Origin of the sequence: Spirulina sp. 06S082 (genome assembly GCF_034932145.1) — a bacterium.
Lineage (GTDB): Bacteria > Cyanobacteriota > Cyanobacteriia > Cyanobacteriales > Spirulinaceae > CCY15215.
This window is the reverse complement of record NZ_JAYGHV010000277.1, coordinates 1-46,449: the sequence shown is the minus strand read 5'-3', so window position 1 is coordinate 46,449 and position 46,449 is coordinate 1. Positions and strand designations below refer to the sequence as shown.

General features: G+C 43.0%; 40 protein-coding genes and 1 pseudogene. 16 read left to right on the top strand and 25 right to left on the bottom strand.

Annotated elements, in window-relative coordinates:
• From VB714_RS16445 to VB714_RS16435, 3 genes are all read right to left on the bottom strand, one after another.
• The coding region (locus tag VB714_RS16445; protein WP_323225725.1) for an ATP-binding protein at nucleotides 1-2,283 on the bottom strand (2,283 nt) is incomplete at its 3' end.
• 586 nt (nucleotides 2,284-2,869) lie between these two features.
• Entirely contained in the window at nucleotides 2,870-3,877 is a 1,008-nt protein-coding gene (locus tag VB714_RS16440; protein WP_323225724.1) for a zinc-binding alcohol dehydrogenase family protein, read from the bottom strand.
• Nucleotides 3,878-3,937: 60 nt separating this feature from the next.
• Nucleotides 3,938-4,465 (bottom strand): phosphoribosyltransferase, encoded by a 528-nt coding sequence (locus tag VB714_RS16435; protein ID WP_323225723.1) that lies wholly within the window; start codon nucleotides 4,463-4,465, stop codon nucleotides 3,938-3,940.
• A 128-nt stretch (nucleotides 4,466-4,593) separates the two neighbouring features.
• On the opposite strand from VB714_RS16435, the gene VB714_RS16430 reads away from it, so the two are divergent.
• From VB714_RS16430 to VB714_RS16420, 3 genes are all read left to right on the top strand, one after another.
• Nucleotides 4,594-6,264, top strand: coding sequence for an MFS transporter (locus VB714_RS16430; RefSeq protein WP_323225722.1), 1,671 nt, complete (start codon nucleotides 4,594-4,596; stop codon nucleotides 6,262-6,264).
• Between the two features lie 61 nt (nucleotides 6,265-6,325).
• Nucleotides 6,326-6,925 carry a Uma2 family endonuclease gene (locus VB714_RS16425; RefSeq protein ID WP_323225721.1) on the top strand — a complete coding sequence of 200 codons (600 nt, stop codon included), beginning with the start codon at nucleotides 6,326-6,328 and terminating at the stop codon, nucleotides 6,923-6,925.
• Nucleotides 6,926-6,986: 61 nt separating this feature from the next.
• Nucleotides 6,987-7,586: a Uma2 family endonuclease gene (locus VB714_RS16420; protein WP_323225720.1), complete on the top strand. Its 600-nt coding sequence runs from the start codon at nucleotides 6,987-6,989 to the stop codon at nucleotides 7,584-7,586.
• A gap of 11 nt (nucleotides 7,587-7,597) precedes the next feature.
• Here the strand turns inward: VB714_RS16420 and urtE are convergent, their stop codons facing one another.
• The 6 genes from urtE to pgsA all read right to left on the bottom strand — a co-directional run bounded on the left by urtE (nucleotide 7,598) and on the right by pgsA (nucleotide 14,021).
• The gene (gene urtE, locus VB714_RS16415) at nucleotides 7,598-8,299 is read right to left on the bottom strand and encodes an urea ABC transporter ATP-binding subunit UrtE (protein ID WP_323225719.1); all 702 of its coding nucleotides are present in this window, start codon (nucleotides 8,297-8,299) and stop codon (nucleotides 7,598-7,600) included.
• Between the two features lie 36 nt (nucleotides 8,300-8,335).
• Nucleotides 8,336-9,481 (bottom strand): urea ABC transporter ATP-binding protein UrtD, encoded by a 1,146-nt coding sequence (gene urtD, locus VB714_RS16410; protein WP_323225718.1) that lies wholly within the window; start codon nucleotides 9,479-9,481, stop codon nucleotides 8,336-8,338.
• Between the two features lie 5 nt (nucleotides 9,482-9,486).
• Complete coding sequence (urtC, locus tag VB714_RS16405) at nucleotides 9,487-10,668, bottom strand: urea ABC transporter permease subunit UrtC (protein WP_323225717.1); 1,182 nt, start codon at nucleotides 10,666-10,668, stop codon at nucleotides 9,487-9,489.
• Between the two features lie 40 nt (nucleotides 10,669-10,708).
• Nucleotides 10,709-11,869, bottom strand: a complete 1,161-nt coding sequence (urtB, locus tag VB714_RS16400; RefSeq protein ID WP_323225716.1) for an urea ABC transporter permease subunit UrtB — start codon at nucleotides 11,867-11,869, stop codon at nucleotides 10,709-10,711.
• 107 nt (nucleotides 11,870-11,976) lie between these two features.
• Nucleotides 11,977-13,299: an urea ABC transporter substrate-binding protein gene (urtA, locus tag VB714_RS16395; RefSeq protein ID WP_416309712.1), complete on the bottom strand. Its 1,323-nt coding sequence runs from the start codon at nucleotides 13,297-13,299 to the stop codon at nucleotides 11,977-11,979.
• A 170-nt stretch (nucleotides 13,300-13,469) separates the two neighbouring features.
• Complete coding sequence (gene pgsA, locus VB714_RS16390; protein ID WP_416309711.1) at nucleotides 13,470-14,021, bottom strand: CDP-diacylglycerol--glycerol-3-phosphate 3-phosphatidyltransferase; 552 nt, start codon at nucleotides 14,019-14,021, stop codon at nucleotides 13,470-13,472.
• Nucleotides 14,022-14,082: 61 nt separating this feature from the next.
• Here pgsA and VB714_RS16385 point away from each other — a divergent pair, with 61 nt between their 5' ends.
• Nucleotides 14,083-14,223 carry a hypothetical protein gene (locus VB714_RS16385; RefSeq protein ID WP_323225713.1) on the top strand — a complete coding sequence of 47 codons (141 nt, stop codon included), beginning with the start codon at nucleotides 14,083-14,085 and terminating at the stop codon, nucleotides 14,221-14,223.
• 3 nt (nucleotides 14,224-14,226) lie between these two features.
• On the opposite strand, the gene VB714_RS16380 is transcribed toward VB714_RS16385, so the two are convergent.
• Nucleotides 14,227-16,563, bottom strand: coding sequence for an ATP-dependent Clp protease ATP-binding subunit (locus tag VB714_RS16380; protein ID WP_323225712.1), 2,337 nt, complete (start codon nucleotides 16,561-16,563; stop codon nucleotides 14,227-14,229).
• A 209-nt stretch (nucleotides 16,564-16,772) separates the two neighbouring features.
• Between VB714_RS16380 and VB714_RS16375 the strand changes: the two genes are divergently transcribed.
• From VB714_RS16375 to VB714_RS16365, 3 genes are all read left to right on the top strand, one after another.
• Nucleotides 16,773-17,783 carry a glycosyltransferase family 4 protein gene (locus VB714_RS16375; protein WP_323225711.1) on the top strand — a complete coding sequence of 337 codons (1,011 nt, stop codon included), beginning with the start codon at nucleotides 16,773-16,775 and terminating at the stop codon, nucleotides 17,781-17,783.
• Nucleotides 17,784-17,923: 140 nt separating this feature from the next.
• Entirely contained in the window at nucleotides 17,924-19,312 is a 1,389-nt protein-coding gene (locus VB714_RS16370) for a hypothetical protein (protein WP_323225710.1), read from the top strand.
• Nucleotides 19,299-20,537 (top strand): glycosyltransferase family 4 protein, encoded by a 1,239-nt coding sequence (locus VB714_RS16365; RefSeq protein WP_323225709.1) that lies wholly within the window; start codon nucleotides 19,299-19,301, stop codon nucleotides 20,535-20,537. Before VB714_RS16370 ends, VB714_RS16365 begins: the two co-directional genes overlap by 14 nt.
• 111 nt (nucleotides 20,538-20,648) lie before the next feature.
• Here the strand turns inward: VB714_RS16365 and iscB are convergent, their stop codons facing one another.
• The 4 genes from iscB to VB714_RS16345 form a co-directional block, all read right to left on the bottom strand.
• Nucleotides 20,649-21,926, bottom strand: a complete 1,278-nt coding sequence (gene iscB / locus VB714_RS16360; RefSeq protein ID WP_323225708.1) for an RNA-guided endonuclease IscB — start codon at nucleotides 21,924-21,926, stop codon at nucleotides 20,649-20,651.
• 228 nt (nucleotides 21,927-22,154) lie between these two features.
• A complete protein-coding gene (locus tag VB714_RS16355; protein WP_416309710.1) occupies nucleotides 22,155-22,673 on the bottom strand; it encodes a lysostaphin resistance A-like protein in 519 nt (172 codons plus the stop codon).
• An 80-nt stretch (nucleotides 22,674-22,753) separates the two neighbouring features.
• Entirely contained in the window at nucleotides 22,754-23,806 is a 1,053-nt protein-coding gene (locus tag VB714_RS16350; protein WP_416309709.1) for a DUF3326 domain-containing protein, read from the bottom strand.
• Between the two features lie 47 nt (nucleotides 23,807-23,853).
• Nucleotides 23,854-25,233, bottom strand: coding sequence for an MATE family efflux transporter (locus tag VB714_RS16345; RefSeq protein WP_323225705.1), 1,380 nt, complete (start codon nucleotides 25,231-25,233; stop codon nucleotides 23,854-23,856).
• Nucleotides 25,234-25,328: 95 nt separating this feature from the next.
• Here VB714_RS16345 and VB714_RS16340 point away from each other — a divergent pair, with 95 nt between their 5' ends.
• Nucleotides 25,329-25,940 carry a phytanoyl-CoA dioxygenase family protein gene (locus tag VB714_RS16340; RefSeq protein ID WP_323225704.1) on the top strand — a complete coding sequence of 204 codons (612 nt, stop codon included), beginning with the start codon at nucleotides 25,329-25,331 and terminating at the stop codon, nucleotides 25,938-25,940.
• 8 nt (nucleotides 25,941-25,948) lie between these two features.
• Here the strand turns inward: VB714_RS16340 and VB714_RS16335 are convergent, their stop codons facing one another.
• The gene (locus tag VB714_RS16335) at nucleotides 25,949-26,722 is read right to left on the bottom strand and encodes a GNAT family N-acetyltransferase (protein ID WP_323225703.1); all 774 of its coding nucleotides are present in this window, start codon (nucleotides 26,720-26,722) and stop codon (nucleotides 25,949-25,951) included.
• A 44-nt stretch (nucleotides 26,723-26,766) separates the two neighbouring features.
• Complete coding sequence (locus VB714_RS16330; protein WP_323225702.1) at nucleotides 26,767-27,588, bottom strand: YqcI/YcgG family protein; 822 nt, start codon at nucleotides 27,586-27,588, stop codon at nucleotides 26,767-26,769.
• A 272-nt stretch (nucleotides 27,589-27,860) separates the two neighbouring features.
• Here VB714_RS16330 and VB714_RS16325 point away from each other — a divergent pair, with 272 nt between their 5' ends.
• The 3 genes from VB714_RS16325 (at nucleotide 27,861) to VB714_RS16315 (ending at nucleotide 31,573) form a co-directional block, all read left to right on the top strand.
• Nucleotides 27,861-28,733 carry a fatty acid desaturase family protein gene (locus VB714_RS16325; protein ID WP_323225701.1) on the top strand — a complete coding sequence of 291 codons (873 nt, stop codon included), beginning with the start codon at nucleotides 27,861-27,863 and terminating at the stop codon, nucleotides 28,731-28,733.
• Nucleotides 28,734-29,062: 329 nt separating this feature from the next.
• Nucleotides 29,063-30,043 (top strand): dimethylarginine dimethylaminohydrolase family protein, encoded by a 981-nt coding sequence (locus tag VB714_RS16320; protein ID WP_323225700.1) that lies wholly within the window; start codon nucleotides 29,063-29,065, stop codon nucleotides 30,041-30,043.
• A gap of 69 nt (nucleotides 30,044-30,112) precedes the next feature.
• Nucleotides 30,113-31,573 carry an aminotransferase class I/II-fold pyridoxal phosphate-dependent enzyme gene (locus tag VB714_RS16315; protein WP_323225699.1) on the top strand — a complete coding sequence of 487 codons (1,461 nt, stop codon included), beginning with the start codon at nucleotides 30,113-30,115 and terminating at the stop codon, nucleotides 31,571-31,573.
• A gap of 83 nt (nucleotides 31,574-31,656) precedes the next feature.
• On the opposite strand, the gene VB714_RS16310 is transcribed toward VB714_RS16315, so the two are convergent.
• From VB714_RS16310 to dcd, 3 genes are all read right to left on the bottom strand, one after another.
• Entirely contained in the window at nucleotides 31,657-31,887 is a 231-nt protein-coding gene (locus VB714_RS16310; protein WP_323225698.1) for a photosystem II protein, Psb35-related, read from the bottom strand.
• Between the two features lie 231 nt (nucleotides 31,888-32,118).
• Entirely contained in the window at nucleotides 32,119-33,045 is a 927-nt protein-coding gene (locus VB714_RS16305) for a DUF1194 domain-containing protein (RefSeq protein ID WP_323225697.1), read from the bottom strand.
• 107 nt (nucleotides 33,046-33,152) lie between these two features.
• The gene (gene dcd / locus VB714_RS16300) at nucleotides 33,153-33,734 is read right to left on the bottom strand and encodes a dCTP deaminase (RefSeq protein WP_323225696.1); all 582 of its coding nucleotides are present in this window, start codon (nucleotides 33,732-33,734) and stop codon (nucleotides 33,153-33,155) included.
• A gap of 58 nt (nucleotides 33,735-33,792) precedes the next feature.
• Here dcd and VB714_RS16295 point away from each other — a divergent pair, with 58 nt between their 5' ends.
• A complete protein-coding gene (locus VB714_RS16295) occupies nucleotides 33,793-34,395 on the top strand; it encodes a molybdenum cofactor guanylyltransferase (protein ID WP_323225695.1) in 603 nt (200 codons plus the stop codon).
• Nucleotides 34,396-34,397: 2 nt separating this feature from the next.
• Here the strand turns inward: VB714_RS16295 and VB714_RS16290 are convergent, their stop codons facing one another.
• The 5 genes from VB714_RS16290 to sat form a co-directional block, all read right to left on the bottom strand.
• Entirely contained in the window at nucleotides 34,398-34,592 is a 195-nt protein-coding gene (locus VB714_RS16290; protein WP_323225694.1) for a DUF433 domain-containing protein, read from the bottom strand.
• Between the two features lie 18 nt (nucleotides 34,593-34,610).
• A complete protein-coding gene (gene grxC / locus VB714_RS16285; protein WP_323225693.1) occupies nucleotides 34,611-34,922 on the bottom strand; it encodes a glutaredoxin 3 in 312 nt (103 codons plus the stop codon).
• 36 nt (nucleotides 34,923-34,958) lie between these two features.
• The gene (locus VB714_RS16280) at nucleotides 34,959-35,891 is read right to left on the bottom strand and encodes an isoaspartyl peptidase/L-asparaginase (protein ID WP_323225692.1); all 933 of its coding nucleotides are present in this window, start codon (nucleotides 35,889-35,891) and stop codon (nucleotides 34,959-34,961) included.
• Between the two features lie 57 nt (nucleotides 35,892-35,948).
• Entirely contained in the window at nucleotides 35,949-38,114 is a 2,166-nt protein-coding gene (locus tag VB714_RS16275; RefSeq protein WP_323225691.1) for a caspase family protein, read from the bottom strand.
• A gap of 65 nt (nucleotides 38,115-38,179) precedes the next feature.
• A complete protein-coding gene (gene sat / locus VB714_RS16270) occupies nucleotides 38,180-39,349 on the bottom strand; it encodes a sulfate adenylyltransferase (RefSeq protein WP_323225690.1) in 1,170 nt (389 codons plus the stop codon).
• Nucleotides 39,350-39,491: 142 nt separating this feature from the next.
• Between sat and VB714_RS16265 the strand changes: the two genes are divergently transcribed.
• From VB714_RS16265 to VB714_RS16255, 3 genes are all read left to right on the top strand, one after another.
• A complete protein-coding gene (locus tag VB714_RS16265; protein WP_323225689.1) occupies nucleotides 39,492-40,115 on the top strand; it encodes an exopolysaccharide biosynthesis protein in 624 nt (207 codons plus the stop codon).
• Between the two features lie 26 nt (nucleotides 40,116-40,141).
• Nucleotides 40,142-42,604 (top strand): pentapeptide repeat-containing protein, encoded by a 2,463-nt coding sequence (locus VB714_RS16260; RefSeq protein ID WP_323225688.1) that lies wholly within the window; start codon nucleotides 40,142-40,144, stop codon nucleotides 42,602-42,604.
• A gap of 107 nt (nucleotides 42,605-42,711) precedes the next feature.
• Entirely contained in the window at nucleotides 42,712-44,448 is a 1,737-nt protein-coding gene (locus VB714_RS16255; protein ID WP_323225687.1) for an NFACT family protein, read from the top strand.
• 104 nt (nucleotides 44,449-44,552) lie between these two features.
• Here the strand turns inward: VB714_RS16255 and corA are convergent, their stop codons facing one another.
• Entirely contained in the window at nucleotides 44,553-45,704 is a 1,152-nt protein-coding gene (gene corA / locus VB714_RS16250; protein WP_323225686.1) for a magnesium/cobalt transporter CorA, read from the bottom strand.
• Between the two features lie 327 nt (nucleotides 45,705-46,031).
• On the opposite strand from corA, the pseudogene VB714_RS16245 reads away from it, so the two are divergent.
• Nucleotides 46,032-46,449: pseudogene (locus VB714_RS16245) on the top strand (IS200/IS605 family accessory protein TnpB-related protein); the annotation flags it as partial.

Below are 46,449 nucleotides of genomic sequence, written 5' to 3'. Positions count from 1 at the left end.
TTGTCCATAAGCCGAGGCGATCGCTCTCAGGGCATCGGATTTGGAGTTTGGGTCGTCAATCTCCTTTGCCGCTTCGAGAGCCTCCTGCAAGAGTTTCTGAGCCGCTTTCTCATCTTTGAGTTGTCCATAAGCCGAGGCGATCGCTCTCAGGGCATCGGATTTGGAGTTTGGGTCGTCAATCTCCTTTGCCGCTTCGAGAGCCTCCTGCAAGAGTTTCTGAGCCGCTTTCTCATCTTTGAGTTGTCCAGAAGCCGAGGCGATCGCTCTCAGGGTAGAGGATTTGGAGTTTGGGTCGTCAATCTTTTCGGCCTCTGCTACAGCCTTTTCCAATTGAACTTTAGCTTGGCTAGAATCCGTTCCTCGGGGGACGATCGCAGCAAATTCCTCGAGAAAAGTAGCTCGATCCGAATCGTTGTTAACATGATCGGCAACCAACTTAAATGCAGTTTCCCACTGCCCATCCTTCGCCACAGCCACAGCCACCTGTGCTTCTGTTGTGTCACCGACTTTAGCAAGGGAATTGCCCGTTATTTCCGATCGGACTTGCTGTATCTGTCCCTGTGGGGTAAAAAATAACCAACCGCTAAACAACACCACAACCAGCACTACACTCGCAACTGAACCCGTAACCCCATAAATGCGCCGCTTACTCAACCTCAACAGCCTTTCCTTTTGCCCTCGTTTCGCCCCCCAAATCAAATAAGGTTTTTGCCGCTCGATCACCCATAACTCCCGAATATCCAACAAATAACGAGACTTACCCTTACTCCCCAGCCATTCATTAACCCGCGTATCCAGTAACTTATTCGCCCGATCCGCCGCCGTCAACTCCTTCCCCGATAACTGCATCAACGCTGGGATCATGCGTTCGTGCGCCAACTCATAACCCCTCTTCCCCTCACCTTCCACCGCAGAGATCAAGCGTACATCTCCCCGTGCTAACCATACCGTTGCTTCCGCCACCTCCCTCGGTTGTACCGTTTCCTTCAGTTTCTCCCCCAACTCCGCCACCGTCATCACTCCCCCCCGCACCTGCCTCTCCAAATCCGTCAGCGCTAATAACACCTTAATCGTCCCCTGACGCTGACTTGCCAACGTTCTCGTTTCTAAAACCTTCTCCAAATACCGCTTTAATAATCCTTCAATTCCCCCCAATTTTTGAAACGCCTTCTCATTAAACGCCCGCAATTGCTCCATATTTTCCCGTTCCAGCATCCAGGCGAGAATCTGCACATCCACGGGAGAAATTAACCCATCTTCCCGACTGGCGAGTTCTTGTTGGCTCATTTTTTCAATGAAAGCGCGATCGAACTCCAGTTTTTCTGTTTCTGCAATCACCCCGAGAACCTCCGTCGCTTGTTGAGGAGAAAACTTTTTTAGGCGACATACTTCAAAAGGACTGGGGTTATAAGCCAACGCTTGCTCGATTTCAATCAGATAGTAGTAAAGATCGGCGCGAATGCTAAAAATAATCTTAACAGGGGGCTTTTCTGGACACTCATACCACTCCTTCAACTCTTGGATAAAAGGCTGGCGATCGCCTTCATATTTGCATTGAACGAAAAACTGTTCAAACTGGTCAAACAACAAAATTAGCGGCTTCGAGGTTGCTGCAACTGCCTCCTTAACCAACGCCAGAAAGCTCCCCTTTTCCCCCGTAGATAGGGATTTTAGGGAAAGTTGCTCGCCGATCGCCCTGCGAACCGTTTCGAGAGGATCGCGATCGCTAAAGCGAATGTAGACCCCAACAGAGGCGATCGCCTCCTCCAATTTCGGCAACAAACCTGCTTGTAAAAAAGAAGTTTTCCCGCACCCCGACTCTCCCACCAAATAGCCAAAGCGAAAGGAGGAACTTTTCAGAGAATGCAAACAGTCCTCCAAATCTCGCTGACGTTGCAAACGGCTAAAAATTTCCGCATCCCCTCGGGTAAAAGGCCGCAACCCCTTAATCGCCCTGCGTTCCTTAAAGTTATCTTCCTCCATTTCCGAGGGCATTGTCACCACCGCGACGATTAAAGCCGCGAGAAAAATCCCTGCAACTGTCAGCCAGAATGCCTTTCCATACCATCCCGGTAACTCGAAACTAAACGCACTTTTTAAAAATTGAGGGACAATTCCCCCCTGAGTACAAAAGAGAATGAGTGTTACATCAACCAGCAACAGCAGCGTAAACCAACTGCGACGGCGAATTAATTCCGCGATCCACTGAACGAACTTATCTAACTCTTCCGTTGTCTTTTTTATCGTATCTGGTAAAGGCGGTTTGGGAGACTCGGAACTCATGTTTGCGATATCCTAAAATTTTTTCTCTATCTTAACCATTTTCCTCGCTGGTATAGCGCTACGCGCTAGGCAATAGGCAATAGGCAACGGGCAATAGTAAGCGATAATGCCTGACTTGTCGTCAATTATTGCCCCCCTAACCCCCCAAATCTGGGGGGAACCGGAGTCAAAGTCCCCCACACTTGGGGGATTTAGGGGGCTGGCACTTTGGGGGTTACATTTTTTCTCTCTCCGATGAATAGTCCCTACCCAAATCTGGGGGGAACCGGAGTCAAAGTCCCCCACACTTGGGGGATTTAGGGGGCTGGCACTTTGAGGGTTACATTTTTTCTCTCTCCGATGAGTAGTCCCTACCCAAATCTGGGGGGAACCGGAGTCAAAGTCCCCCACACTTGGGGGATTTAGGGGGCTGGCACTTTGGGGGTTACATTTTTTCTCTCTCCAATGAATAGTCCCTACCTTGAAAGGGGAGGCTTGAAACCTACTGGTTTTGGTCAAAAAATAGAGGCGATCGCGCGATCGACTCTACTGGAGTTGTTTCGGGTTAGAGGAGATTAGCAATTATCATTATTAATCTCTGGTGAATCTAGCTAAAACCGTCCAAAACAGTCTTGCCGATCGCCGTGCCACTTTCTTGCAGTTCATGTGAGCTTCGCAGATTTGCGACACTTAAGTTACCGTGATGCCTGTTGACAGTTGAAATCAGGGTGTTGTTATCCAGCATATCTGCGACCCGATTTAAGAGGATGTGTTGTGCATCCATGTCCTCGGTTTGGAACATGGAACGGGCGAACATAAATTCCCAACTTACTGAGAGGGCTTTCGGTTTAAGGGAAACGATATCGAGGGATTGGGGTCCATCAATTAGGGCGATGTGACCGCGCGGTTTAATTAAAGTTGCGATCGCCTTAAAATGTTGTTCTGTATGGGTGAGAGAGGCAACATAGCGCGGCGAAATCCCCAGAGTCTTCATCTCTTCATCGAGGGGATTGCGATGATTGATAATATAGTCTGCACCCATCTTTTTCACCCATTCTCGCGTTTCAGAGCGCGATGCTGTTGCAATAACATTCAGCTTTGTGAGTTTCTTGGCCAGTTGGATCAAAATCGACCCCACACCCCCGGCACCACCGACGATCAGCAGTGATTCCCCCTCGCCCTCACCCTCCTTGAGTTTAAGGCTATCGAACAGTATTTCCCAAGCTGTAATCGCGGTTAGGGGCATTCCCGCAGCTTCCGCGAAACCGAGGGATGAGGGTTTGCGACCCACGATGCGTTCGTCAACAACGTGAAATGAGGCATTTGTACCAGGGCGAGTGATGTCCCCTGCGTAGAACACCTCGTCACCAGGACGGAATCGGGTAGTCCCGGAACCCACCTCTTTCACAATTCCGGCAGCGTCGAAGCCAAGGATACGAGGTTCACCCTCGGGTTGTGCCTTTCCTCGCACCTTAACATCAACTGGATTGACCGATATCCCGCGAACTTCTACGAGTAGGTCATTCGTGCCAGGTTGGGGAATGTCCGTTTCAAACTCGATTAGGGCATTTTCTGCCGCGATCGGACCTGCATCTGTGTAACCAATGGCTTTCATTATTTTCACTTATCTGAATTCGTCTTTTTTGCTTTTAACTCAGGCTTCTAAACCATTGCTTTATGATTCCACCATTGCCATAACCTCGTATTGATTAGCAATCTCCTCAACCGTTGATTTTTCGTAGTATTCAAAAGGTTGATGAATCCAAGGATTATCTGCAAGATAACTCACATAATAATCTGGCGCGATCGCGGAACATTCTTTATACCAAAGAACACCTGTACGAATTTCCTCAATCTCTGCACAATTCATCTGCAACCATTTCACCGACTCAATTAAACTCACCCCAGAATCCACCAGATCGTCCACTAATAGCACGCGACTGCCTAATGAAGATGCAGTCATCGAGAGATGTTGGGAAAAGGCAATTTCTCCACGCAAGCGATTTTCTTCGCCATGATAGGACATCGCGGAAAGAATGGCAAGGGGGCGATCGTATAAGCGACATAGTAAATCTCCCACCCGCAGCCCTCCTTTCGCGATACAAACAATACTATCAAATTGCCAACCCGAGCGATAAATTTTGGCGGCTAAACGTTCAATAGTTTCGCGGTACTCCAACCAAGACACATACATTTCCGGCATAGGTAGATGAGGATTGAGGGACAAATAATGTTACAACTTATGAAATTATTGCTAATTTTAAAGCACAAATCTGTTTTTTTGGAACTTTTCCTGTTAAAAAAGAACCCTACAACATTGGAGAAACGATCGTGAACAATATTTCGAGTCCCGAGGATCGAGGAGAAGGCGATCGCCCTCCTGAAGCGGAAAAGCTAAATTTTTCAACTAAATTGGCCTATGGTGCGGGAGATTTAGGTTCTGCTGTTACTGCTAATATACTGGTCTTTTTCCTGTTATATTTCTTTACTAATGTGGCCGGATTGTCGGCGGGTTTAGCTAGTTTGATTTTGGCGATCGGGAAGATTTCTGATGCTATTAACGATCCGTTGACGGGGATTTTAAGCGATCGCACTCGCACGGTTTGGGGAAGACGCATTCCCTGGATGTTAGGAGGTGCAATTCCTTTTGGACTTTTATTTCTCTTACAGTGGTTAGTCCCTCATTTTAGCGACAATACTAATCTCAATACTTGGTTTTTATTCACCTATTATATTCTCATTGCTATTCTGTTTAATTTAGCGTTTACTGCTGTTAATTTGCCCTATACAGCACTCACGCCAGAATTAACTCAAAACTACAACGAACGCACGGGTTTAAATAGTTTTCGTATGGCATTTTCGATTGGGGGAAGTATTTTTTCTTTGATTTTAGCACAAATTGTTTTTGGGTCTTATCCTGACGATCCTTTGACTCAGTATTTCTTGTTAGGTTTAGTTGCTTCTCTAGTCTCGACTATCGCTATTTTTTGGTGTACATTTCGCATTCAAGAACGCGGTGCAAAACCCTTACTTACTCTTTCTAGACGTAAAACTGTTGGCAAAATTCTCATGTTTGGGGGTTTGGGTTTCATTGCCTTTATTTCTGTTGCTTTCTTTACCAAAAATATTAATTTGTTCATCAATGTTTCGGGTTTATCTTTAGGAGTTTTAATCGTTGCTTTTGGCTGGACATTAATTGTTTCTAAACCCGAACAACATTTAGTAGATGATAATGCCATTAAAGCGCGATCGCTTGCTCAAGATATTCCCTCAATTCCTTTTGGGGAACAGTTAAAGATTGTTTTAAGTACCAAGCCTTTTCTTTATCTCATTGGTATTTATTTATTTTCGTGGTTAGCTGTGCAACTGGTGGCCTCAATTATGATTTACTTTGTGGTTAGTTGGATGGGGATGAAAGAAGGCGATTTTCCTCTGGTTGCGATCGCCATTCAAGGAACTGCTTTAGGGATGTTATTTGTTTGGAAAAAAGTTAGCGATCGCTTCGGAAAGAAAACGGTTTATTTTTTAGGATCGTCCATTTGGTTAGTCGAACAAGCACTTCTTTTTATCGTTAAACCCGGTCAAGCTGGCTTATTATATTTCTGTGCAGTTTTAGCTGGAATTGGAGTTTCTGTTGCTTATTTAATTCCTTGGTCGATGATGCCGGATATTATTGAATGGGATGAGTTAAAAACAGGCCAGAGACGAGAGGGAATCTTTTATGGTTTTATGGTTTTACTGCAAAAACTCGGTCTAGCATTGGCCTTATTAATTGTTGGTCAATCCTTGGATTTTGCCGGTTTTATCGAACGTTTACCAGGACAACCGATTCCCATTCAACCTGAAAGCGCACTTCTTGCTATTCGTCTTGCGATCGCCCCTTTACCAGCCTTATTTTTGATTCTGGGAATGATTCTGACTTATTTCTATCCCATTACTAGCGAAGTTCACGATCGCATTTGCTTACAATTAGCAGAACGAAAAAAAGCGCAAGAAAACTAAATTTGGTTTACAATATCATTAGAGAATTTCAAAGCGATCGTATTAGCTAGGAAAGGGACTCATGGTTGCTGCAATTAAAACTCGCTACTACACTCCAGAGGAATATTTAGCACTGGAGGAACAAGCGGAATTTAAAAATGAATATCGAGATGGAGAAATTGTCCCCATGACAGGTGGAACAACCAATCATAATGAACTTGCTGGGAATTTTTATGCTTATCTCAAGTTTTTCCTCAAGAAGAAACCCTATCGCGTCTATATGGGAGATGTTAAACTCTGGATTCCTTCCTATCGTCAATTTACTTATCCTGATATAATGGTTATTCAAGGGAAACCAATTTATACAGATAAAAGCAAAACAACGGTTATGAATCCGATGTTAATTGTCGAAGTTTTATCCAAATCAACCCAGAATTACGATCGCGGAGATAAGTTTGAATACTATCGATCGATCCCAGAGATGAAGGAATATATTTTAATTGACCAAAAACGATTTTATGCCATGCAATATGTTAAAAATGATGCGGATCAATGGGTTTTAAGTGAATATACAGGGGAGGAAAGCGCGATCGCCTTAAATTCCCTCGAGTTTGAGATTACTTTTAGCGATCTTTATGAAGGAGTTGATTTCACTGAGGAAGAAGAAGGCGATCGCAGATAGATTTACTTTATAATGTCATTAGATAACTTTAAAGCGATCGCATTAGCTGGGAAAGTAACTCATGGTAACAGCAATTAAAACGCACTACTATACTCCAGAAGAGTATTTAGAATTGGAAGAACAAGCGGAATTTAAAAGCGAATATCGAGATGGAGAAATCGTACCGATGGCAGGTGGAACAACCAATCATAATGAGATTTCCTTGAATTTTGCCGCTTATCTTAAATTAGCACTGAGAAAGAAACCCTATCGTATCTATATGGGAGATGTTAAACTTTGGATTCCTTCCTATCGTCAATATACCTATCCCGATATAATGGTTATTCAAGAGGAACCTGTTTATATGGGTAAAGGTAAAACAACGGTTATGAATCCGATGTTAATTGTCGAAGTTTTATCCAAATCAACCCAGAATTACGATCGCGGAGATAAGTTTGAATATTATCGATCGATCCCAGAGATGAAGGAATATATTTTAATTGATCAAAAACGATTTTATGCCATGCAATATGTGAAAAACGATGCGGATCAATGGGTTTTAAGTGAATATACAGGGAAAGAAAGCGCGATCGCCTTAAATTCCCTCGAGTTTGAGATTGCTTTTAGGGATCTTTATGAAGGAGTTGATTTTACTGAGGAAGAAGAAGGCGATCGCGATTAAAAGAGCAAAAATTAAACAGCCAAAAATTGTTGAATCACATCTTGACTCAATTCGCTAGTGCTTCCCGATGCCACAATACCACCTTTTTGCATGGCATAATAGCGATCGGCTTGACGGACAAAATGTAAATGTTGTTCGACTAAAAGCACTGAAATTCCTGTTGTTTTAATAATTCCTTTTACCGCATTTTCAATCTCTAAAATAATCGAAGGTTGAATCCCTTCTGTAGGTTCGTCTAAAAGCAATAATTGCGGTTCTCCCATCAAAGCCCGCGCGATCGCCAGTTGTTGCTGTTGACCTCCACTCAAATCGCCTCCCATGCGGCTTAACATCGTCTTTAAGACCGGGAATAACTCAAAAATATGGTCGGGTATATCTTGCTTACCTTTTCTGCCTTGAGGACGCGCTTCTAGTCCTAAGAGCAAGTTTTCTTTAACCGTAATGCGAGGAATAATTTCTCGACCTTGAGGGACGTAACCGATCCCCATTTTAGCACGGCGATCGGTAGTTCTTTTGCCGATCTCTTCTCCTTTGTATTTAATTGTTCCCAGACGCGGTTTAAGTAGCCCCATAATGGTTTTTAATAATGTCGTTTTCCCGACACCATTCCGTCCAATCAAACAGACCATTTGTCCGGCTGTAACATTGAGATCGACATTGCGGAGAATGTGACTCTCTCCATAGTAAACATTGAGTTGAGAAATATTTAACATTGGCTAATCAATAATGGGTAATGAGAATGGATTAGTTTAAGATTTCGACATTGCTTGAACTTCTGCTTCTAAGCGTTTGACAGTTTCTGCGGGTAATTCGAGGAGTTTGACTAAATTGGCATAAGCGATCGCCTCTTCCTCATTAATTAAATCTTCACTAGGAATTCTTGCACTAGAACTAATGATTTCATAACTAAGTTTTAGCACTATTTCTCGTTCTGCAACAGTCTCCAGTTGAGGCACTAAATTGGCGATCGCAATATTCGTCCCCAAATAATCTTGCAATTCATGTTGTAATTCTTTTTGTTGTTGCTCATCATCCGCAAATTGACGACTTAAGCGGGTTAAAATTACATCAATTTCTTCTGGTGCAATATTACCATCTGCCCAAGCCATTGATGCAGCAATTCGCAACATAATCATTTCTTTTTCGCCAATAGAAGGCACTTGACCCAAGTACACTTCAATAACCCGAGGGTCATTTTGTATACGGTCCATATTACCTTCACACAATACCGAACCCTGGTGTAAAACAGTCACTTGACGGGCAATTTGACGCACGAACTCCATATCGTGTTCAATGACGATAATAGAATGACTTTCTGCTAAAGCTAAGAGTAAATTACCGACATTTTCGGTTTCTTCATCAGTTAACCCTGCAACCGGTTCATCAACTAACAGTAACTCTGGAGATTGAGCCACTAACATCCCAATTTCTAGCCGTTGTTTTTCCCCATGAGAAAGAAGATCGGCCTTCAGATCGGCTTTAGCAGTTAAACCAACAGTTTCTAATAAGCCAAAAACATTCCGCTTATCTGTCGCTGGAGGACGTTGAAACAGCGTTGCAAAAACATTTTTCTGGCGATTGCAAGCTAAATCTAGATTCTCTCGAACTGATAAATTAAGATAAACTCGAGGGGTTTGAAATTTGCGCCCAATGCCTAAACGAGAGATATGATGTTCGGCAATTTTTCGTAAATTCTTCCCTTTAAATCGTACTGTTCCTTCTGTGGGTTGAACTTTACCGGTAATAACATCTAAAAATGTTGTTTTTCCGGCACCATTGGGACCGATAATGACGCGCAACTCCCCCGTATCCATACTGAAGTTAAGATTATTCAGTGCTTTAAATCCATCAAAGCTAACTGTTAAATTATCAATCTCTAATATTTTTGCTGCCATTTTGTTTACCTCTGATTATCTTGTACGGATTCCAATTCTTCTCGTTCTTGTTGGACAAGAGGATCTTTTTCTAAACTAGGATAGGTAACCATTGGGTCTTCAAGTCCTAATAGCGATCGCAGTTTTTCCCAGCCCCAAGATTTCACCCAACCGACAATTCCATTCGGTAGTACCGTGACTACCAATAAGAATAATGCGCCTTGGAAAAATAACCAAACCTCTGGAAATTGTTCGCTTAATAAAGTTCGTGCAAATGTTACCAATAATGTCCCGATAATTGCACCAATTAATGTACCGCGTCCCCCAACAGCAACCCAAATTACCATTTCAATGGAGAAAGCAACCTCCATAAAACTGGGCGTAATAATCCCTGATTGAACGGTATATAATGCTCCTGCAACTCCAGCAATGCCCCCAGAAATTGCAAAAACCAACACCTTAAAACCCGTGGGATCGTAGCCAGAAAAGCGCACTCGGTTTTCATCATCGCGAATAGCAATTAAAATGCGTCCAAAACGTCCGCTTGTCAGCCAGCGACAGAGTAAATAAATAATCAGAACTGATAAGACTGTCACCTCATAAAAGGCTAATTGCATCCCCGATGAACTGACTACTGTTCCAAATAATGTTTCCGTATCAGTTTTTAATCCATTTGTGCCATTAATGAGCTTTTGTTGTCCATTAAAAAAGTTAAAGAAAACCAACAAAGCCGCTTGGGTTAAAATGGAAAAATAAACCCCTTTAATCCGGTTGCGAAAAACGAGATAGCCTAATAATCCGGCGACAATTGTTGGCACTAAAACGATCGCAATTAAAGTAACCGGAAAAGAATAGAATGGATACCAGAAAAAAGGCAATTTGTCAACCCCATAAAGAGTGAAAAAATCCGGTATTTGCCCTTCCGGTAATTGCAATTTCAGGTGCATGGCCAACCCATAACCACCCAGGGCAAAGAAAATGCCATGTCCTAGGCTTAATAACCCCGTATAACCCCAAATCAAGTCGATTCCCAAAGCAACGATCGCCAAGGACAAAAAGCGTCCTAATAGCTTCAGGCGAAATTCGGGCAAAATTGCAGGCAGAAGCAAACAAAAAATGAGACCGATCGCCGCGATCGCTATCCCTTCAATCCAGAATTTACGCTTTTTCTGGCGTTTAATAACCGTACCTTTATCGAGATTGATCATTTTAATTAATTCCTTTACAATTCAGCATTCAGGCTTTTCTTTAAAGTTCAGCCGTTCGTCCTTTTTGAGGAAAAATTCCGGCAGGTTTGAATTGCAAAAAGGTAATAATTAGGGCAAACACCATCACTTTTGCCATACTGCTGTCTGCAAAAAAGGTGAAGAAATCAAAAATGCCTTGCAAGGCTGAGTTTTGGGAAAAGATTGCCGCGATCGTCCCCGATCCGACCAAATAAGTTACGGTTCCGATCGCCATAGCCGCAACAATAGCACCCAATAAATTACCCACTCCACCAACGACAACCACCATGAAGGTATCTACAATGTAGTTTTGTCCGGTATTGGGACCAACGGAACCGAGTAAAGTAATCGCCACTCCTGCAACTCCTGCGAGTCCCGATCCCAAGGCAAAAGTTAAGGCATCAACTTGATTAGTAGGGATCCCCAAACAAGAACTCATTTCGCGATTTTGCGTCACCGCACGAATTCGTAACCCCCAATTCGATCGATTGAAAAATAGATAAATTCCGACAATGCAGGCGATCGTTAAAATGATAATAAAAATTCTGGCAGAAGGAATTTGAAAATTCCCAATAGGAAAACCTCCTCGCAACCAAGCAGGGGCAGTAACATCAACATTTCTAGCACTAAACCACGGTTTTGCTAAAGCCTTTTGACTGCTTAATAAAAAGCCCGTCACTGTAGCAATTCCCCCGGAAAGAAATACCAGAATACTTAATGCACCATTGCGAATTTTTTGCCAATCGAGACGACGACTGAGTAAGACCCAAGCGCCGAAAAATAATAAGCAAAAAACAACCAGTCCAATCGCTAAAACTCCATTAACACTGCGGACAAACTGGCGTAAAATTAGACTCACTCCCCATGTTGCCAAAAGTGTTTCTAAGGGTCGTCCGTAGAGAAAGCGAATGACTCCCCTTTCTAGGGCAAGTCCCACCAAAGCCGCGACAATAAATGCTACAGGTAAAGCAACAAAAATATAAGCACCAAACCAAGGATCGCCTAACATTTTGAAGATATTCTGCACCACAAACGTCGTGTATGCCCCCAACATCATGAGTTCTCCATGAGCCAAATTAATCACGCCCATGAGTCCAAATACAACAGCAAGACCCAATGCAGCAATTAACAATACTGAGCCAATGCTAATCCCATTAAATAATCCAAAAAATAGTTGCAACACTTTTCAATTATTAATAAATTGACGACCGCAAAAGAATGAATACTTACCAACCCCAATAACTGCTGACTGGTGAAGGGACGTTAAATTTAACGTCCCTACGAGAGAAATTACGATTCTATTTTATACTTACCGCCTTTTGCAGGATCGCTCCAATCGCACCCATAACCTTTAGTTTCAGGGACGAATTGATTCCACGGTAGGGGATCGATGGGACCGTCTGTTGACCAAACAATGTCAAACAATCCATCTTCACGAATTTCGCCTATTCGTACTGTTTTAGAGATGTGGTGACTGGCATTCATAGTGACTTTGCCTTCCGGTGCGTCAAATTCCTGCCCGATCGCCGCAGCGCGAACTTTTTCGAGGTCATCTGCGGTGCCTGCTTTTTCAACAGCCTGCTTCCACAAATAAACCATAATGTAGGCAGCTTCCATGGGGTCATTGGTCACGCGATCTTCGCCATATTCGGCTTTAAAATCTTTAACCCATTTTTCATTCTCAGGACTCTCAACAGTTTGGAAATAGTTCCACGCAGCATAGTGACCTTTGAGGAATTCAGGACCAATTTGCCGAACTTCTTCTTCTGCTACACTGACGGACATGACCGGGTATTTATCAGGAGTAAGTCCTGCACCTTGCAACTGTTTGAAGAAGGCAACATTGCTGTCTCCGTTTAAAGAGTTAAAAATAACTCCACCATCCGGCAAAGCGGCTTGAATTTTGGTAATAATTGGCGTTACTTCTGTATTGCCAAGGGGTAAATAATCTTCACCCACTAATTCCCCACCATTGGCTTTGAGTTGTTCTTTAATAATCGTGTTAGCAGTGCGAGGGAAGACATAATCCGAACCCACCAAGAAGAACTTTTTGCCTTTATTTTCTAATAACCAATCGACGGCAGGTTCGATTTGTTGATTGGGGGCTGCCCCCGTGTAGAAGATATTCTTAGAACATTCTTGACCTTCGTATTGAACGGGGTACCAAAGCATATGATCTTTGGATTCAAAAACATCCAAAACGGCTTTACGACTGGCTGAAGTCCAACAACAAAAGATCGTGGCAACTTTATCTTGGTCGATTAATTTGGCGGCTTTTTCTGCAAATGTCGGCCAGTCAGAATTTCCGTCTTCTACGACAACTTCAATTTGTTTGCCGAGAACACCACCAGACTCATTAATTTCCTTAATTGCTAATTTCTCAGCATCGACCACTGTGGTTTCGCTAATGGCCATTGTGCCGCTTAGAGAGTGGAGAATTCCCACTTTAATCGTATCTTCGCTACTAGATGTTTCTGTAGATTCTTCTGTAGATTCTTCTTTAGAGTCTTCTGAAGAACCTTCAGTTTCAGTCGTGCAGGCTTTGAGCAATATGCTCGTTCCTAAAGCCGCAGAACCATATAATAAGAATTTTCTTCGTCCTAGTCGATTGATCATAGTCGTTTTATCTACCTCTCTTTGGAATGCGATCGCGCTTTAAAAAATAAAGCGTCGAGGTGTGTATGTTACTGCTAGGGTTCGCCTTCTTTTGTAGCGAGGAATACAAAACCTGTTCCTTGTTTTGGATTCTTTCAATTTCTACTGTTTGAGATATTACAAAATATTTAAGTTTTTTTGGACTTAACTTGAAGGATAGATAGCTTATCCACTCCAATTGTCGATGGAAAAATATACAAATAACCTGAAATTAATGTTAGTGCCACTGCTAACCAAAAGAGGCAAAGCGTCCAAAATTGCCAAGTTTCCGGTAAAGGGGCAATTAAACAAGAGATAGCGGCGATTTGCACGACGGTTTTGAGTTTACCCCAGATATTGGCACCGGAAATGGTGGTTTGATTGACTCTCCAGCCGGCGATCGCCATTTCTCGTGCCAAGATCAAAAATACCCCCCATGCGGGTATAACACCCCATTGCAGCAAAATCAGGAAGGGGGCAAAAACCAATAATTTGTCAACTAAGGGATCGAGAAATTTGCCCAAGTCGCTGACTTGATTGAGTTTACGAGCCAAATAGCCGTCTAACCAGTCTGTCCCTGCTGCGAGGAGAAAAATTCCCAAGGCAATCAGACGATGGCGATCGCTGGGATCTTGGAGAAAAAAGAAGAGAAAAGGAACTCCCAAAAGTCGGGAAATGGTGATCCAAGTTGGTAAATTAATGCTTTGCATTGCCCCTAAAGTAGCGATCGCTCCATCTTACCTTTTTCGGAAATGCAATCGCTTGCCATCGCTCAGGCAAACCGTTGCAGTATGTCGTAAGATCGCGATCGAGGCTACTAAATTGCGACCTACCGGAACAGGTAAAGTAAGAGGAGAACCGATCGCGGGTTTTGGGTCAAGGAATGAAGGCGTTAGCTATTAACTATTAAACAGCTTGTAATGCCTGCAATGCCTGATTGGGATTCACCTTCACTTTACCATCGTCGTCTACGTCGGCGACAACCCGATCGCCAGCTTGCACCTCTTTAGTGAGAATGGCTTCTGCTAAACTATCTTCGAGAAACCGCGTAATGGCGCGACGGAGAGGCCTTGCACCATAACTGGGATTGTATCCGGCTCCTACCACTAAGTCCTTAAAGGCTTCTGTTACCTCTAAATCAATGTTTTGTTGGCTTTGGAGGCGATCGCGCACTTCCCGCAATAAAATATCGGCAATTTCCGTCACTTCTGGCTTGGTTAACTGACGGAAAACAATAATTTCATCAATGCGATTGAGAAATTCGGGACGGAAATATTGTTTTAAATCCTCCGTGACTTTAGTGCGGATGCGTTGGTATTCAGCCTCTCCTGCATTCTCCACTAATTCAAAACCCATACCCGCTCCTCCCTTCTCGATCGCCTTCGAGCCGAGGTTGGAAGTCATAATAATCAGGGTATTTTTAAAGTCTACTTTGCGCCCGCTAGAATCAGTTAAATGTCCGTCATCTAACATTTGCAAGAGTAAATTAAAAACATCGGGGTGTGCCTTCTCAATCTCATCAAATAAAACAATAGAATAAGGCTTGCGGCGCACGGCTTCGGTGAGTTGTCCCCCTTGCTCGTAGCCGACAAAACCGGGAGCCGCACCGATGAGTTTAGAGGTTGTATGTCCTTCCATTAATTCCGACATATCGATGCGAATTAAATGATCTTCCGAACCAAAAAGAAAGGTGGCTAAGGCTTTAGAAAGTTCGGTTTTCCCCACTCCCGTCGGTCCAGAGAAAATAAAACTGGCAATGGGGCGATCGCGTCCTCCCATTCCCGTTCGCGATCGCCGCACGGCACGAGCAACAGCAGATACAGCTTCTTCTTGACCCACTACCCGTTCGTGTAATTGTGCTTCGAGGTGAAGCAACATTTCCGATTCGGTTTCAGCGAGTTTAATTGTAGGAACTCCCGTCCAAGCAGAGACAATGTGAGCAATTTCCTCCTCATTGACAATTTGAGCCACTTCTTCCGCTTCCGGGGCAAATTTTTGCTGTCTGGAATGTCGCACTCGCACCCGCGATCCCGCTTCGTCAATTAAATCGATCGCCTTGTCGGGGAGAAAGCGATCGTTAATGTAGCGATCGGCGAAATTGGCCGCGGCGGCGATCGCTTTATCGGTAATGGTAACGCGGTGATGTTTCTCGTAACTCGATCGCAACCCCCGCAAAATCTCAACGGTTTCCGCCACGGAAGGTTCTCCCACCAACACCTTTTGGAAACGGCGCTCTAAGGCTGCATCCCGTTCGATATGCTTGCGATACTCATCCAGGGTCGTCGCCCCCAAACATTGCAGTTCTCCCCGCGCTAAAGCGGGTTTGAGCATACTGGCAGCATCGACTCCTCCCCCGATCGCCCCGGTGCCGACGAGATTGTGAATTTCATCGATGACGAGAATAATATTGCCCGCTTTTTTCACTTCTGCAACGACGGTTTTTAAACGTTCTTCAAATTCCCCTCGGAAGCGAGTTCCCGCCATCAAAGCAGCCATGTCTAAAGCAATAACTTGTTTGCCTTTCACCAAAGCTGGGACATCATCTTGAACGATACGTTGAGCCAGTCCTTCCGCGATCGCCGTTTTTCCCACTCCCGGTTCCCCCACCAAAACGGGGTTATTTTTCGTGCGACGACCGAGAATTTGCAGGACTCGTTCTAATTCATTGCTACGTCCGACCATGGGATCGAGTTTCCCTTTGCGAGCTAGGTCGGTCAAATCGGTGCTAAAGTCTGCTAATTGGGTAGAGCTTTCCCGAGGTCCGCCAAAGACTCCCATTTCCGAATTCATCCCTACCCCTGAAGCGGCAGTTTCTCCCATACGGCGCAGGATTTCTGTACGCAGGGCATCGCGATCGACCCCCAGTTGTTGTAGGACTTTAATGGCAACGCTTTCTTTTTCATTCGCCAAGGCTAGTAAAAGATGTTCGGTGCCGATGTAAGTATGTCCTAATTGCCTGGCTTCATCGAAGGATTGCTCGAAGATTTTTTTCGCTTTTGGGGTGAAGGGTAGGTTCGGTGGGGCGTAACCGGGACCGCGGCCAATGTAGCGATCGACGGCAGTTCTGGCGGCTTTGAGGGTGACACCCATATCCCGGAGAACTCGCGCGGCGATCGCGGTACCTTCGCCAATTAAACCCAAGAGGATTTGTTCTGTACCAACCAAGTTATGACCCGTGCGACGAGCCTCTTCTTGCGCCAACATAACAGCTTTAATAGCGGTGTCTGCAAAATGTTCAAACATAGGACTTTGTGGATTTAGTTAAGAAATTGTGACTATTTTTTAGTTGCTAGTTTTACTTTAGCGATTCCGGAAGGATTTGAGAAAGTCGAATAACCCGCCAGTTAATGGTAGGGTCAAAGATGAGGAGAGCCGAAGAATTCATTCGCTGCTAATTTTAGGGCGGCGATCGCTATTTTCATTGTACCCTTTCCCTTCTGTGTATCGCTGCCATGAAAATTTTAATTTATTCTCCCTTATTTTATCCCAGTATAGGGGGAGTGGAAAGTGTTACAGAAATGCTGGCGACAGAATGGGTCCAATTGGGACAAGAAGTTAGATTAATCTCTCAAACCCCCGATCGCGAACAAAAAATCTTTCCTTTTGAAATCTTTCGTCAGCCTAGCGCCAAACAGCAATTAGAATTAATGCACTGGTGCGATATTTACCTGCAAAGCTGTATTAGCCTCAAAGGACTTTGGTTAGAGTTGTTACAGCCCAAACCCCTCGTTTGCATCCATCATACTTGGTATAATCGTCCCGATGGGAGTATTGCTCCAGCCGATCGCCTCAAACTTTGGGTAACTCGTTTTGCAACTAATATTTGCGTTAGCGAGGCGATCGCCTCTCATCTTCCCGTCTCTTCTCATGTCATTCATAACCCTTATCGAGACGATATTTTCCGAGAAATGCCGGAAATTAAGCGTGAGAAAGAATTGGTTTTTGTGGGAAGATTAGTTTCAGATAAAGGGGTCGATCTTCTCCTCGATTCTCTCTTCGATCTCAAGCAACAAGGACTCGTTCCCCATCTTACCATTATTGGCGAAGGCATCGATAAAGAACAATTGCAACAACAAGTAAAACAATTAAAAATTGCTTCGCAAGTTCGCTTTTTGGGAGTTTGTTCCCCTTCAGAAGTGGCAAAAACCCTCAATTCTCATCAATTTCTCGTCATTCCTTCCCGTTGGCAAGAACCTTTTGGTATTGTCGCTTTAGAAGGCATTGCTTGCGGTTGTGTTGTCATTGGCTCTCAAGGAGGCGGTTTAAAAGACGCGATCGCCGATTGTGGAGAGACTTTTCCTAATGGCGATCGCGGTAAATTAACAAAAATATTAGCGGAATTCTTGACAAATCCTGATAAAATTGCTAAGTACAGAAGCAATGCAAAACCACATTTACAACGCCATCAAAAAAACATCGTGGCGCAAAAATACTTACAGAGACTTGAGGCGATTCTCCTGTGAAAATTACGCTTGGGTTACTAATTATCGTATTGCTCCTTTATTTATCGCTACAATATAATTATATTTCTTTGGGGAACTCGAATCCAGTCGATGAATATGGAATTTATGGCGAACTATTAACAGACGAGGGAGGGTTATTCTTGATCAAAGCTCTGGTTGGATTAATCATTTTATTTACCATTATCTACGCTTCTTTTCGAGATTGGCGCAGATCGGTTAAAGCAGTTTTCTTTATTATCGTCATTGACGGAGCAATTCGTAAATGGGTTTTACCCCAAGCGAGTGAATTTATTTATTTTTTCAAAGATTTTGTCTTATTGGGTGCGTATATTCGCTATTATTTATTCCCCCAAGGCGAACCAAGATTTCCCATTAGAAATAATTTTACAAATATTGCCATTATTCTTGCCTCGGGTTGGTGCATTTTTCAAGCATTTAATCCCAATCTTGGTTCTCCCATTATCGGAATTTTAGGATTAAAATCCTATCTTTTCTATACTCCTCTAATCTGGATGATGCCGAGTTTATTTCGCTCAGAAGAAGAACTTTTTATCTTTCTTCGCAACCATTTATTTTTATTAATTCCTATTGGGATTTTAGGGATTGTACAGTTTTTTAGCCCTATTAATAGTCCCATCAATCAATATATTCCAGGACGCAATGAACCGATTGCAACCTTTGGATTTGCAGGAACGCGCAATGTTAGAATTACCGGAACATTTTCTTATCTTAATAGTTATCAAGGTTATCTTTCTGCTTGTATTGGTCTTTTAATTCCTTTATTATCCATTAAACAATCAACCCTTTGGCGAGCATTAACTTATGTACAAATTTTTCTACTAACTTTAAATTGTTTTATGACCGGATCGCGAACACCTGTCATTGCTGCCGTATTATTCATGGCTGGATATTATGGTATTAGAATTTTAAGCAAACCCGAACAAATCTTTCTTTGGTTGGGTCGTTTGCTTCCTTTTTTAGCGATCGCAGCCAGTGTTGCCGTTATTTTGTTTCGCCAAGTTCTCGAAGCATTTTGGACTCGTATGAGTTCCAATGCTGATTTAAGCGAACGCATTCGTTTGGGTTTTATTGGACCTTTTGATTTTATCAAATTAACAGATCTCGATGGTTATGGTGCGGGAGCAACTCACGCTGGAGCCGGGTCTTTAAGAACTGTTTTTAGTTTACCTCCTGGCATTCCTCCTCCTATTGATATTGAGCCAGAAATGGGACGAGTTTTGCTCGAATTAGGTCCAATTGGTTTCCTTTTATGGTATGGTATGAGAGTAGGTTTCATTATTACTTTATTTTTAATTTTTACACGATTAAAACGCCCTTTTTTACGAGATTTAGCTTTATCTGGGGTTCTAATTCAATCAATTTTATTTATCAATCAGATGGTCTATCACAATACTTTTGGGCTTTATTATTGGTTATATACGAGTTTTATTTTCCTACTTCCTTGGCTGGAACGGGTTGAAAATTGGCGGGAACAACAGCAAGTTTTACAAGACAATGACGAATCCTAAAATTACCCTAATTCATCCTACAGGGAATCCTTTTGCACGCAATGCGGCGATCGCCCTTTGGGAAATAGATATGCTTCAGGAAATTATTACTTCTGTGGCTTATAATCCTGATGGGAATTTGGCTCGTATCTTGCAAAAGTTCTTTCCGGCTGGCGATCGCGAGTTGAGACGACGAATTTGGATTCCTCCTCAAAACAGGTTTTTAAAAACCTATCCCCGCGAAGAAATCCTGCGAATTGCTTTACTTCGCACGGGTTTAAACCGTTCTTTGGGGTTAAATTCTCAAAGTCTCGCCGATTGGGTTTATGGCTCCATAGACAGGCGAGTAGCCAGAAAACATCTCAAAGGACTTACAGGAGTTTACGCCTATGAGGATGGGGCTGCTAGTACCTTCTCCGTCGCCAAACAACAAGGGATTAAATGCTTTTACGATCTGCCCATCGTATTTTATCGCCAAAGTCAACAAATTCAGCAAGAAGAAGCGGAATTATTTCCCGATTTAGCTGCTTCTTTGCAATCAATTCAAGAACCTGCTAGGAAATTAGAGCGAAAAGAACAGGAAGTTTCCCTCGCTGACCATATTATCGTACCTTCGACCATTGTGGCGCGATCGCTTTTAAATGCAGGAATTAGCAAAGATAAAATCACAGTCATTCCTTTTGGTTCCCCCCACGACTACTTTCAACCCCAACCTAAACAAGATAAACAATTTCGCGCTTTATTTGTCGGGAGAGTGGGAGCAAGAAAAGGAGTTCATTATTTATTGCAAGCATGGCAAAAATTAAACCTTCACGATGCAGAATTACTATTAGTGGGAATGAATGAATTTGGCGATCGCTATTTGGGACAATATCAAGAGTATTTTCGCTATATTCCCTCGGTTCCCCATGCAACTTTGAATCAATATTACAGTTCGGCGAGTGTTTTTGTTTTTCCTTCTTTAGTAGAAGGGTTAGCATTGGTCTTATTAGAAGCAATGGCTTGCGGAATTCCCATTATTACCACAGAAAATGCAGGAGGATCGGATATTATTACGGATGGAGTAGAAGGGTTTATTATTCCCATTCGCGATGTAGAAGCCATTCAAGAAAAATTAGCTTGGTGTTACGCTCATCCTCAAGAATTAGCAGAAATGGGCAAAGCAGCACGCCAAAAAGCCGAGGAATTAACATGGAAATTGTACCGCGATCGCTTGTCAAGTTTGGTTTTAAAAGTTATATCGTAAAAATCAGGATGCTCGCATCAAAAAAGCGGCGTGGGGACTCCCGTTAGAACGCGAAGCGTTTAGCGGTGAGAGGAAACGCCGCCAACATCAAAAATCGACCCAAGGGAGTCATTAGTTAAAGCTGTATTCATAGCCGTCTGCATGGTGAATGGCTTGTAGGTATTTAGGGTGAACATCAAAAGGTTTATTTCCTGTAGTAGAAAGTCGAAAGGAAGGACGAAATCGAATCGCAATACGACCGACATAATTCCCTGCATACTTTCCTTTGGGAACAGATGCGCGAACAATATCGCCTGTTTGAAAACCCTGAAAGAATTTCGCTTTAGGTGCGTGTGCTTTGGGAAAACCGTATTTATCAGGACGGCATCGCTGTCTCGTGCCGTGACCCTTAGCAGCAATTAAAAGCGGATTCTTAACCTTAATAATTAACTGCTCTGGGGTTGATTTACCAACACAAGCGGCATCGAGCCAGTGGGTTTTGTGTAAGTTGTGACGAGTGCGATTAAATTTAGTCAATCCTCCCGTACCAACTTCAACAGGTAAACCCGTTATCTTCAACGCTTCGTACAGCTTCCAACGGGTAGAATTGACTGCTGCTGCATCTTTTAACGATGCTTTTGCTTGTCCTAATATTCCTTTGAGAATCTTAGGTTTAACCGACAAGAAGTCTTTAATTTCTTGGTTTCCTTTTATTTGATTACAAGAATGACAAGCCAGAGTTAAATTACTAACTCGGTTACTTCCTCCTTTCGATTTTGGCTGAATATGCTCGACTTCTAAGGGAATATTCTCTGCACTACAATAAGCGCATTTTCTGTTCCATTTCTCAAGCAAATATTCGCGTACTTCATACCCTAATAATTCTCCTTGCTGGTATTCAGCACCAGAGATTTCTGGGTTTTGTAATGCCTGAGTATCGAATCGAACTAACTCTTGAGAAAGCCCCGATATTGGACAGATTCGACAAAGCCGTTTAACCCAAGTCAGGATGTTATGAACTCGCGACATTAAACTGGGAGCAAGCCAGCCATCAGGACGTTTTCTATTGAGAAAACGGGGCTTTCTGTACCGAGTTTTGCGGCTGCGTCGTCCTCTTCTCAACTGTCGTCTTGAAGTTAATTTGTCTCTAATTTGTTGTCCGCGATGGGTCAATTCAGCCGCCCAAATCACTCGGTTTCCTTGTAGAATTGCTAATCCTGTCGTTCTCGAACCGGGGTCTATCTTTAACTGACATTCATTAATTTCTCCTCCCTCTATGTCTTGAATAATAATGGTAAAGGGAAACTGTTTAAACACCTTAGCTCGCCCCAATTTGAGCAATTTTCTCGCTCTGGCAGGATGAGTTGGATTTAACGGTTTCTTGTTTTTGTCTAATACAAATACCCGCATGGGTTAACTCCTATTACTAGGGTAATGTTTGCCTCGTCTATGTTATCTGGGCTTGTTAGGTTAGCAACACTGGCTTAACTCATTTAGACCTGTTTAATTACTAACGAAAGAAGCTCCAAACTGGCACGTATTTGTAGGTTTCTTGACCCAGATAACGTAGCGATTTCTCGCTGAGACTGGTCAGGTTAGAGCTGAGGATTCCCTCAAGCTCCCGCTAGACCCGGAGGGTTAGCGGTGAGTTCCTGACTTCCACCAACATCCAGAAACAAAATTTGTCACCACGTGAGCCACAATAGGAACTAATAAATTTCCGGTGGCGATCGCGCTAAAACCCAATATTCCCCCCACGATCGTCGCCCAAATCATATACGGCCATTGTTGCATCCCGCTTAAATGTAACACCCCAAAGAAAATACTCGATAAAATTACCGCCGCAATATTTAACCCAAAGGCAGGTAACATAACCCCGCGAAACAATAATTCCTCACTCAAACCCGGTAATAATCCCAACCAAATTAAATCCGGCCACATTAACGGCTTAATCACCAACTCTAAATAATAATTAGCACTGCGTCGATAAGCTGGCCAGAGACGATGCACGATCGCGCTGGCGATCGAGATTGCACCCGCTAACCCCAACCCCCATAACACCGCATTGAGATTAAATTGTAGGGCTAACATTCGCACCGATCCAAGGGACTGCCACACTTTAGCGACAACTAACAAAATAATTGCCGTCACGGCCATCGCAATGAGAACTTGAGTGCGAGTGAGAGGTTCAAATTCAGGAGGTTCGGATTGATTCACGGATTTTATTTTAGGCTATATTAAGAGAGACAACGTAATCTAACGCTATCGGGGCGCAAAGCATCGGGATTGATTCCTCCTCGATAAGCGATCAATACACCCAACGCCTCTAAATAAGAGGGAACGCGAAGAGCTTTGATGCCCAAGGGTTCTGGGGGGACGCGCATCGCAGTTTGGTTATCCTCTACCGCGATCGCCCGAGCTTTGCCTAAACTGAGCATAGCACTTCCCCCGCAAGCATCGGCAGGAAAGACGATCGCATCGACTTCATCCGCCCAAATCTGGGTTGGGTTTTTTGTGTGAGGTTGCGCGATAAATTGAGGGGCGCGGGATAAGCCCACTAAAACACAAGGAAGGAAAGTATAACCCAACTCCTCCGCCGCCGCCCGAGGGGAAACTTGCGGATCTACAGGTAAGGGAGATAAAGCAGGAGCATGGGCGCAAGGAATGCGAAAATTTCTAACAATTAAGTGAGAAATAACAGCTTCCGCTCCGGCAAGAGCATCAATTCCCGAACCGTGTCTGTAGTTTTCTAGGGCTGCGCTGTCGGTTTCTTCGGGAAAACGGGCAACTACGGCGATCGCCTCTGCCCCTCCCTCTTGAATGAGTTTCTCGGCTGCCCTCAATAAACTACCAGGGTTATTTAAAGTCCCCCAACTTGCCCCCGATGAAGCCGATCGCAGTTCTACGCCCAGGGGAGCATCCGTGAGGATATAATCGGTCAAATCTAGTCCTAACGTGGCTCTAGCGGCATCTGCGGCTTGAATGTGGCGCAATCTCAATTCGGGTTCGATCGCGCGATCGAGAAGCAAACCAATGCGATTTTGTCGAACTGGTTGCAGTCCCCATTCCCCCGCAGCAAAGCGATCCAAACCATACCCTTCTACATAAAGCGCATTGGGAAGATTCCAATACATTTGTGCGCCATTGAGAACATTGGGATGGGTAATGAGGCGATCGCAGACTTGAGAAAAGGCTTTAGCAACCGGTAGCGCATCCCCTGCATAACCGCCAATAGATGCACCGATCCCTGTGGGAATGATTAAAACAACAGTAAATGGAGATTGAAGCACGTAAACTTGGGTAAGGGAAATAGTGTCATTCAAGACAGATTATAATACTACCAATTCTCTTTTTGTTTCGGGAGAATCTGGGAAAAACGCCAGATCAGAATACCTGTAGAACTGATTATAGCTAACATCAAAGCCAACCAAACACCGATCGCTCCTTGATGTAAAATAATAGCAATAAAATAACTGCCTCCCAAGCCAATAACCCAGTAAATACTAATATTAATCCACATGGGGATGAGAGTATCTTGCAATCCTTGTAATGCACCGATCGCGATGAAATGTAATCCATAAATTCCTTGAATAAAAGTGGCGATTTTTAATAAAGATAAAGCGATTTTTGTGGCTTCAATATTATCTAGATTGGAGGGATCTAAATAAATGGCAATAATTTGAGGCGCAAAAATCCACAGGGCTAAACTAATAAGACTAGCGATCGCAGTATTGAGAAGAAACGCGACTAAAAATGTTGTTTTAATTCCTTCTAGATTATGGTTTCCACTTTGTTGTCCGACTCGAATGGCGGTTGCATGGGAAAATCCGATGGGAATAATAATTGCGATATCCAGAACGGAAAGGGTAATTTCATGCGCCGCTAAATTTTCTGTTCCTAAATATCCCATTAATAAGGCAACGAAAGCAAATATTCCGAACTCCGAACCCAGTTGAATGCCGATCGGAATGCCTAATTTTAAAATTTCCCAAAATGTTGAACGATCGCTGAACCAAAGCCGATCGAAGAATCGATATTCTCGAAAATCGGGATGAAATTGCAGATATCCAATACCGCTTAAAAACATCAGCCAAAAGACAAAGATACTTGACCAACCCGCTCCCGCCAATCCTAAAGCAGGAAAGCCAAAATGACCGAACATGAAGGTATAATTAGCCAATCCATTAATAGGAACGGCGATCGCGGCAATAATAGTTAGAAATTGGGGGCGATCGCAAGCGTTTGCAACCTCTTTAATAGCAATAAAACCGAGAGTAGCCGGCAAACCCCAAACAATTGCCCGCAAGTAAATTTCTGCATAATGAGCAATTCTTTCTTCTTGACCCAATAAGGTTAAAATAGAACCAAAATGCCACAGCAATAGCGCGATCGGTACAGCAAAAATGAAACCGATCCAGAGTCCTTGAATGAGTAATGTACGGATTTTTTCAATATTTTTTTGAGTAAAAGCAACTGCCGCGATCGCCCCCAAACCGTAAAATAATCCCGCACTAATGTAAATTAACGTCGCAAAAGTAATGGCTCCTAAACCCCCAGCCGCTAATATCTCAGTCCCTAACCATCCCATCATGATGAGATCGACAAAGGCGATCGCAGTTTCGGCAAATTGAGTCAAAATTAAAGGAATAGCTAAATTAAGCGTGCTTTTAATTTCCGTTCTGAGTTTTAAATAAGTTTTTTCTTGAATAAATTCCATAAAAATTAAATGTATTTTAAGAGATGAAATGAAGGAATAAAATGGGTGCGGTTTATGATAACATATCGGTAGTCATCGCTAAAGGATTTAGGTTAATGAATTCACTAAACCCCACTTTTACTGAAAACGGCTATGCGATCGCAGAAGATATTATTCCTACCTCCTTGGCTGACGATTTGAGCCGCGAGGCAGAAACAATAGAGACAACCGTACCCGTAGAAGATCCTTTGATTGTGGAAGGTGTTTATTGTGGGGATGAGTGGTCCACTCGCGTGGGCGAATATACTGCTTTTCAAAAATTGGCGCGATCGCCCTTTTTAATCGATCGCGTGGAAGGAATCTTGCAAAGTCCTTGCGAACTTGAGCCGGTATTCTGGTCTCTACTCCGCATCAGTCGAGGACAAGGGGATACCCTCTGGCATCAAGATACTGATATTCTCGATACACAAGCAAAGATCGGCGTTACGCTTTTTCTTTCGGGAGAGGAAGAACACGCCACAATCTTGAAAGCCATCCCCAAAAGCCATCACTGGCCATTTCCGAAAAAGGAACAAATGCACGTACCGCACGCTGACGCAGTAGACATCAATATTTCAAGACAAACAGTCATGTTTCATAATCCCCTACTCTGGCATACAAGCCTTCTTAACTCCTCGCAGAAGCCCCTTTGGTTGCTAATATTCTTTTACAAACTTGCTGAAGAATAGTTGACAATTTATGCGGTTGGATAGCTGATCCAAATATTTGGTTCAATGTAGTATCCTTGGTTTGTTTTGCGATCGATTTCTAGAGGGATGATTCCCCCCGGAATGATATATTTCCCAGTTTCGGGAAAGTGCATTTGAGTTGTTTTCTCCCAATAGGAAATCGGTTCGATAATTTCAGTCGAGCGATCGCATATCCCAATTAATTTTGCTCCGTATTTGAGATTGAATCGCAACCAAGGATCGAACATCAAACCTGCCTCATTTTTCCACTGAATATAGCGCACGATTGGAGTCAGAGGATATAAATGTTTAAGCGTGGGACGTACTGCCAAAATCAAAGCAGGGAATTGACAGGAGCGAGCCAATTCCTGCATATAATCCAAAAGATACTTGCTCAAACCTCGTCCTTGATATTCGGGAATAATGGTCAGGGAAACCCCTCCTAAAATTGTTGGTTGAGTGTTGTTTTCTTTTCCCTGCAAACCGGTTGTTAATATCCAATCACATCCAGTATTCGGTAATTCTTCCAAGGAACAATCCCAAGGAATCGGTAAGCAACTTCCCTGTGCAACCATCTTTTGACTCGCCGTTTCAACCAAACCAAATTGAAATTCTGGATAAAGGGAATGGAGATCGCGCCATTCCGGGAAATCAATCAGGTCTTCGATTAAAAAACGCGGATAACTTTGCCTTAAAACTGAATTCACCTCTTGAAAAAAGGATTTTTGACTCTGACAGTCGATCCAATGATAGCGAGTATCTGCGTCAATTATTTTCTGCATTTTTAAATTGGCTTATTAAGAGGAGTTTTGTTCCTTTGCGGAGATTAATGAAATGGACATTCTCCGGGGTTGGAGTTAGCGGGATGGTAGTGAAAGGGAAATATGCACTCGCCATCATTGCGATCGCTCAGTACAGTCAGTTTAGCAGACATTAAATCTCGCTCCCATTCCGATTCTTGATGTAAGAGTAAAGGAGAAGGAGGAATGCGATCGTATTTTTCCATACGCTTGTAAATATTGTGTCGGGGATCTTCTCCCCAACGCTTCCAGACTCTTTCAAAAACGTCATCGGGGTTGATTACTGCGATTAAACCGGGGGCTAAGTTACGCGATCGTCGCTTGCGATTGGCTGGGGTGCTAATATTGACAAATAAACTCCTTCCTCCCAAACAATAGCGCCATTCGGAATCGTTTGGATCTGTGGGAATCTCTTCAGGCCAGGGAAAGCGATCGCGTCGGTGCAGTTCGTTCAAAAAATCATAGATTTGTTTCGCGTATTGTTCGAGAGAATATTCTTCTGCTTCCAAGGGAAAAAAGATAGCCAAACTCAATAAAAGTGAGTTTTCGTTGATCTCATTTGCTGTTAAATTGCGTTCTTCTTCTAGATAGCTATAAACGGCTTCAAGAATATGATCGAAACTCTCTGAAGTTGTCAAAGAGGGGGCGATCGCATAGCGAATCATCCTTTTTTGTTCGGCTAAAGTACCGAAAAAACAGGGAAAATTATCTTGATGTATTGTTTCGATAAATGCTTCATAACTTTTGTGAACCCAGTCGGGTAATGAGCATTTGTCTGATGCCGATTCTAGTTGTATTTTGTTCCATAGAGGTGTTAACCCGTCCGGAGATAAGCGATCGATAATCATGAGCTTTGATTTAGGTGTCTTTACCTCAGAGAAAATCCTCTCGATTGGGATTTTGCTTTAAAATTAAGATTGTAGCATTCCTCGCCGACGCACATCTAAAAATGAATTCTATGACAATTGATAAGAAATTCATATATCTAGACTTGGACAACAAACTCAAGAGTATTATATAATTGCAATCTGACGATCAACTACAGAGAGAATATGTGTTGACAGTGCCGATAAGATAAAGTCTTATCGGCATCGGCAATTATTCAAGGTAATTTATTTTTATGAAAGAGACTCAATCGATCGACCCTCAACCTCATCAATTTATCGATCGCAGCGATTTAAAAGGACTGTTAGCCCTAGCCAAAGACTGGGGGGCTATTTTTTTAATCGCAATTTTTAGTTACTGGGTGAATAATTTGTTTGTTTCCCTCCTCGCCATTTGGTTTATCGGTTGCTTTCAGGTTGCGATCGGAGAAAGTCTTCTACATGAAGCATCCCATTATAATCTTTTCAAGACAAGGAGTTGGAACGATCGCCTAAGATTTCTCTACGCTTTACCATTTTTTTTAACCCTTGACGAGTATCGGATTCAACACGCAAATCACCATAAATATTTAATGACTGAAAAGGATATTCTTTTAGAAGAGTATGAACGTTTAGGATTTACAAAAACACAAAAAAAATTGTTTTTCCTTTGGTTTATAAAACCATTTTTTGTTGCTCCTATTTTTCTTTTGCAGTTTATATGGGATGACATCAAGCTGATGTCGAGTCAAAATAAAATCGAAATTAGCATATTTTGGCTCGGAATTCTATTTATATTTTATTGGCTGGAATGTTTGCCTTTTTTACTACTCTATTGGTTCGTTCCTTATATTTTTGTCTATAGTGTCATTTTTTATTGGACTGAAGTTCAGGATCACTACAACACTAAAACAGGAACGCGATCGCGGATCGATCCGATTCATAATTTTTTCAGCCATAACAAGGGTTATCATCAAGTTCACCATATTTGTCCTTCTATTCCTTGGTATAACCTGCCAAAAGCTCACGCGATTTTAGTTCCAGACGAAGCAAAACAAGATATTACAAATGGTTTTTTTGACGTTTATCGACAAATGCAAGGAGTAGGAATAGTTTCTGAAAATACTTGAGAGCAGGTCAAACCCATAGACTAGGGGAAACCGGAGTCAAAGTCCCCCAGATTTGGGGGATTTAGGGGGCTAATGCGTAATTCCTAGTTATATGTCTTACTTTTGGTCTGATAGGGCTTTGGGCTTGATTTGGTACGTACAATTCAAATCTTCTTGCGAAACCAACCTACTCTCAGAGAATCAGCTAATAGTTTTGTGATTGCTCATTGTTTCTATAAAAATATTACCTAACTTTCTCGTGTGTTTTTGTAAATCCAATTGACATAAATATTGTAGCTTGATATTATGGAACTGAAGATAAATATCTCAAATCTTTGGAGAAGTAACAAATGGTAGTTAATATGGATACAAATAACTTTTGTATTTCTAATACTAAGCGTCCTTGTTTTTTAATGAGTGTACCTTTTTTTATGTCTGCTGATGTGATTAATAACAAAATCATGCAAGAAATACTCGATGCCCTCGAACCAGAAGAACGAACGATAAATATTGATCTCGCACTCTCTCAATTTCAGGAATTATATAATTTTATTTCCAAAAATGCTTTAGTTTATTTACTTCCCAGTTATCCCGATCTTCAAGATCAAACTTACGTTGCTAATTTGGGAATAGTACTTCCTCATTTATCCGAACCTACCGTTGTTATTTCTAATTATTATTCCGAAGTTCGACGCAATGAAAGTGAAGTCGGTAGAGAATTTTTTAAACTGATGAAATTTCCCAATGTGATTGATGCACCAGAATATTTTGAAGGAGAGGCAGATTTAAAATATATTCGGGATAATGTTTATTGTGGGGCTTATGGGCTTCGCACGTCTAAGAATGCTTTAGAATGGTTTGAAAAGTCTTTTGATATGAAGGTAATACCCATTCTCATGGAAGATCCTTATTTATATCACTTAGATTGTTTGCTATTGCCACTTTCTGAGGATAGCGTACTGGCCTGTACAAAAAAACTCGATCGCCAAACGCAAACAGAATTAGAAAAGTATGTTAATATTTACGATCTCGATGAGCATATTGCTTTTGTGGCTGCATCCAATGCTTTGATATTGGGTAACTATATTTTAGTGGGAACTAATTCAAAAACTCTCGAAAATAAACAGCATAAATATTATCAAAAAGAATGCGATAAACTCAGTTTTCTAGAAAAATTCTGCTCCAAATTAAACCGCGAACTTGTTTTGTTCGATTTATCAGAATTCGAGAAATCAGGAGCAGCTTTATCGTGTATGGTTATGCACTTAAACAGGAACAACTATAAAACTCTTCCAGAACAAAAGAACTGGATAGTTTCTACGATTAATTAATGTAAATTTCTCTCACAGTCCCTCTTGAGATAAGATGATCGAGAGATTCTTGAAATCCCGATTAAAATAATGGCTCTCGACCAAACAAAAACACCTCTAATCGATGCAATAAAAGCGGTTTCTCAAGAGTCGCTTTCAATTTTTTACGTTCCAGGACACAAAAGAGGACAAGGGATTTCTACTCAATTAAGCAATTGGTTAGGAAGAGAAGTATTTCGGGCAGATTTGCCAGAATTGCCGGAATTTGGTAGTTTGTTTCCTCCTCAAGGAATCATGCGAGAAGCCCAAGAACTTGCAGCAGAGGCATTTGGGGCTAGACAAACGTGGTTTTTGGCCAATGGGTCTACATCAGGAATAGTAGCGGCGATTTTGGCAACTTGCGGACAAGGAGATAAAATTATTCTGCCTCGCAATGTACATAAATCGGCAATATCGGGGCTGGTTCTTTCTGGTGCCATACCGATTTTTGTGACTCCAGAATGCGATCGCAATTTAGCAACAAGTATTACTCCCGATACTCTCCAAGCGGCATTAAAAGAGCATCCCGACGCGAAAGCTGTAATGGTGGTTTATCCCACCTATCACGGAATTTGTGGAGATTTGGGGGCGATCGCCTCCCTCGTACATGAATACAATATTCCCCTGTTAGTTGATGAAGCACATGGGGCGCATTTTGCCTTCCATCCTAATTTACCCTCGTCGGCACTGTCTTTAGGGGCTGATATTGCCGTACAGTCTACCCATAAAACGCTTGGGGCCATGACCCAGGCATCCATGTTACATTTACAAGGCGATCGCATTTCCCCCAATCGCATTACTAATGCCCTACGTTTGGTTCAGTCTACCAGTCCCAATCATATTTTATTAGCTTCCTTGGATGCTGCCCGGCATCAAATGGCAACCCAAGGAGAAGAATTATTGGAGAATGCCCTAAACTTAGCCGAAGAGGTACGCGATCGCCTTGCCAAAATCCCCAATCTTGTTATTTTTGAACCCACAAAAGCAACCCTCGATCGCACTCGTATCGCGATCGATGCAACCCAATTAGGATTAACAGGTTTTGCTGCCGATGAAATCCTATACAAAAAATTGGGGGTAACAGCAGAATTACCCGAACTACAATATGTAACTTTCGTGCTTACTTTTGGCAATACCAAAGAAGATGGCGATCGCCTCATCAAAGCCTACCAAATCCTAGACCAAAAGCATCGCCAACCCCCCATCTCCCCCATCCTCCCACCCTCCCCACACTCCCCCATCCCCCCACACTCCCCCATCCCCCCACACTCCCCCCGAGAGGCATATTTTGCCCCCACAGAAACCGTCGCTTTCGATCGCGCTGGCGATCGCATCAGTGCAGAATTAGTCTGTCCTTATCCACCTGGCATTCCCTTATTAATGCCGGGGGAAGCAATTTCTCTCTCTGTCCTCGATCGCCTACAACAATTTCGCACTTTAGGGACGACAATTAATATTGAAGGATGCAGCGATCCGACGTTAAAAACATTGAAAGTTATCGCCAAAGATTAGAACAAAAAGGGTGCAAAAAAAAGGGTGCAAATTTGCACCCTAACTATCATTCGAGATGAAAATAAATTGAAGATCGATTGAGATTAGGAATTGGCGATCGCCTTGCTACCGTAAGCATCCAAACCATAAGCGGGAATGCGATCGTTATAGTCCGTTTCGCGACCCGTGACAGTTTTCGCCGCAACTTCAAAGCCCTCAGAATTCCAATTCCGTTCGTGGATAGGCTTACTTTGTTCTCCTCGGAAATAAGCCTGGGTTCCTAAAGCGGCTGCAGCAACCCAACCGATTATTAAGAATGCAAATAAAATAGTCATAATGAACTCTCCTTGTAACTGATTGTATAGTTTTGTAACTGGTTATGTAAACTAATGTAACAATTATTTGTGGGATTGTCAAGGATATGATAAAAAATTTAGTTTGGCCTTGGAGAGGCGATCGCCTGAAACCCTGTAGCGACGTTGCCTGAAACGTCGCTACAGAAGGGATGGGAATATATCCTCAGCAAAGCAGATTTGGTAAATATTTGTATTGGCATTACTTCTCTTCTAAGCGCGATCGCCTTTCTTGAGAAAAGAACCCCCTGCACCCAGTCCAAGTAAGATTAATCCTAATGTCATGGTGGGTTCTGGTACAGATTCTGGGATCGGATCGGGATCGGGTTGAGGATCGGGATCGGGTTGAGGATCGGGATCGGGTTGAGGATCGGGATCGGGTTCTGTATTCTGAATTTCCCGCTTAATTTTTGCCTTCACTGCTGTCTCAAAATCACCAAAGTTAGCCGCAGCTTGAATAAATGTATCCTCACCACCGATCGCATAATCTTGGAAATATCCATCAAGATTGCCCACATCTGTTAAAATCGGCAAACCGTTAATTGTAATATCTTGGGCGATCGCAGCATCTCGCGCCGATGCAACTAAACCGTAACAGTTGGAACTCGTATCGTCATTATAGGTGTAGATGAAATATGTACGAGGCGCACAGTAGTCAGTTCCTGCTAAATTGGTATTTTGGCGACCATCTCCCGAAACATCGATCACTTTGCGATCGCCTTGATAATCATTTGTTAACAGCAAATTCGTAGCAGAATTAATAGCAGCCGCAATATTAGTTGCGCCATTAAAAGGACGACCTGCTGCCTCAATAGCATCAGCAAAGATATTAGCACTAATAGCATCAGTAATATGATACCAACCGATCGCGGCGGCAGTTTGACTCGACCAGTATTGCATCGTAACCGCAATTCCTTTTTCCATTGCTGTAATGGTTTCTATCAATTCGAGATCGCGAAACGCATTAGCATAGCCTTGACGTTGCAAATTAAACTCGTTATCGTCAACGCTTCCCGATACATCTACTGAGAGAACTAATTCTGTATTAACTAAGGTAAAAGCCAGAGAAGAAGAAGCCAATAAAGCATTAGTAGCAACTGCTGCGGCGGTTACTGTTAGACCTGTTAAGAAATGTTTCACGATCGTATTAATCCTCGATATCGGTGGAAGGTGTTTAAATTTGCGATTACTTCAATTTTGTCACATTATTCTGATGAAGACCACCAAGAATCAACGAAAGTTTCTCATTAAACTCGAGCCAATGTAACCTCTTCACCTTGATCTTGATATTTTCCTTGACGAGAGGAATAACTAACTTCGCAAGGTTCTCCTTTTAAAAAGAGAAGTTGCACCACTCCTTCATTCGCGTAAATCCGACAATCTGCACTCGAAGAATTAGAAAACTCTAAGGTTAAATATCCTCGCCATCCTGCTTCTGCGGGAGTTAAGTTAGCAATTAAACCCACGCGGGCATAACTCGATTTACCGATACAAAGAATTGTAATATCATCAGGAACTTTTAATTTTTCTAACGCAACCCCCAATCCATAAGAATGAGCGGGTAAAATGAAGAAACTCCCATTTTCATCTGTGTGAAGTTGTACGGGTTCTAGATTATCAGGATTAAAATTTTTCGGATCGACAACAGTTCCCGGAATATGACGAAACACTCGAAATTCTTTGGGAGAAAGACGAATATCATAACCAAAGCTACTTAAACCGAAAGAAATAACAGGTAATTCCTCAACGCGACGAATTAGATTAGACTCAAAAGGGACAATCATTCCCTGAGATGCCATCTTTTTAATCCAAGTGTCATTCTGAATCACGATTTTCTCCCGAATTTTCAAATTAATTATACCAAAAGAGTTATCTCAAGAGGGTCAAATGCAAAGAAAACTTTCTTTTAATGCGCTTATTTTAGCTGGGGGGCAAAGCTCGAGAATGGGACAAGATAAGGCATTACTTCTGGTCAATGGCATTCCTTTTATTCAACAAATTTATCATGTTGCGGCACAATGCTGCGAATCTGTTTATCTTATTTCTCCTTGGCCGGAACGATATTACTCTATTTTGGGGAATAATAGCAAGATTCATTTTTTAGCAGAATCTACGAAGGGAGAAGGTTCTCTGGTTGCATTTTTGCAAGGATTTAAGCAACTTGAAAAGCAGACTGATTGGCTTTTACTTTTAGCGTGCGATCTTCCTTTATTAAATCCAGAAATCTTACTCAACTGGTGCGAAAACTTACAGGATATTTCACCTGATATTTTAGCTTATGTTCCTCAAAGTAACAATTTTTGGGAACCGTTATGTGGTTTTTATCGCCCTGAGATTTTACCCGATTTAGAGGGTTTTATCAATTGTGGGGGACGTTCATTTCAGACTTTCTTAGAGACTGTTTCGACTTGCGCGATCGCATTAGGCGATCGCGAACAAAAAATGCTATTGAACTGCAATACCCCTAACGATCTAAAACGAATCAATTAGAACTATTGTTTAATCCAAATAAGGCAGGCTTTAATATCATTTGTAGTGAGTTCGGAAAAATCCTCTAAAATTTCTTGTTCTGTCATGCCTCCTGCAAGATATTCTAAAATATCATACACAGTAATTCGCATTCCTCGAATACAAGGTTTTCCACTTCGTTTTCCTGGTTCAATGGTAATGATATCTTGATAGTTCATAAAAAATAAGTTTACCTCTTAGGAATTGTTCATTGAGAGTAGAGTATCTAACTCTTTTTTCCCGTCTAGTTGATAGAGATCGTCGCAGCCTCCAATATGGCGATCGTTGATAAAAATTTGAGGAACACTTCTACCACCATTTGCTCGTTCTGCCATTTTATCTCGCGCTGCATTATCTCCATCAATTTTGTATTCTTTAAATTGAACCCCTTTCCACCAAAGGAGGAGTTTAGCGCGAATACAAAAGGGACAAGTTTGCCAAGTATAGATTTCTACATCGGCTTTAATTTGTTCGGGATGTCTGCCTAATAAAGAATTTAACATGGTCATTAGTAATGGGTAATGGGTTGATAATTAGCGCTTTTTTTATCCTTTATCTATGCCCACCGTCTCCTTCTCCCCCCATTCTAGAGTATCTTTAATTTCCTGACCATTATGATAGGCTGCAACTAAAAGCCCGCAGGTTTTTCCCCAGGCGATCGCCCCTGTTGCATCTAAAGAAATTGCCCCCAAATCTCGCTTGTTGGCGACACATTCCTGGATCGATCGCGACATAGATTCAGCCAGGGATAATCCATCCGTAACGCGCACTACTATTTTAGCAGCCAGACATTCATCAATAATATCCTCACCAATCCCGGTACAACTAACCCCAGCTTTAGCTGTAGCATAATTTCCCGCCGGCATAGCAGAGTCGCTGACTCGCCCAATGCGTTCAAATCCTTTCCCTCCCGTAGAAGTTCCTGCTGCTAATTTCCCGTTGCGATCGAGAGCCACTACACCAATCGTACCTCGTCCCGCTTCCTCCGACCCCGCAATAACTCCCGCCATCTTCTTCTGAAAATTATCTTTGCGTTCTTCTGTCCACTCTTTTAAGCGCAAATCCGTGAGGGTATTATAAATTGGTATTTGTAATTCTCGCAAAAGTTCGCTGGCACCAAAATCGGAAAGAACGCGATCGGATTCGGTTTGCAGAAATTTCGCTAAATCGATGGGATTCTTAAGGCGAGAAACGTTAATAGTGCCGCTAAAACGCTGATGGGTTCCATCCATCAAAGATGCACTCATGCGAACCTGTCCGTCGGATTGTAACACCGATCCGGTGCCTGCATTAAAACGCGGTTCATCCTCCAGGAGTTGACAGCCTCGAACTACGGCATCCGTGGCATTTTCGCCCTGGAGGAGGCGATCGTAAACATCTCGAACAATCTCCTGTAGAGAGTTACGAACATCCACTAAACCGCCTTTTCCTTTTAAAGAATTCCCGGCCCCACCATGAATAATTAATTTTGGTTGCATCACGAATCAATTGATAATGTTTACAAATTGTGGGGGTTTGGTCACCAAACCCCTACGTCAGACCACACGATAGACAAAACGTAAAGCTGCCCATGTTTTGACATCTAACTTATAATTGTCGTCCGAGGGTGCAAACCCACTAGCATTATGCAAATCTTGTAATAATGCCCGAGTCAATTCCATCGGCTGAGTCGCCCCAATCAATCGATTGTTTTTGTCGTTAGGTGTCGTTAGAGTGGCGAGAAATTTGCCTAAATTGTCAAAAGGCGATCGCGAACAAATCACAATCATTTCTCCGATTCCAGGGGCTGTCACGGTAAAACCATTGAGAGTTGATGCCAGTTTTGGCAGTTGCAAGACACTCCCAGGCTCGATAATGATATCTTGTAACTTGAGTTCCTTGGTATCGAGACTGGGGGAACTGTAAAAAACGAGGGGATTGCCATTGGTTTGGACCCCTAGTAAAGCAAAGTAAAGAGGGCGATCGCCTCCATTTTCGATCTCGAACTCAATGGACTCGCCCAAAGGCACAGTCAGTAATCCTTCCTCAAAACGATTATTCGCTGGTTTTTGGACGACAAAACCCCGCGTCCGACCTTCGATCCTGCGGGAAAGTTGGGGGTTCAGCACTTGTAAACTGGCTTTTACCGCGAGTTGGGACGAGGCTTCATTGACGATCGCCTGCCATAATTTAACGGCTAATAAGATGTTAAATTTGGGTGCTAATCGTTCGACGGCTGCTTTAATCGCTTCGTCACTTTTGCCTAGGGTATTGGGTAGAGAAACATAGCCGGAAGAAAATAATCCGTATCCTTGAGGAAGAGATTGTTTGGCATCAAGAGTAGGGGAAAGGGGACTATTCGCACGACTAAAGAGACAATCTGCCGCTTTTTCCCCCGCCGTTACCACCGCAGAAACCGTAGAAATATTGCCAAAAGCGCTGGTTGCGTCTACTCGTTCGATCCGACTAAGTTTCGTGTCTAAGGCCACAATTAAGCCAATTTTTCGCGAGAGAACCCGCAGGGATTCTTCTACGAGTTGACCTGGAAAAAGAGAGTTTTCTGGGTTTTCTAACTTATTAACCCGTTCTGCTTTAACCGTTAACCCCGATCGCGAGATGACTTTTAAGGCGATCGCGCCAGGTTCTGGGGTTACAAATTGGGAGTTGACCCCATTGTTTTGTAAGGCGACAATGGGTAATCCTGGCAGATGGAGAGAAACCGCATTATTTTGGCTGTCAACGGTGGTAATGAATCCTTCTGAACCTAGAGGGGATTCCGGTTGGCTAAAATAAGCCAATGCGGTCGCCTCTTGGCTTTGGGAACCCAACTTTTGCGGGCGCTGAGTGCCAATTCCTTGCATTTGCGACGCACTGCGATTAAAGACAGTTTGCATGGTCGCGGGGGATGTTGCTTGCCAGAGGGCTTGTACGAGGGCATAGGTAAACAATCCCGCACTAAACCCGTCCCAGGCAACTTCGATCGCGTTTTCTCCTTCTCGGGCAGCTTGTAAGAGAATGCCTGGAATTTTGAGGTTTTGACCCAAGAGGCGATCGAGGGTTTTTTCCTTTTCTCTGCCTGTTTCTAGCAAGGTGAGTGCTGTCTGGGGGGTAAATTTAACCACAGCTTGAGAAGTGGATCGCGATCGCGAGTTTCCTTGTGGATTGTCTGCTTTCCCGACATAACTGGTATCGAGTACCATGGTCAGATTTGTCGTGGCTAGCGAATGCCCCCATAAAATCAAGATTTCTTCTAAAATCCCTTCTTCCCCCAATTTCCCCCCTGCAGTCAGCAAGCAGTTCGCAAGATTTGCCTCTGAAGGAGAAAGTTTAACCTTACCTCCACAGCCACTAAAGTGAAATAAAACACTATCTCCGGCTTTGGCTTGGGGAAGCAAAAATTCTGCAAATGCGGCCTCGATATTTTCTCGGGTTGCTTTCGCGTCAGTTAGGACGAGAATATCTTGCGGGTTAAAGCCAAAGCGGTGAATTAATAATTCCTGTTGCAGTTCCACATCCGTCCCGCATCCTTGCAGGATGTTCTGCGTACCATAGCGATTGATGCCCACCAATAAGGCTAATTTTCGCCCTTTGGATTGGGCGAGGGCTTGGAAATGAGAAGCAATCCCTAAAGGAGTTAGGCGATCGCCTCCCCCCGCACCCATTCCCGTTGCGAGGAAGGCTAGTCCAGCACCTTGCAAAAAAGTTCGCCGATCCAATCCCATACCCGTTAGCTCTGAAATTTCCGTTCCTAGCCTAGCAGGTTTTCGGGAGCTATTACTGGTTTAATTCAGCTTTTTGCCTGCATCGCCCGAGATAGTTCTGCGGCCACTTCGGGACGAGAAAATTGCGGCGGGGGCAATTCTCCTCGTCGTAACATTTCTCGCACTTTTGTTCCGGAAAGGTGAACTCGCTCTTCCGGCTTGCTGGGGCTGGTTTTGGTGGTGGCCATCTGTTGAGTGCGAGTACAATAAAAGGCGTGTTCAAATTTCATCGGTTGAATGCCCATTTCCCCAGGTTCAAACTTATCAAAAATATGTTGAGCGTCGTAGGTGCCATAATAGTCGCCAACTCCGGCATGATCGCGACCGACGATAAAATGGGTACAGCCATAGTTTTTACGCACGATGGCATGAAAAATGGCTTCTCTTGGACCGGCATAGCGCATGGCAGAAGGGTTAATGGCTAAAATAACCCGATTTTGCGGGAAGTAGTGTTCCATCATGATTTCATAACAACGCATTCGCACATCGGCGGGGATATCGTCGCTTTTGGTTGCACCGACGAGGGGATGTAGGAATAGTCCGTCAACGGTTTCCAGGGCGCATTTTTGGATATATTCGTGGGCGCGGTGGATGGGGTTGCGGGTTTGAAAGCCGACAACGGTTTTCCAGCCTCGTTCTTTAAATTGGGCGCGAGAGGCGGCGGGATCGATTTGGTATTTGGGGAAGAGGGGATGATCTTCCCGTTGCAATAACCAAACGGGACCGGCTAAGTTGACTTCTCCTTGGTCGTAAATTACTTTGACTCCAGGGTGTTTGGCTTCGTCGGTTTTGTAGACGTTGATGGCTTCGTGAGCCTTACTGTAGCGATATTTTTGCGTTAATTCTAAAATACCGACAAAACGACCTTGTTTATCGTCTAGCCTAATCCAAGTTCCTTCTTTAAGAGAATGGGACGTTTCTTCGCTAACGGAAAGGGTGACAGGAATTGACCAAGGTAAGCCGTTAGCGAGGCGCATATCGGTGACAACGGTTTCGTAGTCTTTGGATTCCATGAAACCGATGAGGGGACTAAATCCGCCGATCGCAATCATTTCGAGGTCGGAAAGGGCGCGATCGTCGAGTTGAAGGCGAAGGAGGCGATCGCCTTGTGCTAAAAACTCTTGTCTTTCGGCATCTGTAGCAATACGGTTAATCAAATGACCGCCGTGAGGAGGAATTTCTTGGGGAATACTCATAAAATACTGCACATTTTCCAATTGCTTTTGCAGGTTAATTTTATCAGGTCGGAGATCCCCCCCCTTGGATTTCCGGCTGTAATTCCAAGGAGGCGATCGCAAAAGGCTGTATAGTAAATGGACAAAATTTCCTTGAACCTACATGGCTACACTGTCCACTGAACTCAATCGTTACTTCTTTGAGGAAGACCGCAAACCTGAAGTGAAACTCGGGGATATCCTGGCGATCGCCGGAGAAAGAACTTTTGGTTTCTTATTTGTTCTCTTGGCACTTCCTTCGGCTTTACCCATTCCCGCACCTGGTTATTCTACTCCTTTTGGGTTTCTGATTTTCATTTTAGCGGTTCAGTTCATTATCGGCTCAAAACAGCCTTGGTTTCCCGCTCAAGTGTCTAATGCTACGATTAAGGTGGAGACGGCCAGATCGGTTCTTAAAAAAGGACTTCCTTGGTTACGAAGATTGGAGAAAATTACCAAACCTCGTCTTGTTTTTGTTTGTACTCGCTTACCTGGCAGAATTGTGGTGGGAAGCACGATCGCCTTGATGGCAATTTCGATGATGATTATTATCCCAGGTACGAATACTTTACCGGCAATGGGTATCTTTTTGACGGGCTTGGGATTAGTTGAAGATGATGGTTTAATTGCTTTGAGTGGCGCAGTATTTTCCCTATTGGTTGCGGCTTTAATGGTTTCTGTTATCGTCGCTGTTATTTATGGCGGTAGCAGTCTGATCGATCTGATCAAAGAGTTAATTAAAGGATAAGGCGATGCTGGGAATTTCCCGCGCTTATGGTAATGGTCAACAGTGCCTATTTTATTGAAACAGAACCTCTGGAAAAAGCTGGGGAAGCTGGGGAAAAATTAGTTTGGAATGCTGTGCGAGGGGCATTTTCTCAACAAGAATGTCTCGGTTATTGGCGCTATCCTATCTTTTCTCAACAGGGGAAGTATCGCAAAGAACCTGATATTTTGCTTGCCGATCGCCAGTTGGGTTTAATCATTATTGAAGTTAAATCCATTGCGATCGCGCAAATCCTAAATATTTCTGGGCATCAATGGGAATACCAGAATTATTATACCCCAACGGGAAACCCTTATCAGCAAGCAGAGAACCAACTTTTTACTTTACTGGAATATTGCGATCGCGAACCCCTTCTCAAAAACAAGGTGATGGGACGCGCTTTAATTGCTTTACCCTTAATTACTGAGTCGGAATGGCAAAAGCGAGGCTTTCACCAACTCCCTAGCAATCCCCCTATTTTATTTAAAAATAATTTACAAAATAATCTACAAAATAAGCATGATATTCTGGCTGCGATCGCGGCTATTTCTTCTCTGAGAACTAAACCTAAACTCAACCAAGAACAATGGAAACTACTCCTTTCTATTTTAGCAGGAACTCCCCTTTATTGCAAGCAAAATTATCCTATTTTTAGCAAAAAACAAAATCGCGGTCAAGCCCTAATTAAGCTCAAAGAATGGGTCTCTGAAGTGGATATGCAACAGGAAAGAATTGCCAAACAAATTCCGCCTGGATGTCAGCGCATTCGCGGCATTGCTGGCTCAGGAAAAAGTGTGATTCTCTGTCAAAAAGCAGCACATATTCACCTCAAATATCCTCAATGGAAAATTGCTCTTGTTTTCTTCTCCCGCAGTCTCTATCAACCCATTCTTGAACAACTCGATCGCTGGCTGCGCTATTTCAGTAACGATGAAGTAAATTACGATCCTAAAAATCGTAACTTACTCATTCTTCACGCTTGGGGATCGCGTAAACAACCAGGGTTTTACAGTACCTTAGCTTGGGAATCAGGAGTTCCCAGTTTAAGCGCCAATCAAACCGAAAGCAAGCAACCCAATGAAGCCTTAGCAGAAGCCTGCATTCACTTATTAAAAGAGGCAGCTATCCCGCAACTTTTTGATGCAATTCTCATTGATGAAGGACAAGATTTAATCAGCGATCGCAATAAATTTGAAGATAAACAACCCTTCTATTGGTTAGCTTATCAATCTTTGCGACCAACAGATCCAATCCACCCTCAAAAAAGGCGATTAATTTGGGCTTATGATGAGGCACAAAGTTTAGAAAGTTTGCGAATTCCCAGTGCAAGCGAACTCTTCGGAGAAGACTTGGGACATTTGGTAACAGGACGCTATTTAGGAGGCATTAAAAAGAGCGAAATTCTCTGCAAATGTTATAGAATACCCCACTTAATTTTAACTGCCGCTCATGGGATTGCAATGGGGTTATTGCGCCCTCAAGGAATGCTAACAGGAGCAACAAGAAAGGAAGAATGGCAGGCGATCGGTTATGAAGTCACAGGTAAGTTTTATCCTCAACAAAAAATCACCTTACATCGTCCCCCAGAAAACTCTCCTAATCCTATTGCTAAATTTTGGCAAGGGGCTAATATTGAATTCCAAATTTTCCGCGATCGCCAGCAAGAACTTTCCCATCTTGCTCATAATCTCATTCATAATTTAAGATACGATCATTTGCGTCCCAGTCAACAAATTTTAGTGATTGTATTAGGACAATTTTTCGAGGCGACCCAATTAGAAACCCATGTTGCTAATTTTTTAATGCAGCAAGGATTGGATATTTATATTCCCAGTACCTCCGATTGTAATATCCTCAAAAGCGATCGCCATAATTATCATCCCGATCGCTTTTGGTGGGAAGGTGCAATCACTGTTTCTCGCATTCATCGCGCCAAGGGACATGAAGCAGATATGGTGTATATTATTGGTTTGGATGGAATTGCTAAAAATGAAAGTAATATAGCATTACGAAATCAATTATTTGTGGCTTTAACCCGAACTCGGGCCTGGGTCAACTTAAGCGGTATTGGTTCGTATCCTTTTTATGAAGAATTCCGCCAGGTTTTACGCTGTGGAGATACCTTTAATTTCACTTATAAACGTCCTCCTCAACGGGAACTTAGTGTCACCGATGCAGGAGAATTATTAGAACGTTATCGGTTAGGAAGGCGCAATTTTCGTAATGCCGATCTAGAAAATATTCAACTTCCCAATGCTTGTTTAAAAAATGTGAATTTGATCGGTGCAAATTTACGGGGGGCGAACTTAGAAAACACCGATCTAGAGGGGGCAAAATTGATTGCGGCTGATTTAACAGGAGCTATTTTAAAAGGGGCTAATTTGCACAAAACCAAATTAATGCAAGCAAACCTAACCAGGGTTGATTTTCAAGATGTTGATTTATCTTCGGTTATTCTAGAAATTGAATGATAACATAGCATAAATCTCCATTTTTAAGACTTCCGGATTCTCCTCCTTGCCGATCGAGAGGAGTTGGAGAGGATGTCAACCCCTTGGATTTAGCACTAAAATCCCTTATGCAACCCGTAGACTTTACCACTCTCACCGCCGTTTGTGCGGACTTGCGATCGCGTTGGATTCCCGCGCGAGTCGAACAAGTTTATCAGCGCGACGTGCAGACCATTTTCCTCGCTTTGAGAACCTTACACAAGAAAGGATGGCTGACGATTTGCTGGCATCCTCAAGCGGCGCGAATTTGCTTGGGAAGTGCGCCTCCCCGCGATCGCGATACCTTCACCTTTAGCGACCAATTACGACATCAATTAAAGGGATTAGCGTTAACGGCGATCGCCCCTATTGCCCCTTGGGAAAGGGTTATAGACCTACAATTTGCTCAACGTCCCGAGGATGAACCTTTGTGGCATCTTTATGTGGAAGTGATGGGGAAATATAGTAATGCGATTTTGACTGATGGAGGCGATCGCATTGTCACAGTAGCGCATCAAGTCGGTGCAAAACAATCGCGGGTCCGCACGGTGCAAACAGGACAGCCTTATGAATTTCCTCCCTCACTTCTAGGAGATATTCCCAGTTTAGAGGAAACCCAAGAACGATGGCAAGAAAGAGTTAGTCTTGTACCGGGGGCGATCGGCAAACAACTTTTGAAAACTTATCGCGGCTTGAGTCCAACTGTAGTAAATTTAATGATAGAGTCGGCTAATTTAACCACAGAGCGATCGACGCAGGATTTGAGTGGGGAAGAATGGGAGAAATTGTTTCAGTCTTGGCAAGAATGGTTGCAGGCGATCGCGACGGGGAATTTCACTCCAGGATGGACGAAAACGGGTTACACTGTCCTGCCTTGGGGACTGGTAAAACCCGAAAAAGACGTACAGATTTTATTGGATATTTACTATAGCAATGCTTGGAATCGGCAGCAATTTCAACAGTTACAGCACCAAATTCTGCAAAAACTCAAGAATGTAGGCAAGAAATTAACCCATAAAGCACAAGGATTTCGCGATCGCCTCGCACAGTCCAAAGATGCAGACAAGTATCGCACCCATGCAGATTTACTGATGGCTTATCTCCATGAATGGAAACCGGGTATGCAGTCGATCTCCCTGACGGATTTCGAGACAGGACAACCCGTAAAAATTCCCCTCAACCCTGAAAAAAATGCCGTGCAGAATGCCCAAATTCTATACAAAAAGCATCAAAAACTCAAACGTGCGAAGGATGCCATCAAACCATTTTTGCAAGAAGTCGAGACAGAAATTCAGTATCTAGAACAAGTAGAAGCCGCTTTAAGTCAGTTGGAACATTATAAAAATGTAGAGGATTTGCCAACCCTAAGAGAAATTCGGGAAGAATTGGTACAACAGGGATATTTCGAGGCAGGAAAGGGCAGCGATCGCGCTGTGGTGAAAGAATCTCAACCCTATTGTTACCCCACACCATCAGGATTTGAAGTTTGGATCGGGCGCAATAATCGTCAGAACGATCGCCTGTCCTTTCGCATTGCAGGAGATTACGATCTTTGGTTTCATGCCCAAGAAATCGCCGGAAGTCACGTTTTATTGCGCTTGACACCGGGAGCCGTTGCAGAGGATATAGATGTACAATTCGCGGCGGATTTTGCCGCTTACTACAGTCGAGGACGGCAAAGCGATCGGGTTCCCGTGGTCTATACTGAACCCAAATTCGTCTATAAACCCAAGGGAGCAAAACCGGGAATTGCCATCTATAAACGAGAGCAAGTTATTTGGGGGCGATCGCACAAAGCGCAGGAATATCTCAATGAGGGCAAATAACCCCCACATTGTTAATTTTTATATAGCGCTATCTCCTTCCTCGAACTTCGACTTGCTCGCTGTTTTTACAAAACTTAAATGCCCGTACATTTTTGCTAACAAAATTAGCGTTTTTTCTCTTTACGAATGAAGTAAAAACCATCAAACCAACCTCGCCGCCAAAAAAAGATAATCAAGGCGATCGCAATCAAAATCATAATTCCCCAAATGGTTGCATAACCCCATTTCCAATCCAGTTCTGGCATAACTTTAAAATTCATGCCATAAACGCCAACAATGAAGGTTAAAGGAATAAAAATAGTCGAAATAATGGTCAATAAATTCACGACTTCATTGACCTTATTATTCACCGCAGACATATAAACGTCCATCAAACTCGAAGATAATTCTCGATAAGTTTCTACGATATCCAATAATTGAATGATGTGATCGTAACAATCGCGGAAATAAACCTGTACTTCGGGACTAATTAAAGAAGTATCTTCGCGGATTAACGCATTAATTGTACTCCTTAAAGGCCAAATTGCTCGTCTCAAGGCTAACAATTCTCGGCGTACATCGTAAATATCTTCCAGTATTGCCCGTTGAGGATTTTTCAGTACTTCATCTTCTAAAATATCGATACGTTCTCCATAATCTTCCAAAACGGGGAAAAAATTATCGATCACTGCATCCAATAATAAATAAGCTAGATAATCAGCACCCAATTGACAGACTTTACCTGTATTACTCCGAATGCGCGATCGCACGGGTTCAAAACAATCTCGAGTTGGTTCTTCTTGAAAAGTAATTAAATAGTGTTGTCCTAAAACAAATCCCACCTGTTCGTTAAAAAAACCCTCTTTACCTGGATTGGGAAGTACCATTTGGACAATAATCAAAAGCTGTTCCTTGTAATCCTCCATTTTCGGTCTTTGGGGAACATTAACTACATCTTCTAAGACAAGAGGATGGAGTTGGCAGATTTGTCCGATTTGTTGTAAGATATTTTCCGTTCCTAAACCTTGTACGTCAAACCAAGAAACAGATTTCGTGTCCAAATAGGGAATGCAATCTTGGGGGGAGATATCCGTCAGGCGAGTGGCGCGATCGCTGTTATAGTCAATGAGAACGATTTGGGTGGGAAGGGCATCTGGGTCGATATTGAGGGTCCCTGGTTCGCTTCCAGGGCGATCGAAGTAATAATCGAAATAATCCTCTTCTTCCTCTAGCATCGGGTCATCCTGTTGGTTTTCTTGTTTTGGCGATCGCGTCATAATGTCTCCTTCTGTTGAACAAAATGTCGAGCGCAGTCCCGACCCATAATCTTTGATTTGGGTAGGGTTAGCGAGACCAGCAAAGGAAATCGCGAAGCGTCTATATTCTATATTCTATATGAGGAAGGGTTTTCAGTGTCTGGAAATTAGGTATATTTTTTTGAGAACTGCATTGACGAGTAAACATCAATTTAATAGAATAGAAATGCGGGTAAAAAGACGATTAAGCAAGTGAGCCGACGAAAAGCCAAAAGCAAAACTAAATCGAGAGAAATCATCAGAACAGACGTTTGGGACTTATCAGCATCCCCAGAGCAAAAGCGTCTGATGGTTTTGACGATTGAGGAGTATCGTCGGTATCTCAAACCTTTAGTATTAATCGTGAATGCCCAATGGTCAAAACTAGCAGAATTAACAACAAAAGAGCGAGTAAATGCCATAGAAAAAGCCATTCATCAAACCACAAAAAATCCCGAACCCAAGCACCGATATTTTCAATCGGTGGTGCAAAAATATCCCTCATTCCGAAAATTCCCCAGTTATTTAAGAAGAGCAGGGATAGCCGATGCCATTGGTATAGTGTCAAGTTTCCAAACAAGATATAGAGCATGGCAATCAGGAGAGAGAAAACATCGCTTTTGCCAACCGCCAAAACTGACAGCAATGTGCAAAAGTTACCCCTCATTGTACAAAGGTCAACAGATTCGTTATGGAGAAAAATATCGCACAATTCAAATCAAAATCT

What these genes read in the sequence shown, in the direction of transcription:
- VB714_RS16280 (WP_323225692.1), bottom strand. Translation starts at nt 35,891, where the DNA reads ATGCAACCAAAATTAATTATTCATGGTGGGGCCGGGAATTCTTTAAAA.
- VB714_RS16290 (WP_323225694.1), bottom strand. Translation starts at nt 34,592, where the DNA reads ATGAACTATCAAGATATCATTACCATTGAACCAGGAAAACGAAGTGGA.
- VB714_RS16335 (WP_323225703.1), bottom strand. Translation starts at nt 26,722, where the DNA reads ATGCAGAAAATAATTGACGCAGATACTCGCTATCATTGGATCGACTGT.
- urtC (WP_323225717.1), bottom strand. Translation starts at nt 10,668, where the DNA reads ATGATCAATCTCGATAAAGGTACGGTTATTAAACGCCAGAAAAAGCGT.
- VB714_RS16435 (WP_323225723.1), bottom strand. Translation starts at nt 4,465, where the DNA reads ATGCCGGAAATGTATGTGTCTTGGTTGGAGTACCGCGAAACTATTGAA.
- VB714_RS16295 (WP_323225695.1), top strand. Translation starts at nt 33,793, where the DNA reads ATGCAAAGAAAACTTTCTTTTAATGCGCTTATTTTAGCTGGGGGGCAA.
- VB714_RS16330 (WP_323225702.1), bottom strand. Translation starts at nt 27,588, where the DNA reads ATGATTATCGATCGCTTATCTCCGGACGGGTTAACACCTCTATGGAAC.
- VB714_RS16345 (WP_323225705.1), bottom strand. Translation starts at nt 25,233, where the DNA reads ATGGAATTTATTCAAGAAAAAACTTATTTAAAACTCAGAACGGAAATT.
- VB714_RS16420 (WP_323225720.1), top strand. Translation starts at nt 6,987, where the DNA reads ATGGTAACAGCAATTAAAACGCACTACTATACTCCAGAAGAGTATTTA.
- VB714_RS16255 (WP_323225687.1), top strand. Translation starts at nt 42,712, where the DNA reads ATGCAACCCGTAGACTTTACCACTCTCACCGCCGTTTGTGCGGACTTG.
- urtE (WP_323225719.1), bottom strand. Translation starts at nt 8,299, where the DNA reads ATGTTAAATATTTCTCAACTCAATGTTTACTATGGAGAGAGTCACATT.
- VB714_RS16265 (WP_323225689.1), top strand. Translation starts at nt 39,492, where the DNA reads ATGGCTACACTGTCCACTGAACTCAATCGTTACTTCTTTGAGGAAGAC.
- VB714_RS16320 (WP_323225700.1), top strand. Translation starts at nt 29,063, where the DNA reads ATGGTAGTTAATATGGATACAAATAACTTTTGTATTTCTAATACTAAG.
- sat (WP_323225690.1), bottom strand. Translation starts at nt 39,349, where the DNA reads ATGAGTATTCCCCAAGAAATTCCTCCTCACGGCGGTCATTTGATTAAC.
- VB714_RS16440 (WP_323225724.1), bottom strand. Translation starts at nt 3,877, where the DNA reads ATGAAAGCCATTGGTTACACAGATGCAGGTCCGATCGCGGCAGAAAAT.
- VB714_RS16275 (WP_323225691.1), bottom strand. Translation starts at nt 38,114, where the DNA reads ATGGGATTGGATCGGCGAACTTTTTTGCAAGGTGCTGGACTAGCCTTC.
- VB714_RS16310 (WP_323225698.1), bottom strand. Translation starts at nt 31,887, where the DNA reads ATGACTATTTTATTTGCATTCTTAATAATCGGTTGGGTTGCTGCAGCC.
- urtD (WP_323225718.1), bottom strand. Translation starts at nt 9,481, where the DNA reads ATGGCAGCAAAAATATTAGAGATTGATAATTTAACAGTTAGCTTTGAT.
- corA (WP_323225686.1), bottom strand. Translation starts at nt 45,704, where the DNA reads ATGACGCGATCGCCAAAACAAGAAAACCAACAGGATGACCCGATGCTA.
- VB714_RS16355 (WP_416309710.1), bottom strand. Translation starts at nt 22,673, where the DNA reads ATGGCCGTGACGGCAATTATTTTGTTAGTTGTCGCTAAAGTGTGGCAG.
- grxC (WP_323225693.1), bottom strand. Translation starts at nt 34,922, where the DNA reads ATGACCATGTTAAATTCTTTATTAGGCAGACATCCCGAACAAATTAAA.
- VB714_RS16260 (WP_323225688.1), top strand. Translation starts at nt 40,142, where the DNA reads ATGGTAATGGTCAACAGTGCCTATTTTATTGAAACAGAACCTCTGGAA.
- iscB (WP_323225708.1), bottom strand. Translation starts at nt 21,926, where the DNA reads ATGCGGGTATTTGTATTAGACAAAAACAAGAAACCGTTAAATCCAACT.
- VB714_RS16365 (WP_323225709.1), top strand. Translation starts at nt 19,299, where the DNA reads ATGACGAATCCTAAAATTACCCTAATTCATCCTACAGGGAATCCTTTT.
- VB714_RS16315 (WP_323225699.1), top strand. Translation starts at nt 30,113, where the DNA reads ATGGCTCTCGACCAAACAAAAACACCTCTAATCGATGCAATAAAAGCG.
- VB714_RS16325 (WP_323225701.1), top strand. Translation starts at nt 27,861, where the DNA reads ATGAAAGAGACTCAATCGATCGACCCTCAACCTCATCAATTTATCGAT.
- VB714_RS16375 (WP_323225711.1), top strand. Translation starts at nt 16,773, where the DNA reads ATGAAAATTTTAATTTATTCTCCCTTATTTTATCCCAGTATAGGGGGA.
- VB714_RS16425 (WP_323225721.1), top strand. Translation starts at nt 6,326, where the DNA reads ATGGTTGCTGCAATTAAAACTCGCTACTACACTCCAGAGGAATATTTA.
- VB714_RS16380 (WP_323225712.1), bottom strand. Translation starts at nt 16,563, where the DNA reads ATGTTTGAACATTTTGCAGACACCGCTATTAAAGCTGTTATGTTGGCG.
- VB714_RS16340 (WP_323225704.1), top strand. Translation starts at nt 25,329, where the DNA reads ATGAATTCACTAAACCCCACTTTTACTGAAAACGGCTATGCGATCGCA.